At 63.7% G+C, this 56,130-nt stretch carries 54 protein-coding genes and 1 other RNA gene; 33 read left to right on the top strand and 22 right to left on the bottom strand.

Annotation, left to right across the window (positions count from 1 at the left end; all coding sequences use genetic code 11):
- The first annotated feature begins 114 nt into the window (after positions 1 to 114).
- The 11 genes from M727_RS0117650 to M727_RS0117600 all read left to right on the top strand — a co-directional run bounded on the left by M727_RS0117650 (position 115) and on the right by M727_RS0117600 (position 13,293).
- Entirely contained in the window at positions 115 to 1,041 is a 927-nt protein-coding gene (locus M727_RS0117650; RefSeq protein ID WP_023798742.1) for a D-alanine--D-alanine ligase, read from the top strand.
- On the top strand, positions 1,029 to 1,970 hold the full coding sequence (locus M727_RS0117645) for a cell division protein FtsQ/DivIB (RefSeq protein WP_027153786.1): 942 nt from the start codon (positions 1,029 to 1,031) through the stop codon (positions 1,968 to 1,970). Before M727_RS0117650 ends, M727_RS0117645 begins: the two co-directional genes overlap by 13 nt.
- Positions 1,967 to 3,274, top strand: a complete 1,308-nt coding sequence (gene ftsA / locus M727_RS0117640; protein WP_023798744.1) for a cell division protein FtsA — start codon at positions 1,967 to 1,969, stop codon at positions 3,272 to 3,274. The genes M727_RS0117645 and ftsA overlap by 4 nt, the downstream gene beginning before the upstream one ends.
- A gap of 66 nt (positions 3,275 to 3,340) precedes the next feature.
- Positions 3,341 to 4,999 (top strand): cell division protein FtsZ, encoded by a 1,659-nt coding sequence (ftsZ, locus tag M727_RS0117635; protein ID WP_027153785.1) that lies wholly within the window; start codon positions 3,341 to 3,343, stop codon positions 4,997 to 4,999.
- A gap of 273 nt (positions 5,000 to 5,272) precedes the next feature.
- Complete coding sequence (lpxC, locus tag M727_RS0117630) at positions 5,273 to 6,220, top strand: UDP-3-O-acyl-N-acetylglucosamine deacetylase (protein WP_027153784.1); 948 nt, start codon at positions 5,273 to 5,275, stop codon at positions 6,218 to 6,220.
- 215 nt (positions 6,221 to 6,435) lie between these two features.
- On the top strand, positions 6,436 to 7,305 hold the full coding sequence (locus M727_RS0117625) for an outer membrane protein assembly factor BamD (protein ID WP_023798747.1): 870 nt from the start codon (positions 6,436 to 6,438) through the stop codon (positions 7,303 to 7,305).
- A gap of 12 nt (positions 7,306 to 7,317) precedes the next feature.
- Positions 7,318 to 8,988 carry a DNA repair protein RecN gene (gene recN / locus M727_RS0117620; protein ID WP_027153783.1) on the top strand — a complete coding sequence of 557 codons (1,671 nt, stop codon included), beginning with the start codon at positions 7,318 to 7,320 and terminating at the stop codon, positions 8,986 to 8,988.
- 213 nt (positions 8,989 to 9,201) lie between these two features.
- On the top strand, positions 9,202 to 11,352 hold the full coding sequence (gene ligA / locus M727_RS0117615; protein ID WP_027153782.1) for an NAD-dependent DNA ligase LigA: 2,151 nt from the start codon (positions 9,202 to 9,204) through the stop codon (positions 11,350 to 11,352).
- The gene (locus M727_RS0117610) at positions 11,349 to 12,041 is read left to right on the top strand and encodes a TIGR02453 family protein (RefSeq protein WP_027153781.1); all 693 of its coding nucleotides are present in this window, start codon (positions 11,349 to 11,351) and stop codon (positions 12,039 to 12,041) included. The genes ligA and M727_RS0117610 overlap by 4 nt, the downstream gene beginning before the upstream one ends.
- 230 nt (positions 12,042 to 12,271) lie before the next feature.
- The gene (locus tag M727_RS0117605) at positions 12,272 to 13,000 is read left to right on the top strand and encodes an AzlC family ABC transporter permease (RefSeq protein ID WP_027153780.1); all 729 of its coding nucleotides are present in this window, start codon (positions 12,272 to 12,274) and stop codon (positions 12,998 to 13,000) included.
- On the top strand, positions 12,997 to 13,293 hold the full coding sequence (locus tag M727_RS0117600) for an AzlD family protein (RefSeq protein ID WP_027153779.1): 297 nt from the start codon (positions 12,997 to 12,999) through the stop codon (positions 13,291 to 13,293). Before M727_RS0117605 ends, M727_RS0117600 begins: the two co-directional genes overlap by 4 nt.
- A 40-nt stretch (positions 13,294 to 13,333) precedes the next feature.
- On the opposite strand, the gene M727_RS0117595 is transcribed toward M727_RS0117600, so the two are convergent.
- The 7 genes from M727_RS0117595 to M727_RS0117565 form a co-directional block, all read right to left on the bottom strand.
- Positions 13,334 to 14,146, bottom strand: a complete 813-nt coding sequence (locus M727_RS0117595; RefSeq protein WP_027153778.1) for a 3-methyl-2-oxobutanoate hydroxymethyltransferase — start codon at positions 14,144 to 14,146, stop codon at positions 13,334 to 13,336.
- Between the two features lie 10 nt (positions 14,147 to 14,156).
- On the bottom strand, positions 14,157 to 14,939 hold the full coding sequence (locus tag M727_RS0117590; RefSeq protein WP_027153777.1) for a TIM barrel protein: 783 nt from the start codon (positions 14,937 to 14,939) through the stop codon (positions 14,157 to 14,159).
- A gap of 1 nt (position 14,940) precedes the next feature.
- Positions 14,941 to 15,252: a MocE family 2Fe-2S type ferredoxin gene (locus M727_RS0117585; RefSeq protein ID WP_027153776.1), complete on the bottom strand. Its 312-nt coding sequence runs from the start codon at positions 15,250 to 15,252 to the stop codon at positions 14,941 to 14,943.
- A 103-nt stretch (positions 15,253 to 15,355) separates the two neighbouring features.
- On the bottom strand, positions 15,356 to 16,147 hold the full coding sequence (locus M727_RS0117580; protein WP_027153775.1) for an ATP-binding cassette domain-containing protein: 792 nt from the start codon (positions 16,145 to 16,147) through the stop codon (positions 15,356 to 15,358).
- The gene (locus M727_RS0117575) at positions 16,147 to 17,148 is read right to left on the bottom strand and encodes an ABC transporter permease (RefSeq protein WP_036262545.1); all 1,002 of its coding nucleotides are present in this window, start codon (positions 17,146 to 17,148) and stop codon (positions 16,147 to 16,149) included. The genes M727_RS0117580 and M727_RS0117575 overlap by 1 nt, the downstream gene beginning before the upstream one ends.
- 250 nt (positions 17,149 to 17,398) lie before the next feature.
- A complete protein-coding gene (locus M727_RS0117570) occupies positions 17,399 to 18,379 on the bottom strand; it encodes a sugar ABC transporter substrate-binding protein (protein ID WP_027153773.1) in 981 nt (326 codons plus the stop codon).
- A gap of 96 nt (positions 18,380 to 18,475) precedes the next feature.
- A complete protein-coding gene (locus M727_RS0117565) occupies positions 18,476 to 19,495 on the bottom strand; it encodes a sterol desaturase family protein (protein WP_027153772.1) in 1,020 nt (339 codons plus the stop codon).
- A gap of 271 nt (positions 19,496 to 19,766) precedes the next feature.
- Here M727_RS0117565 and M727_RS0117560 point away from each other — a divergent pair, with 271 nt between their 5' ends.
- Positions 19,767 to 20,804: a LacI family DNA-binding transcriptional regulator gene (locus M727_RS0117560; RefSeq protein ID WP_027153771.1), complete on the top strand. Its 1,038-nt coding sequence runs from the start codon at positions 19,767 to 19,769 to the stop codon at positions 20,802 to 20,804.
- 70 nt (positions 20,805 to 20,874) lie between these two features.
- Here the strand turns inward: M727_RS0117560 and M727_RS0117555 are convergent, their stop codons facing one another.
- Entirely contained in the window at positions 20,875 to 22,719 is a 1,845-nt protein-coding gene (locus tag M727_RS0117555; RefSeq protein ID WP_027153770.1) for an aminopeptidase P family protein, read from the bottom strand.
- A 477-nt stretch (positions 22,720 to 23,196) separates the two neighbouring features.
- Between M727_RS0117555 and M727_RS0117550 the strand changes: the two genes are divergently transcribed.
- A complete protein-coding gene (locus tag M727_RS0117550) occupies positions 23,197 to 23,382 on the top strand; it encodes a hypothetical protein (RefSeq protein ID WP_027153769.1) in 186 nt (61 codons plus the stop codon).
- 35 nt (positions 23,383 to 23,417) lie between these two features.
- Here M727_RS0117550 and M727_RS0117545 read toward each other — a convergent pair whose 3' ends face one another.
- On the bottom strand, positions 23,418 to 24,290 hold the full coding sequence (locus M727_RS0117545) for a 50S ribosomal protein L11 methyltransferase (RefSeq protein ID WP_027153768.1): 873 nt from the start codon (positions 24,288 to 24,290) through the stop codon (positions 23,418 to 23,420).
- Positions 24,291 to 24,376: 86 nt separating this feature from the next.
- Complete coding sequence (locus tag M727_RS0117540) at positions 24,377 to 24,952, bottom strand: SCO family protein (RefSeq protein WP_027153767.1); 576 nt, start codon at positions 24,950 to 24,952, stop codon at positions 24,377 to 24,379.
- A 245-nt stretch (positions 24,953 to 25,197) separates the two neighbouring features.
- Between M727_RS0117540 and M727_RS0117535 the strand changes: the two genes are divergently transcribed.
- The 3 genes from M727_RS0117535 to M727_RS0117525 all read left to right on the top strand — a co-directional run bounded on the left by M727_RS0117535 (position 25,198) and on the right by M727_RS0117525 (position 26,892).
- Positions 25,198 to 25,692, top strand: coding sequence for a CreA family protein (locus M727_RS0117535; protein WP_027153766.1), 495 nt, complete (start codon positions 25,198 to 25,200; stop codon positions 25,690 to 25,692).
- A 70-nt stretch (positions 25,693 to 25,762) separates the two neighbouring features.
- Positions 25,763 to 26,404 carry a DapH/DapD/GlmU-related protein gene (locus tag M727_RS0117530; protein WP_027153765.1) on the top strand — a complete coding sequence of 214 codons (642 nt, stop codon included), beginning with the start codon at positions 25,763 to 25,765 and terminating at the stop codon, positions 26,402 to 26,404.
- 74 nt (positions 26,405 to 26,478) lie between these two features.
- Positions 26,479 to 26,892 carry a low affinity iron permease family protein gene (locus tag M727_RS0117525; protein ID WP_027153764.1) on the top strand — a complete coding sequence of 138 codons (414 nt, stop codon included), beginning with the start codon at positions 26,479 to 26,481 and terminating at the stop codon, positions 26,890 to 26,892.
- Between the two features lie 3 nt (positions 26,893 to 26,895).
- Here M727_RS0117525 and M727_RS0117520 read toward each other — a convergent pair whose 3' ends face one another.
- Positions 26,896 to 27,765: an SDR family NAD(P)-dependent oxidoreductase gene (locus M727_RS0117520; RefSeq protein ID WP_027153763.1), complete on the bottom strand. Its 870-nt coding sequence runs from the start codon at positions 27,763 to 27,765 to the stop codon at positions 26,896 to 26,898.
- 132 nt (positions 27,766 to 27,897) lie between these two features.
- Here M727_RS0117520 and M727_RS0117515 point away from each other — a divergent pair, with 132 nt between their 5' ends.
- Entirely contained in the window at positions 27,898 to 28,179 is a 282-nt protein-coding gene (locus M727_RS0117515) for a hypothetical protein (protein ID WP_023798763.1), read from the top strand.
- Between the two features lie 148 nt (positions 28,180 to 28,327).
- Here the strand turns inward: M727_RS0117515 and M727_RS0117510 are convergent, their stop codons facing one another.
- Positions 28,328 to 29,353, bottom strand: a complete 1,026-nt coding sequence (locus tag M727_RS0117510; RefSeq protein ID WP_023798764.1) for a LacI family DNA-binding transcriptional regulator — start codon at positions 29,351 to 29,353, stop codon at positions 28,328 to 28,330.
- A 198-nt stretch (positions 29,354 to 29,551) separates the two neighbouring features.
- On the opposite strand from M727_RS0117510, the gene M727_RS0117505 reads away from it, so the two are divergent.
- The 5 genes from M727_RS0117505 (at position 29,552) to M727_RS0117485 (ending at position 34,579) form a co-directional block, all read left to right on the top strand.
- Positions 29,552 to 30,580 (top strand): Gfo/Idh/MocA family oxidoreductase, encoded by a 1,029-nt coding sequence (locus tag M727_RS0117505; RefSeq protein ID WP_027153762.1) that lies wholly within the window; start codon positions 29,552 to 29,554, stop codon positions 30,578 to 30,580.
- A gap of 2 nt (positions 30,581 to 30,582) precedes the next feature.
- On the top strand, positions 30,583 to 31,488 hold the full coding sequence (locus M727_RS0117500) for a sugar phosphate isomerase/epimerase (RefSeq protein WP_027153761.1): 906 nt from the start codon (positions 30,583 to 30,585) through the stop codon (positions 31,486 to 31,488).
- A gap of 174 nt (positions 31,489 to 31,662) precedes the next feature.
- Positions 31,663 to 32,676, top strand: coding sequence for a substrate-binding domain-containing protein (locus M727_RS0117495; protein ID WP_027153760.1), 1,014 nt, complete (start codon positions 31,663 to 31,665; stop codon positions 32,674 to 32,676).
- A 56-nt stretch (positions 32,677 to 32,732) separates the two neighbouring features.
- Positions 32,733 to 33,530 (top strand): ATP-binding cassette domain-containing protein, encoded by a 798-nt coding sequence (locus M727_RS0117490; RefSeq protein ID WP_023798768.1) that lies wholly within the window; start codon positions 32,733 to 32,735, stop codon positions 33,528 to 33,530.
- The gene (locus tag M727_RS0117485) at positions 33,527 to 34,579 is read left to right on the top strand and encodes an ABC transporter permease (protein WP_027153759.1); all 1,053 of its coding nucleotides are present in this window, start codon (positions 33,527 to 33,529) and stop codon (positions 34,577 to 34,579) included. Before M727_RS0117490 ends, M727_RS0117485 begins: the two co-directional genes overlap by 4 nt.
- A gap of 9 nt (positions 34,580 to 34,588) precedes the next feature.
- Here the strand turns inward: M727_RS0117485 and M727_RS0117480 are convergent, their stop codons facing one another.
- Positions 34,589 to 37,255, bottom strand: a complete 2,667-nt coding sequence (locus tag M727_RS0117480) for a UvrD-helicase domain-containing protein (protein WP_027153758.1) — start codon at positions 37,253 to 37,255, stop codon at positions 34,589 to 34,591.
- Positions 37,256 to 37,605: 350 nt separating this feature from the next.
- Between M727_RS0117480 and M727_RS0117475 the strand changes: the two genes are divergently transcribed.
- The gene (locus M727_RS0117475; RefSeq protein WP_027153757.1) at positions 37,606 to 38,511 is read left to right on the top strand and encodes a dienelactone hydrolase family protein; all 906 of its coding nucleotides are present in this window, start codon (positions 37,606 to 37,608) and stop codon (positions 38,509 to 38,511) included.
- Here the strand turns inward: M727_RS0117475 and M727_RS0117470 are convergent, their stop codons facing one another.
- Positions 38,512 to 39,417, bottom strand: coding sequence for a DMT family transporter (locus M727_RS0117470; RefSeq protein ID WP_027153756.1), 906 nt, complete (start codon positions 39,415 to 39,417; stop codon positions 38,512 to 38,514).
- An 89-nt stretch (positions 39,418 to 39,506) separates the two neighbouring features.
- On the opposite strand from M727_RS0117470, the gene M727_RS0117465 reads away from it, so the two are divergent.
- Positions 39,507 to 39,992, top strand: a complete 486-nt coding sequence (locus M727_RS0117465) for an Lrp/AsnC family transcriptional regulator (RefSeq protein WP_027153755.1) — start codon at positions 39,507 to 39,509, stop codon at positions 39,990 to 39,992.
- A gap of 247 nt (positions 39,993 to 40,239) precedes the next feature.
- Here the strand turns inward: M727_RS0117465 and M727_RS0117460 are convergent, their stop codons facing one another.
- Together M727_RS0117460 and M727_RS0117455 are read right to left on the bottom strand one after the other, a co-directional pair.
- On the bottom strand, positions 40,240 to 40,437 hold the full coding sequence (locus M727_RS0117460) for a hypothetical protein (protein WP_027153754.1): 198 nt from the start codon (positions 40,435 to 40,437) through the stop codon (positions 40,240 to 40,242).
- 113 nt (positions 40,438 to 40,550) lie between these two features.
- A complete protein-coding gene (locus M727_RS0117455) occupies positions 40,551 to 41,057 on the bottom strand; it encodes a thioesterase family protein (protein WP_027153753.1) in 507 nt (168 codons plus the stop codon).
- Between the two features lie 97 nt (positions 41,058 to 41,154).
- On the opposite strand from M727_RS0117455, the gene M727_RS0117450 reads away from it, so the two are divergent.
- Positions 41,155 to 42,567 carry an FAD-linked oxidase C-terminal domain-containing protein gene (locus tag M727_RS0117450; RefSeq protein WP_027153752.1) on the top strand — a complete coding sequence of 471 codons (1,413 nt, stop codon included), beginning with the start codon at positions 41,155 to 41,157 and terminating at the stop codon, positions 42,565 to 42,567.
- A 93-nt stretch (positions 42,568 to 42,660) separates the two neighbouring features.
- Entirely contained in the window at positions 42,661 to 46,671 is a 4,011-nt protein-coding gene (locus M727_RS0117445; protein ID WP_027153751.1) for an AsmA family protein, read from the top strand.
- Between the two features lie 18 nt (positions 46,672 to 46,689).
- On the opposite strand, the gene M727_RS0117440 is transcribed toward M727_RS0117445, so the two are convergent.
- The 4 genes from M727_RS0117440 to M727_RS0117425 all read right to left on the bottom strand — a co-directional run bounded on the left by M727_RS0117440 (position 46,690) and on the right by M727_RS0117425 (position 48,543).
- Positions 46,690 to 46,917: a ribbon-helix-helix domain-containing protein gene (locus M727_RS0117440; protein ID WP_027153750.1), complete on the bottom strand. Its 228-nt coding sequence runs from the start codon at positions 46,915 to 46,917 to the stop codon at positions 46,690 to 46,692.
- Positions 46,918 to 46,937: 20 nt separating this feature from the next.
- Positions 46,938 to 47,183 (bottom strand): DUF4169 family protein, encoded by a 246-nt coding sequence (locus M727_RS0117435; RefSeq protein WP_027153749.1) that lies wholly within the window; start codon positions 47,181 to 47,183, stop codon positions 46,938 to 46,940.
- An 18-nt stretch (positions 47,184 to 47,201) separates the two neighbouring features.
- Entirely contained in the window at positions 47,202 to 47,735 is a 534-nt protein-coding gene (locus M727_RS0117430; protein WP_027153748.1) for an SspB family protein, read from the bottom strand.
- Positions 47,736 to 47,853: 118 nt separating this feature from the next.
- A complete protein-coding gene (locus M727_RS0117425) occupies positions 47,854 to 48,543 on the bottom strand; it encodes a TetR/AcrR family transcriptional regulator (protein ID WP_027153747.1) in 690 nt (229 codons plus the stop codon).
- A 153-nt stretch (positions 48,544 to 48,696) separates the two neighbouring features.
- Here M727_RS0117425 and M727_RS0117420 point away from each other — a divergent pair, with 153 nt between their 5' ends.
- Positions 48,697 to 49,902: a multidrug effflux MFS transporter gene (locus M727_RS0117420; protein WP_027153746.1), complete on the top strand. Its 1,206-nt coding sequence runs from the start codon at positions 48,697 to 48,699 to the stop codon at positions 49,900 to 49,902.
- Between the two features lie 148 nt (positions 49,903 to 50,050).
- Here the strand turns inward: M727_RS0117420 and ssrA are convergent.
- Positions 50,051 to 50,407, bottom strand: a transfer-messenger RNA (tmRNA) gene (ssrA, locus tag M727_RS40105).
- A gap of 171 nt (positions 50,408 to 50,578) precedes the next feature.
- Here ssrA and M727_RS0117415 point away from each other — a divergent pair.
- The 6 genes from M727_RS0117415 (at position 50,579) to M727_RS0117390 (ending at position 55,101) form a co-directional block, all read left to right on the top strand.
- Complete coding sequence (locus M727_RS0117415; RefSeq protein ID WP_027153745.1) at positions 50,579 to 50,890, top strand: DUF2853 family protein; 312 nt, start codon at positions 50,579 to 50,581, stop codon at positions 50,888 to 50,890.
- A 163-nt stretch (positions 50,891 to 51,053) separates the two neighbouring features.
- On the top strand, positions 51,054 to 51,848 hold the full coding sequence (locus M727_RS0117410) for a thymidylate synthase (RefSeq protein ID WP_027153744.1): 795 nt from the start codon (positions 51,054 to 51,056) through the stop codon (positions 51,846 to 51,848).
- A gap of 202 nt (positions 51,849 to 52,050) precedes the next feature.
- Complete coding sequence (gene modA, locus M727_RS0117405; RefSeq protein WP_198032653.1) at positions 52,051 to 52,845, top strand: molybdate ABC transporter substrate-binding protein; 795 nt, start codon at positions 52,051 to 52,053, stop codon at positions 52,843 to 52,845.
- 13 nt (positions 52,846 to 52,858) lie between these two features.
- On the top strand, positions 52,859 to 53,563 hold the full coding sequence (gene modB / locus M727_RS0117400) for a molybdate ABC transporter permease subunit (protein ID WP_027153742.1): 705 nt from the start codon (positions 52,859 to 52,861) through the stop codon (positions 53,561 to 53,563).
- Positions 53,560 to 54,672: a molybdenum ABC transporter ATP-binding protein gene (modC, locus tag M727_RS0117395; protein WP_027153741.1), complete on the top strand. Its 1,113-nt coding sequence runs from the start codon at positions 53,560 to 53,562 to the stop codon at positions 54,670 to 54,672. The genes modB and modC overlap by 4 nt, the downstream gene beginning before the upstream one ends.
- Positions 54,673 to 54,759: 87 nt before the next feature.
- Positions 54,760 to 55,101, top strand: a complete 342-nt coding sequence (locus M727_RS0117390) for a winged helix-turn-helix domain-containing protein (RefSeq protein ID WP_023798788.1) — start codon at positions 54,760 to 54,762, stop codon at positions 55,099 to 55,101.
- Positions 55,102 to 55,128: 27 nt separating this feature from the next.
- On the opposite strand, the gene cobF is transcribed toward M727_RS0117390, so the two are convergent.
- On the bottom strand, positions 55,129 to 55,902 hold the full coding sequence (gene cobF, locus M727_RS0117385; RefSeq protein WP_027153740.1) for a precorrin-6A synthase (deacetylating): 774 nt from the start codon (positions 55,900 to 55,902) through the stop codon (positions 55,129 to 55,131).
- Between the last annotated feature and the right edge of the window lie 228 nt (positions 55,903 to 56,130).

The raw sequence follows: 56,130 nt of genomic DNA, 5'->3' as shown, positions 1-56,130 counted from the left end.
CAGAAATCATCAGAGCAGGGACTGCTCCGAGCGTTTGAGTGTATGGCCCTTTCCGGGGCGTGTGAGATGCAGACCCGCAGTGAAAGGGCCCGCCGTGATAGGGAATGACGGGAAATGAAAAGCAAGCACGTGGCCGTCCTTCTGGGTGGATTCTCGTCCGAGCGGCCCGTGTCCTTGTCTTCGGGGAAAGCCTGTGCCGATGCGCTCGAGACGGAAGGCTACCAGGTCACTCGCGTCGACGTCTCGCGCGATGTTGGATCGGTGCTGGCTGAGCTCAAGCCTGATGTTGCCTTCAATGCGCTGCATGGTCCTTTCGGCGAGGACGGCACCATCCAGGGCATCCTCGAATATCTTGCCATCCCCTACACCCATTCCGGCGTGCTCGCCTCGGCGCTTGCCATGAACAAGGAGCAAGCCAAGAAGATCGCCAAGTCTGTCGGCATTCCGGTCGCCGAATCGAAGGTGGTCAATCGCTTCGCCATCCAGAACAAGCACCCGATGAAGCCGCCCTACGTCGTCAAGCCGGTCAATGAGGGGTCGAGCTTCGGTGTCGTCATCGTGCACGAAGGGCAGTCGCATCCGCCGCAGGTCATCGGTTCGTCCGACTGGAAGTATGGCGATACCGTCATGGCGGAGCGCTATGTGCACGGGCGGGAGTTGACCTGTGCGGTGATGGGCGATGTGGCGCTTGGCGTCTGCGAGATCATCCCGACCGGCCATTCCTTCTACGACTATGATTCAAAATACGTCGCGGGCGGATCAAAACACGAATGCCCTGCAAAAATTTCACCGAATATTTACCAAAAAATACAGACACTGACGCTCAGGGCTCACCAAGCCATCGGCTGCCGGGGCGTTTCCCGGTCGGACTTCCGTTATGATGATCGACACTCCGAGAACGGCGAAATTGTCTGGCTCGAGGTCAACACTCAGCCCGGCATGACGCCGACATCCTTGGTGCCTGAGATCGCCGCGCAGGCGGGACACTCGTTCGGCGATTTGTTGAGTTGGATGGTGGAGGACGCTTCGTGTCTGCGTTGAGGTGGGGACAGGGCAAGGTGAAGGGCGCGGCCGGGCCGACGCTGTTCGGTGTGGCGTTGTCGTTCGACCATTTCGTCCTGCCGCGCCTGCTTCGCCGGCCGGCGCGCATGCTCGCGCGTCTGGGCGAGGACGACTTCGAGGTGCCGCCGTTTTCCGCAGCCGTGCTGTCGGCGGCGCTGCTCGTATCGGGCAGTGCCTATGGCGCCTATCTCGGCGGGCATGTCGACGCTATCGTCCAGGGCATCACCGCCCGCACCGGCTTTGCCGTCGACCAGATCAAGGTCGTCGGCAACCGCGCAACCTCCGAGATCGATATTCTCGACAGGATGCAGCTCGACGGCTGGACGTCGCTGATCGGCTTCGATGCCGAAGCCGCGCGGGAACGCATCGCCACGCTGCCCTGGGTCGAGGTTGCGGCGGTGCGCAAGGTCTATCCGCACACGCTGGAGGTGCGCATCGAGGAGCGTGAGCCCTTCGCGCTCTGGCAGCAGGGCAGCGAGCTTTCGGTCATCGAGCGCTCCGGCGCCGTGATCGCGCCATTCTCCGGCGGCAAGCAGTCGCTGCTGCCGCTGATCGTCGGCACCGGCGCCCCGGCCAAGGCGCCGGATTTCCTGGCCAGGATCAAGAAATACCCAGAGCTTGCCGCACGGATCAAAGGCTACATCCGCATCGGCGAACGGCGTTGGGACCTGAAGCTGGAAAACGGCATCACGGTCAAGCTCCCCGAGGATGGCGAGGACCAGGCGATCGCCGATCTGCTCAGGATGGACCGAGAGAACGGGCTTTTGACCCGCGATATCGCCGCCGTCGACATGCGCCTTTCCGATCGCCTCGTCGTCCAGTTGACGCCGGAGGCGGCGACGCAGCGTCAGGCCGCGCTCAATGAAAAGCCGAAAATGCCGAAGCGCAAGCCGGAGACGAAGATATGAGCTGGCTTGGCGGCAACAGCGATGCCTCGTCGCGCCGGTCCGGCATCATGACGGTGCTGGATGTCGGCTCGAGCAAGGTCTGCTGCGTGGTGGCCAAGCTCAAGCCGCGCGAGGACGGCATGCTGCTGCGCGGACGCTCGCATCGCATCCAGGTGATCGGCATCGGCCACCAGAAATCGCAAGGCGTGAAGTCGGGTGTCGTCATCGATCTCGACAGGGCCGAGCACGCCATCCGCCTTGCCGTCGATGCCGCCGAGCGCATGGCCGGGCTGACCGTCGATTCGCTGATCGTCAACATGACGGCCGGCCGGCTGAAGAGCGAGAGCTTCTCGGCAACCATCAACCTTGGCGGCCATGAGGCCGACGAGGCCGACATCAAGCGCGTGCTTGCCGCCGGCGCCAAGCAGGCGCTGCGGGCCGAGCGCGAAGTGATCCATTCGCTTCCCGTCGGCTTTTCGCTGGACGCCGAGCGCGGCGTGCGTGATCCGCGCGGCATGGTCGGCGACCAGCTCGGCGTCGACATGCACGTGCTGACGGGTGACGCGGCACCGTTGCGCAATCTGGAGCTTTGCATCAACCGTTCGCACCTGTCGGTCGAGCGCATGGTGGCGACGCCCTATGCCAGCGGTCTTGCCGCACTGGTCGACGACGAACTCGAGATGGGCGCAGCCTGCATCGACATGGGCGGCGGCACCACGACGATCTCGATGTTTTCGGAAGGCAAGTTCGTTCATGGCGACGCCATCGCCATCGGCGGCAACCACGTCACGCTGGACATGGCCAAGGGCCTGTCAACCTCGCTCGATGCCGCCGAGAGGCTGAAAGTGATGCATGGCTCGGCGCTGCCCGGCAGTGCCGACGACCGCGACCTGGTCTCGATACAGCCGATCGGCGAGGACGGCGAGGTGCCGCTTCAGATCCCGCGTTCGGTGATGACGCGCATCATCCGGGCGCGCATCGACGAAACGCTCGAACTGTTGCGCGACCGGCTGAACAGGTCCGGCTACGGCAACGCGGCCGGCAAGCGCGTCGTGCTGACCGGCGGCGCCAGCCAGCTTTCCGGCCTGCCCGAGGCAGCGCGCCGCATTCTCGGACGCAATGTGCGCATCGGCCGTCCGCTCGGTGTAGCGGGCCTGCCGGAGGCGGCCAAGGGGCCGGCTTTCTCGACGCCGGTCGGGCTTCTGATCTACCCGCAGATGGCGAATTTCGAGAGCCATCCGGCGAAAGGAATTTCTGGTCTCAGGATGACCGGAACAGGCGGAAAACTGCATCGAATGAGTCAGTGGTTGAGAGACAGTTTTTAAATTGACGGGGACAGCCCCATAGGCGGCCGCAGCGGCGAAGCGGCGGGAAGGCAAAGGACGGAGACAATGACCATCAATCTGCAAAAGCCGGACATCACCGAGCTGAAGCCGCGTATCACCGTGTTCGGTGTCGGCGGCGGCGGCGGCAATGCCGTCAACAACATGATCACCGCCGGCTTGCGCGGCGTCGAGTTCGTGGTGGCCAATACCGATGCGCAGGCGCTGACCATGTCCAAGGCGGATCGTCTGATCCAGCTCGGCGCGCATGTCACCGAGGGCCTGGGTGCGGGGTCGCAGCCGGAAGTCGGACGCGCCGCGGCCGAGGAATGCATCGACGAGATCGTCGATCATCTCTCCAACACCCATATGTGCTTCGTCACTGCCGGCATGGGCGGCGGCACCGGCACGGGGGCCGCGCCGGTCGTTGCACGTGCCGCGCGCGAGAAGGGGATTCTCACCGTCGGCGTCGTCACCAAGCCGTTCCATTTCGAAGGCCAGCGACGCATGAAGACGGCGGATCTGGGTATCGAGGAATTGCAGAAATGCGTCGATACCCTCATCGTCATCCCCAACCAGAACCTGTTCCGGCTGGCCAATGACAAGACGACCTTTGCCGACGCTTTCGCCATGGCCGACCAGGTGCTCTATTCCGGCGTCGCCTGCATCACCGACCTGATGGTCAAGGAAGGGCTGATCAACCTCGACTTTGCCGACGTCCGCTCGGTCATGCGCGAGATGGGCAAGGCGATGATGGGGACGGGCGAAGCTTCCGGCGAGGGGCGCGCCATGGCCGCCGCCGAAGCCGCGATCGCCAATCCGCTGCTCGACGAGACCTCGATGAAGGGCGCCAAGGGGCTGTTGATCTCGATCACCGGCGGCCGCGACCTGACCCTGTTCGAAGTCGACGAGGCGGCGACCCGAATTCGCGAGGAGGTCGACCAGGAAGCCAACATCATCCTGGGTGCGACCTTCGACGAGGATCTCGAAGGCGTCATCCGCGTCTCGGTGGTTGCCACCGGCATCGACAAATCGGCAGCAGAAATCGCTGCCGCGCCGATCGCCATCCGCACGGCTCCGCCAAAGCCGGTCAGCCGCCCGGCCGCTCCGGTCACGGAAAGCCGTCCGGCGCCTGTCCAGCAGGGGGGCTACGAGCCGCGCGCCGCCGATCCTGTCGCCGAGGCAATCCAGCTCGCCGAGGCGAATGCGGCGGCGATGGCGCGTCCCGCGCCGGCGCCACATGCGGAAGATTTCCGCCCGCAGAGCAAGATCTTCCAGGCGCCGCCGGCCCAGCCGCAGCCGATGCTGCAGCCAATGGTTCAGCAAGCGATGCAGCCCGCGCCGCAACGTGAAGTGCTTCAGCCGGCAGCGCCCCAGCGCATGCCGCGCGTCGAGGACTTTCCGCCGGTGGTGAAAGCCGAGGTGGAAGCCAAAAGCCGTCCGGCCGACCACGAGAACAGCGGACCGATGGGACTGCTCAAGCGCCTGACCAACGGCCTTACCCGTCGCGAAGAAGAGCCTGCACGGCTGCAGCCGGCGCAGCCGCGCGAGCCGAAACTGCGCCAGGCGGCACCCGAAGTGCGCCGCCTTGCCAGCCAGGATCCGCAGCTTTACGCGCCACGCCGCGGCCAGTTGGACGACCAGGGCCGGCTGACGCCGCAGAGCAGGGCTGTCCAGGAAGACGATCAGCTGGAGATTCCGGCATTCCTGCGCCGCCAGGCCAACTAACCTGTTAACGGACCGTAACAGTTGTTAACAGGCAGACAAGAAATTGTTTGCCTGTTAACGCTAAAAGTGCCTGTAAAACAAGGAGTTATGAGACCGTATCCGGTTCGGATCGCGGTTACAGAGAGTAAGAAACCGTGATTTGGAGACTTTCTGCCGGACCACTATCTTCGCCGCGATCAATTTCGGTTTGCTGGGATTCGGGGAAGTGGCCCTGCCTGCCGATCAAAGAGCCGCGCCCTTGGGCTTATGAAGCGGACGTAGGCAGTATGGGCTATGGGGTTTGTTTTGCACGACTATCAGACGACACTTAGATCGCGTGCGACGCTGACGGGCACCGGCGTTCACAGCGGCAATTCCGTTACCGTTCGTTTCCTGCCGGCAGACGCTGATACGGGTGTCGTGTTCCAGCTTTCGAATGGAAGCGAAGTCCGGGAGTTCCGCGCACTGGTTTCCGAGGTCGGCGCCACCGATCTGTGCACCATGCTCGGCGATCCGGCAGGCGAGCACATCGCCACAGTCGAACATCTGATGGCCACGGTTTTCGGGCTCGGCATCGACAATGTCGTCATCGAGATCGACGGCCGTGAGGTTCCGATCCTCGACGGCAGCGCCATTGCGTTCGTGGAGGCTATCGACCAGGCGGGCATCGATACGCTGCCGATCAAGCGCCGCTACATCAGGGTGGTCAAGCCGGTTCGCATCGAGAACGGTGCCTCCTGGGCGGAGTTCAGGCCCTATGACGGCACGCGCTTCGAAATCGAGATCGATTTCGAAAGCCCGGCGATCGGCCGTCAGCTGTTCGCATCCGACATGAACGCCGACATTTTTCGCCGCGATATCGCGCGGGCCCGTACCTTTGGTTTCATGAAGGACGTCGAGCGGCTGTGGGCAGCCGGCTATGCGCTCGGCTCCTCGCTGGAAAACTCCCTGGTGATCGGCGACGACAACCGCGTGATCAACATCGGAGGCTTGCGCTATCCCAACGAATTCGTGCGCCACAAGACGATGGACGCCATGGGCGATCTGGCGCTGGCCGGCGCCCGGTTCATTGGCTGCTTCCGTTCCTATCGCGGCGGCCACAGGCTGAATGCGGCAGCGCTGCGCCGCCTTTTGTCGGACCGTTCGGCGTTCGAGATCGTCGAGACGACACGCCGCGAGCGCGGTCGCACCGTCGAAAAGAGCGCCGTCTATGCACCTGTCTACGCGCCCTGGATGATCTGATTCTTAACGTTTTTCGGGTTTTATGGCCGCCGGCCTGTGTTGCATGAATGCACCATCGGCCGGCGAAATCACGCAAGTGTGCGGGCTGCGCCAGGCTGCCACAAAAATGTGCGAATGGCCGGAGATAGCGTTGCCGGGCCCGGCGATTATGGTTATGCCTGCTGCCCCAGGGCGAAATGTCGACTGAAATGACGCCGAAAGGGCGGAATCCAATCATGTTCTTCAAGCGAATTGGTCAATCGAAAGCGCCGCATCGGGCTGTTTTCCTGGCGCTTTCGGTGGTTGTTCCATCGCTGTTCCTGTCAGCCTGCATGTCGTCCGAAAAGGATGTCGACCTGTCGACCTATGTCGAGCAGACCGAGCCGGCAGACGTTCTCTACAATCAGGGCCTCGCCAATCTGAATGCCGGGCGCCTGCAGGAGGCGAGCCGCAAATTCAGTGCGGTCGACCGCCAGCATCCCTATTCCGAATACGCCCGCAAATCGATGGTGATGGGCGCCTTTGCCGACTATCGCCAGGGCAACTATACCGAGGCGATCGGTTCGGCCAAGCGCTATCTCACGCTCTATCCGTCGACCGATGATGCCGCCTATGCCCAGTACATCATCGGGCTCAGCTACTACCGGCAAATCAGGGATGTCACCCAGGACCAGAAGGAAGCGCGTCAGACCGTGCAGACGATGCAGGATCTGGTGACGCGCTGGCCCGATTCCGAATATGTCGACGACGCCAAGGAAAAGATCCGCTTCGCCAACGACCAGCTCGCCGGCAAGGAGATGCAGATCGGCCGCTATTATCTCGAGCGCCGTGAATACATCGCCGCCGTCAAGCGGTTCCGCGTCGTGGTGGAGACCTATTCCAACACGCGCCATGTCGAGGAAGCGCTCGCGCGCCTTACCGAAACCTATTATGCGATGGGGCTGACATCGGAAGCGCAGACTGCCGCTGCTGTGCTCGGCACCAACTATCCCGACAGCGTTTGGTACAAGGATTCCTACAAGCTCCTGCAGACTGGTGGACTCGAGCCGCGCGAGAATGCGGGCTCGTGGATCGCCAAGGCCGGGAAGCTGATCACCGGCGCCTGAGCGGCGCGTCACATGCTTTCCAGACTGTCGATCCGCGATATCGTTCTGATCGAGAAGCTGGACATCGACTTCTCGTCCGGTCTTTCGGTGCTGACCGGCGAAACCGGTGCTGGAAAATCCATCCTGCTCGACGCGCTGTCGCTGGCGCTTGGCGCCCGCGGCGACGCCTCGCTGGTGCGGCATGGCGCGGCACAGGGCCAAGTCATTGCCGTGTTCGACGTGCCGCGCAACCATCCTGCCCGCATGCTGCTTGCCGACAACGCAATCGAGGACGATGGCGACATCATTCTGCGCCGCGTGCAGACGGCGGATGGCCGTACCCGCGTCTTCGTCAACGACCAGCCTTCCAGCGTGACACTGATGCGCGATGTCGGTCACGCGCTGGTCGAGATCCACGGCCAGCATGACGAACGTGCCTTGGTCGATCCCGGCGCCCATCGCGAATTGCTCGACAGTTTTGGCGGTCATCTCGGCGCTGTGCGCGCGACCGGCGAGGCATGGCGGTACTGGCGGGCCTGCGAACAGGAACTTTCGCGGCATCGCGCCAAGGTGGAAGCGGCGGCCCGTGAGGCCGACTATCTGCGCGCCGCGGTCGCCGAATTGACGAAGCTCGATCCCCAGCCAGGCGAGGAAGCCGACCTTGCCGAGTTGCGCGCCTCGATGATGCGGGCGGAAAAGATCGCCTCGGAAATCCACGATGCGCAAGATGTGCTCTCGGGCCCGTCTTCGCCCCTGCCGCAACTCGCCAGCCTGTTGCGGCGGCTGCAGCGCAAGGTGACGGAGGCGCCCGGCCTGCTCGACGATGTGGTCAGATCGCTCGATGAGGCGATGCTGTCGCTCGACGCAGCGCAATCGGGCGTGGAAGCTGCACTTCGCGCCACCGAATACGATCCGCGGCGGCTGGAACAGGCCGAGGAGCGGCTGTTTTCGCTGCGCGCCGCCTCACGCAAGCACAGTGTGGCGGTCGACGATCTGGCGCAATTGCGCGATACGATGGCCGCCGATCTCGCCGATCTCGACGCCGGCGAGGAGCGCCTGCACGGGCTGCAGAAGCAAGCCGCCGCCGCGCGCGAGACCTATGACATTGCCGCGGCACAGCTTTCGTCGCTTCGCCATGCGGCGGCGGTCGGATTGACCAAGGCGGTGATGGCCGAACTGCCGGCGCTGAAGCTCGAACGGGCAGCCTTCATCGTCGAGATGGCAAGCGAGGCCGAGAGCCGCATGCAAGACGGCATCGATCAGGTCGAGTTCTGGGTGCGCACCAATCCCGGCACAAGACCGGGCCCGATGATGAAAGTCGCCTCCGGTGGCGAACTTTCGCGGTTCCTGCTGGCGCTGAAGGTGGCGCTGGCCGACCGCGGCTCGGCGCCGACCTTGGTGTTCGATGAAATCGACACCGGCGTTGGCGGCGCGGTGGCGGACGCCATCGGCCAAAGGCTGGCGCGGCTGTCGAAGCGCGTGCAGGTGCTTTCGGTCACACACGCGCCGCAAGTGGCGGCACGCGCGGCAACGCATTTCCTGATCTCCAAATCCGGCGGCGCCGATCGCGTCGCCACCGGCATCGCCGAGATGGACCGGGCGGCGCGCCAGGAAGAGATCGCGCGGATGCTTGCCGGGGCGACCATCACCGACGAGGCGCGCGCGGCCGCCGAGCGGCTGCTTCGCGAAAACACCGCGGCATAGCGGAGCTCATGCTCGGCGTCGTGGATCGAGTCAGGATGTGGCTCCATCCCGCTGTTCAGCAATGATTTTCTCAAAATCCTGATCTATTGTGGCGCGCCACCGCTGCAGCGTCGCGTCCTTTCGGACGCGCAAAGGACGTTGTAGCAATTTGATTTTTGCGTATGACCCCGAAAATCGTTCCGGTCTTCGGGGTCATGCGTCGAGGAGCCGTGCATGCCCGAAAAGTCAGTCGATTCGCTCAGCGAAAGTGAAGCAGCCAGCGAACTGAAGCGGTTGGCCGAGGAAATCGCCGGTCACGACCAGCGTTACCACGCCGAGGACGCGCCGACGATTTCGGACGCGGCCTACGATGCGCTGCGGCGGCGCAACCTTGCCATCGAGCAGCGGTTTCCCGCTCTTGTGCGCGAGGATTCGCCGTCTCGCAAAGTCGGCGCGGCGGTCTCGGAGAAATTCCGCAAGATCGTCCATGCCATTCCGATGCTGTCGCTCGACAACGCTTTTGCCGATGCGGATGTGATCGATTTCGTCGGCCGCATTCGCCGCTTCCTCAGGCTCGGCGCCGACGCGCCGTTGGCCATGACTGCCGAGCCGAAGATCGACGGCCTGTCGCTGTCACTGCGCTACGAGGCCGGACGGCTGGTGACGGCGGCAACGCGCGGCAATGGCCAGGTCGGCGAGGATGTGACGGCCAACGCCCGCACCATCGCCGAGATTCCCAACGTGCTCTCAGGCGATTTTCCCGATGTGCTGGAAGTGCGGGGCGAGGTCTATATGCGCCTCACCGACTTTGCCGAACTCAATCGCCGCAATGCCGAGGCCGGAAAGCAGGTTTTTGCCAATCCGCGCAACTCGGCGGCAGGCTCCTTGCGCCAGCTCGACACCTCGATCACCGCCAGCCGGCCGCTGCGGTTTTTCGCCTATACCTGGGGCGAGGTGAGCGCCATGCCCGCCGACACGCAGATGGGCATGGTGGCGGCGTTCGCGCGCTTTGGCTTCAGGGTCAATCCGCTGATGAAGCTGTTCGACAGCGTCGAGGGACTGCTCGAGCAGTACCGGCTGATCGAATCCAACCGGGCGACGCTCGGCTACGACATCGACGGTGTCGTCTACAAGGTGAACAGCCTCGAGCTGCAGCAGCGGCTGGGCTTCGTCTCGCGCTCGCCGCGCTGGGCGATCGCGCACAAATTCCCGGCCGAGAAGGCGACGACGATCCTGACCGGGATCGACATCCAGGTCGGCCGCACCGGCGCGCTGACGCCGGTGGCGCGGCTGGTGCCGGTGACGGTCGGCGGCGTCGTGGTCACCAACGCGACGCTGCACAATGAGGACTACATCAAGGGCATCGGCAACAACGGCCAGCCGATCCGCGACGGCCGCGACATTCGCATCGGCGACACGGTGAGCATCCAGCGTGCTGGCGATGTCATTCCGCAGGTCATCGACGTGGTCATGGAAAAGCGGCCGCCAGACAGTGTGCCATATGCTTTCCCAGTGCTTTGCCCGGCCTGCGGCAGCCACGCCGTGCGCGAGGAGGGGGAAGCAGTCAGGCGCTGCACCGGCGGATTGATCTGCCCCGCGCAGGCGGTCGAGCGTCTGCGCCATTTCGTCTCTCGGGGTGCTTTCGATATCGAGGGGCTCGGTGAGAAGCAGATCGAGTTCTTCTTCCACGCCGAGGATCCGTCACTGCGCATCTATTCGCCGGCCGACATTTTTACGCTGAAGAAGCGGCAGGCAGCATCGCTGACCAAGCTCGAGAACGTTGACGGTTTCGGCGCGACCTCGGTACGCAAGCTGTTCGCGGCAATCGACGATCGGCGGCAGGTCGAGTTCTCGCGCTTCCTCTATGCGCTCGGCATCCGCCACATCGGCGAGACCAACGCCAAGCGGCTGGCCCGCCATTTCCTTTCCTTTGCCGCTTTCCGCGAAACCGGGCAAAGCGCCGTCATGCCCGCCGGCAAGGGCGACCCCGGCAACGCTGCCTGGCAGGAGTTGAACGGCATCAACGGCATCGGCTCGATCGTTGCCGAGGCGGTGGTCGATTTCTTCGCCGAAGACCATAACCGGCAGGCGCTCGATGCATTGCTGGCGGAAGTGACAGTGCTCGACGAGGAGCCGGTCGGTGGCGTGTCGTCGCCGGTCTCCGGCAAGACGGTGGTCTTCACCGGCGCGCTGGAAAAGATGTCGCGCGACGAGGCCAAGGCGATGGCCGAAAAGCTCGGCGCCAAGGTCGCCGGCTCGGTGTCGAAGAAGACCGATCTTGTCGTTGCCGGGCCAGGTGCCGGCTCCAAGCTCAAGCTCGCCACCGAGTTCGGCATCGAAGTGATCGACGAGGATGCGTGGTTGGCGCGGATCGGCAAGGCGTGACGGTGGCATTTAACGGTTTCGGCCGAAAGGCCATTCCCTTCCTCAAGGCGCTCGATTTTCACCAGAGCCGGGAGTGGTTTCTGGAAAACCGCGACCTCTTCGAAAGCGAGCTGCGCGACCCCTTCGGCGATCTGGTCGAAACGCTCTCCGAGCGCTTCGCGGCAGCGGGGCTGGGCTTGCGCGGCGATCGCAAGAAGTCGCTGTTCCGGATCAATCGCGACGTGCGGTTCGCCAAGGACAAGCGGCCCTACAACCGGCATCTGTCGGCAATCCTCTCGCCTGATGGCACCAAGATGGAACAGGGCGTGTTCTTCGTCCATATCGGGCTTGAGCGCTGCTTTGCCGGCGTTGCCTGGTGGCAGCCCGGGCCGGCGCTGCTGCTGGCGATGCGCCAGGCCATCGCGGCGCGGCCGGGTGAATTCCGGGCGCTGATCGAGGCGCTGAAGCAAAACCGCCTCGAACTCGACGCGGAAGGCTGCATGAAGCGCGCGCCACGCGGCTTCGAGCATGTCACGGCGGCCGACCTCGCGGCGGCCATCCGCAACCGGCATTTCGCCGTCCGGCACGAAATCGACCCTGCGGGAATCCACGGGCCGGCGCTGGTCGACGAGCTCGTTGATTTCGCCTTGCGGGCCAAGCCGCTGCTCGACTGGGGCAGGGCGATCGAAGCCAAGGTCCCGGTGGACTAGCACCTGGCCGAACGCGCACGCCTGGACCGTGCGTCGAGGGATCATTTCCGCTGATCGTTGGCTCAAGCGAATTGGTGTGACAAGGCTGACAGCGCTCCCTACATACCAGCTTTCCCCCCGCATCGGCCCGAAAATCGGGATCGATTTTCGGATGGCCCGACGCGTGGATTCAAAGTGTTAGAGCGTCCTTTGCTCGTCCAAAGGACGAGCGGCGCTCCAAGGAGTGGCTGATGTCGGCGCAAGCAATCTCCGAAAACCGCGCAAAAAGCGATTTCTGGCAAGGCGTGCGGCTCAGCATGCCCGTCGTGGTGGCGGCGGCGCCGTTTGGACTGCTGTTCGGGGCGCTCGCCGTCGACAACGGATTTTCGGTGCTTGAAGCCTTGCTGATGAGCGCCATGGTTTTCGGCGGCGCCAGCCAGATGGTCGGCATCGAATTGTTCGGGCAGCATGTTGCGCCATGGCTGATCGTGCTGTCGATCTTCGCCGTGAATTTCCGCCATGTGCTTTACTCCGCGGGCATCGGCCGGCGCATCGCGCACTGGCCGCCGGTGCAGCAGGCCGTCGGCTATTTCCTGCTTACCGATCCGCAGTTCGCGGTGGCCGAGCGCAAGGCGGAGGCTGGCGAGACGGTCGGCTTCGCCTGGTATATGGGGCTTGGCCTGCCGGTCTATGTGTTCTGGGTGGCCGAAAGCGCGCTTGGCGCGGTGTTCGGCAGGCTTATTCCCGATACACATGCGCTGGGCATCGACTTTCTGCTGCCGATCTATTTCCTCGGGCTGGTGATGGGCTTTCGCAAACGGCCACTGTGGCTGCCGGTGGTCGTCGCCAGTGCTGCTGCCTCGATCATCGCCTACAAGACGGTGGGCTCGCCCTGGCACGTCTCGATTGGCGCCGTCGCCGGCGTGCTGCTCGCGGTTATCCTGCCGCCGCGCCACAGCGGCGTGGAGGCGCGGCCATGAGCACGACCTTGTGGATCATCATCGCCGGCGCGATCGCGACCTATCTGACCCGCATCGGCGGCCATCTGGTGATCTCGCGCTTCGAAAACATCCATCCGCGCGTCGAGGCCGGGCTGAACGCCGTGCCTGCCGCAGTGCTGACGACGCTGGTGGCGCCGGCAGCACTTGGCGGCGGGCCGGCGGAATGGGCGGCATTGACCGTCGCCGGGCTGGTCTCGCTGCGCAGCGGGCTGATGGCGATGTTTTTGGTGGGCGCCGCCGTGCTGATCCTGGCGCGGCAGTTCGTAGGGTAGTCAGACCGACTGAGACGCCGTGCGCGGCTCCTTCAATGGCTCAGAGGCCCAGAGCCGCCTTGAAGGCGGAAAGCTCTTCGTCGGTGATGGGGACCACGTGCTGCGGCTCGGGATAGGCGCCCGTCTGCACGTCGGAGATGAATTCGCGATAGGCGGCAATACGCTCGCGCTGCAGCCGTTCAAACTCGGCGGCGAAGTTGCGGTAGGTCTTGGCGTGGCGCGGCTTGTGGCCGGCGGTGTGGCCGAGCACGTCCTCGCTGAACAGGTATTGCGCGTCGGCATGTGGCCCTGCGCCCATGCCAAGCATGATCATCGGCGTGCTCCTGGTGATCAGCTCGCCGATCCGGTCAGGCACCACCTCCAGCTCCGCGCCAAAGCAGCCAATGGTTTCGAGGCGCTTCACGTGGTCCCACACGGCGCGCGCGCTCTCTGCCGTCCTGCCAACGGCCTTGAACCCGCCGGTCCAGGTGCATTGCGACGGGATCAAACCGACATGGGCGACGATCGGAACCGCATTGTCGCAGAGCACCTTCTGGATATCGAGCGAAGCGGCGCAGTAGAAGCAATCGCCGCCCAGTCGCATGAAGTGGTAGGCGGCTTTGAGATAGTCCTCGGCTGTTACCAGATTGCCGGCAGGGCCGTAGGGGAGCCCGACCTGGACGAAGCAGCGGCCGGCCGCTTCGCGCATCTCGGCCGAGAAGAAGCGGCCCTCGATCGACAGCATGTCGACGCCGGCTGCGTCCGCTGCCGCGGCTTCTTCCAAAGTGGTGACGTAAAGCGTCGAAATCTTTTGGCCGCGGCTTTTCATGGCGCGTAGATCGGCGACGGTGGGCCTGGTGTTTTTCGTGACCATTACTGTTCCCTCAGACGGTGAAAGCGTCGCGGAAGGCCTGCAGTGCCGTCTCGGGATCGCCGGAGGCGAACGCCTCCATCCCCACCGGCCCGCGATAGCCCATGTCCTTCAGTGCACGGGCGATGCCGTGATAGTTGATCTCGCCTGTGCCTGGCTCCATCCGTCCCGGTACATCAGCTACCTGGATCTCGCCAATCCAGGGCAGGCAGGCGCGGCACAGTTCGATCAGATTCCCTTCACCGATCTGCGCAGGGTAGAGGTCGAGGTTGAGGCGCAGGCCCCGCCGGTTCACGCCTGATACGAGCGCCAGCGTGTCCTCGGCGCGCGCAAACGGCACGCCGGGATGGTCGACCGGCAGGTTCAAATTCTCCAGCGTGAAGGTCACGTTCTCCGCCTCGGCGAGGTCCGCGATGCGGTTCAGCGTGTCGCGCGTCTTGAGCCACATCGCGCCGGTGACGGTCTCGCAGGGCGTCACCGGCCGGCCGCCTTCGCCCAGTCCGGTGCCGTGCAAATTGAGCCGGGCGACGCCGAGGCGATTGCCGACCGCCGCAGTCTCCTTCGCCGTCTTCAGCAGTTCGGTAGCACCCTCGTCATCGGAAAGCCGGCCACGCAAATAGCCGTTCATGATCGAGAATGTCGCGCCGGATTTTTCCAGCATTGCGAGGTCGTGGTCGGGCCAGTTCCAGAGGCCGACCTGGAAGCCCATTTCGGTGAGGCGCCGCAGGCGCCATTCCATCGGCCGGTCGCGCCACAGCATCTCGGCACAGACCGCAAGGGTGAATGTATCAGCCATCTCAGATCTCGATATAGACGCGGCCGGCCTCGACCTTGGTGTTGTAGGTTTTCAGGTTCACGCAAACCGGCGCGCGCAGCGCTTCGCCGGTGCGGTAATCGAACACGCCGTTGTGCTTCGGGCATTCGATCCTGTATTCCATGACCAGCCCACCGCTCAGATGCACTTTTTCGTGCGTGCATAGGCCATCGGTACAGAAGAATTCGTCATTGGGGCTGCGGTAGATGACGAAGGTCCGGCCATCATGATCGAAGCGGACCAGGTCCTCTTCCTCGATATCGTCAGTTGCACACGCATTAATCCACGTCGCCATTGTCTGCCTGCTGTCTGTCTTCGGTTGGTCGAAAGGCGGCCGGCGGGAACACGCATTCCGCCGGCCGCCCGAGAAGATGCCCTGTGGAGGAGGGTGGGCGTCTTCATTGTGTTGCGCTAAAGCTTTCGATCTCAGCTTCGAGCTCAGCCATCTGCTCGCCGCCGGCCATCAGGTCGGTGATCGCCTCGCGGCTTTTCTCGCCCTTGCGGAAATCGGCTGCCTTGGAGCCTCTGATGAGGACAGCGAAATGGTCGCCGACGGTCAGCGCATGGACGACATTGTGGGTGATGAAGATGACCGCGATGCCTTTGCGGCGGGCCTGCAGCACGATGCGCAGCACGTGCGCCGCCTCCTTGACGCCGAGTGCGGCGGTTGGCTCGTCGAGGATCAGTACGCTGGCGCCGAAATGCACGGCGCGCGCAATTGCCAGCGCCTGCCGCTCGCCGCCGGACAGCCCCCCGACGAGGCGATCGCCGTCGTCGATGCGGGTGATGCCGAGCTGGCGCATCTCGGTGACGGCGATCTCGTTGGCCCGCTTGCGATCGTAGATGGTGAGCGGCCCCCAGCGCCGTGTCGGCTCGGCGCCGACGAAGAAGGAGCGGCCGATGCTCATCAGCGGGAACGTCCCGCCGAACTGGTGGACCGTCGCGATGCCATGGTCGCTGGCGTCGCGGGGGCTGCCGAATTCGACCGCCTTGCCGTCCATTTCCATTGTCCCCGATGTCGGCTTGTGGACACCGGAGAGGATCTTGATCAACGTGGATTTACCCGCGCCATTGTCGCCGAGCAGGCACAGAACCTCGCCTCTGTTGACGTCGAGCGAGATGTCGTGAAGTACGTCGATCGGACCGAACGACTTGTTGATTCCGGTCAGCCTGAGCAGGGGCGTGGTCATCAGCGGGCCCTCGATTTGGTGCGCGGCGAGTAGGTCAGCGCCATGGTGCGGAACGTGTTGTTCATCAGCACGGCGGCGAGCAGCAGGACGCCGATGATTAGGCTCGCCCAGTTGGCGTCGAAGCCGGTGTAGAAAATGCCCTGGTTGACGATCGAGAAGGTCAGCGTGCCAAGCACGATGCCGACCACCGAGCCATAGCCGCCGGTGAGCAGCACGCCGCCGATGACCACCGCGATGATCGAGTTGAAGATGAAGGACTGGCCGGCGGCCACCTGGGCGCTGTTGTAGAGGATCGCCTGCGACATGCCGACGAAGGCCGCGCACAGGCCGCTGCTCATGAACAGCGCGATGGTGACCCGGTCCGTCGGGATGCCTGCATTGCGGGCGCTGACGGCGTCACCGCCCATGGCCAGGATCCAGTTGCCGAAGCGCGAGAAATTCAGGATGAAGCCGACGATCAGGATGACGGCAATCCACCAGAACAGGGTGACCTGGAACTTGCCGCCGAGATAGTCGCCGAACAACAGCTTGGCGGTCGGCCCGCTCTTAAGCGCGACGCTGGTGCTGCCGGACAGGATGACCGAAAGGCCGAGCGTCAGGCCGGCCAGTGCGAACAGCGTTGCCAGGGTGACGACGAAGGATGGCACTTTGGTGCGGATCACCAGCAGGCCGTTGACGAACCCGACGGTGAGTCCAAGGCCGAGGGCTGCGAGGATTCCGACGATGATCGGCAGGTCGTAGTGGCCTGAGATGATGGCAATGGTCATCGAGCTGGCCGGGACCATCGAGCCGACGGAGAGGTCGAGATGTCCGGCGATCATCAACAGCCCCACCGGCAGTGCGATGATGCCGAGTTCCGAGGCGACGTTGAGCCAACTCGCGGCGCCGCCGGCCGACATGAAATTGGCGCCGCCAAAGATCGAGAAGAAGACCAGCACGGCGATCATGCCGATCAGCGAGCCGACCTCGGGGCGCCGCACGAGACTCCCTATCGAGGGCATCGAAGAGTGCGGGGGCGCAGTCGCTGCCACGGCGGGTTGGTCATGGGCTTGGGATATCATCGAAGTGTCCCTGGCGTTGTGATGTGAACGTGGCTCCCCCTTCTCCCCTTGTGGGAGAAGGTGTCGCCGAAGGCGACGGATGAGGGGTGCTCCAGCTTGGCGGCGACGGCGATCCGTCCAACACCCCTCATCCGTCTCGGCGCTGCGCGCCGATCTACCTCTCCCACAAGGGGAGAAGGTGAGGCGGAAGCTACCGGGCGCCGGCGGCGGCACCTGCCAGCGTGGCTTCGACGTTGGAGGCGTCGACGATGCCCGGTCCGGTCAGCACCGGCTTGGTCGGCAGGTCGAGCCCATAGTTGACGAAGCCGTTCAGCAGCGACACGGCCAGGTAACCCTGCAGATAGGGCTGCTGGTCGACGGAGAACATCTGCTTGCCCTCCTTGATGCGCTGCAGGCCGGTTTCGTCCATGTCAAAGGAAGCGAGCTTGACCTTGTCGCCGACATTGGCCTGGCCGATTGCGTTGGCGGCGCTGTTGGCGTCGCCGGCGCTGATGGTGATGACGCCGTCGATGGTGTTGTCCTTCAGCACCGCAGCCTTGATCGCCTCCGCCACCGCGGTCGGGTTGCCGAAGCTGGACGAGGGCAACGGCAACTGGCTCGACTTGCCACCGCTCTTGGCGATGGCGTCGGCAATGCCCTTGCAGCGGTCTTCGGTGTTGGTGGCGCCCGGCAAGGTGTTGACGCAAAGTACGTTCTTGGAACCATGGCTGCCGTAATATTCGCCGCCGCCCAGACCAGCCGCGTATTCTTCGTTGCCGACATAGTTCAAGGCGCCGAGCCGCTTGGCTGCGTCCATGCCGCCGGAATTGTAGATGATGAGCGGCACGCCCGCGGCAACGACTTCCTTGAAGGCGTCGTCCATGGCCTCGGGCACCCAGTCCGGGCCGACGATGGCGCTCGGATTCTGGCTGAGCGCGGTGCGGATGAGCTTGGCCGCGTCCGGGCCCAGATTGTCGTAGTTCTGCGGACCGAGCCAGGTTACCGAGCCGCCCGTCAATTCCGCGACCTTGCCGGCGTCATCGGCGCCCTTCTTGACCTTCGACCAGAACGGATCGTCGGCCTTGCCACCGATAACGAAGATCTTCGCCCCCTCGGCCATTGCTGACGTGGCGCCTGTCGCCACCACGGCCGCCGTCATCATCGACGTCAAAAGCTTCGCGATATGGTTCATTTCATTTCCTCCCGGTTGCCGTCGTCAGACGGGTTTAGAAAACGCCGAATTCATCCGCAGGCGCGCGCCTCTCCCGTTGCGCGCCGCGTCACGTGGTCAATGGTTCGCCGCGGCCTTGGCGTTCATGCGCTCCTTCTTTTTCTGGAACCGGGCATCCATCAGGGCATCGCCCTCCTTGGTGCCGTCGTGCAAGGTGCCGAACCACTTATCGAGCGGGATCAGCCCGTCGCCGCCATAGTTCACCTCGAAGTACTTGTGGTGCAGGTAGTGCGCGTAGGCATGGCTATCGACGGCCTTGTCCTCGGTCACCTCCAGCTTGTCGAAGCCGAGATGACCGTTGACGGCGCCGAAGCCCGCAACATGCAGCTGGAACAACGCGACAATCGGATTGGACGGGATGACCAGGTGCCAGAAGGCCACCGCGTGATAGAGGAACCCTTCTACCGGATGCATCGACAGCGACGACCAGGGCGATGGGTTGATCGAATTGTGGTGAACCGAATGGATCCAGCGATAGAGCGGCCCCCAGTGGATCAGCCGATGGATGAAGAAGAAATGCACCTCGTGGATCGCCGGCGCGATCAGCACAAGTGCTGCGAGATAGACCGGGTGATCCTGCCAGCCGATCCACGGGACGTAGCTATTAGCGAAGCACCAGAGGAAAATGACTTCGACCACGGTCCACAACGGGATTGTTATGAAGAACGAGCGCAGGAAATTGTCGAGGTTCTGGCTCTGGAACCAGAAGACATCGGAGGGCGCATCGGCGGGGAATTTGTGGTTGTATTTGAAGCGCGTCGCCTGCGTGCGCTTGATATAATAGCGCAGTTCGAAAATGCCGTAGAAGACGAATATGGCGCAAGCGTTGACGGCATAGAGCCACAGCGCCCAGCGCCAATTGATGGTCTTCATCGTCTCGACGTCGGGAACGATATAGAACCAGTAGAGGAGGGCGGTCGCCATGTGGAAGGCATTCCACGGCCAGAAATAGCCAGGCAGCCAAGCCAGGATCTTCGGCAGCCTCAGTGGCCAGTTCCAGAACGGCACGACCTCGATGCGCCCGTTGGGCTTCCAGTCGCCGCGCTTGTCGCGCACGCCGTATTTGAGATCGTCCATGCCAATCCTCCACCCGCAATGCCTGGGATGGCCCGCGCGCGCACGCCGCCTCACACCGCCGTGGGCGGTGGGCCAGAACCTGTCTGCGCTGTGCTGCTGCTATCCCTGGGCTGGCGGTGCTTGCGCCTTCTTTGCTTCTGCCTGAGATAAACATCTTGATCCAAAATGAATCAAGAATAGAATGTTTATTCCAAAATGATTGTATCATTCGTCTCAGGATTTCCTGACGAATGATATCTTCGTATCAATTGCTACAGACTGATGAGACGAAATGGATCAGAACAAGCGGCCAACGATCAGGGATGTAGCCGTCGAGGCGAATGTTTCGGTCGCCACCGTCAACCGGGTGCTGAGCGGCTCGGGTGCCGTCCGCCAGGCGACGCGCGAGCGCGTCAGGCTGGCGGCGGAGCAGATCGGCTTCTACGGCATGGGCGCGCTGCGCAGCCGCGTGGCGGCTGCCCGGCCGCGCTACCGGTTCGGCTTCCTGCTGCACCAGCCGGGCCGCGCCTTCTACCGCAACATGGCCGAGGCGCTGCGTGCGATAGCGCCAACGATGCCCGACTGCGAAATAGAGCTGCGCACCGAGTTTCTTGACGATCTGTCGCCGCAGAACGTCGCCTCGCGCATGCTGGCCTTGGGCGCCGAATGCGACGCCGTCGCCGTCGTCGCCGCGGTCCATCCGCTCGTCACTCAGGCGGTCGATGCGCTCAATGCCCGCAACGTGCCAGTCTTTGCGCTGATCTCGCAGATCTCGGCGACCGGCCACATCAGCTACATCGGGCTGGACAACTGGAAGGTCGGGCGCACCGCGGCCTGGGTGTTCGAGCATGTCTGCAAGGCGCCCGGCAAGCTCGGCATCCTCGTCGGCAACCATCGCTACCGCTGCCAGGAGATGAACGAGAGCGGCTTTCGCTCCTATTTCCGCGAGCACGCGCCGAGCTTCACCCTGCTGGAGCCGCTGCTGACGTTCGAATCGAGCGCCATCGCGCAGGAGATGACCGAGAAGCTGCTGAACGACAATCCGGATCTCTCAGGCCTCTATGTCGCCGGCGGCGGCATCACCGGCGCCATTGCGGCGCTGCGCTCCACAGGCCGGGCCGGCAGCGTCGTCGTCGTCGGTTATGAACTGATGGACACGACCCGCGCGGCGCTGCTCGATGGCACGCTGACCTTTGTCATTTCGCACCCGCTCGCCCGCATCGCGCAGGAAGCACTGGCCGGCATGGTCCGCGCCGTCTCCGCCCCGAACGAAAGCCGCAACGTCACCACCATCTTGCCCTTCGAAGTGTACACGCGTGAGAACATCTGAGCCGGTGATTTGCAGGGATAGGTGACCCGGGGCAACGGGCACGCCTTGGCGACCCAAACCTTTCCGAAACTCAGATCTTTGCGTCGTGCGGCAGCGGTGCGGTCGCCTTTTCCAGCCAGGCCAGCGCCTCGCCGTCGAGCATCGGTCCGATCTCGGCCAGCACGCGGGCGTGGTATGTGTCGAGCCAATGCAACTCGTCGCGCGTCAAAAGGTCCGACCGCACCAGCCTGGTGTCGATCGGCGCCAGCGTCAGCGTCTCGAAGCCGTGCATGGCGATGTCGCCGCCCTCTATCGGCTCGGCCGGCGTCACCAGGATGAGATTCTCGATGCGGATGCCGTAAGAACCCTCCTTGTAGTAGCCCGGTTCGTTGGAGACGATCATGCCCGCCAGCAGCTTTTCGGTGCCGGTCCTGGCGATGCGTTGCGGGCCCTCGTGCACGGCCAGATAGGAGCCGACGCCGTGGCCGGTGCCATGGGCGAAATCGCAGCCATGTTTCCATAGAGCCAGACGCGCCGCGGCATCGATCTCGGAGCCGCGCGTGCCGGGGGGAAAGCGCAGCATGGAAATGCCGATCATGCCCTTCAGCACCAGCGTGAAGCGTTCGCGCATTTCCTCGGTCGGCGTGCCGATCGGCACGGTGCGGGTGATGTCGGTGGTGCCGTCCTGATACTGCCCGCCCGAATCGAGCAGGAACAGTTCGCCAGACTGAAGCTTTCGGCAGGTGGCGCGGGAAACGCGGTAGTGCATGATGGCGCCGTTCGGGCCGGCGCCGGCGATGGTATCGAAGGACACGTCGCGCAGCGGCATTTGCGTTTCCTCGCCGGTGCTGCGGCGGCACTCCTCAAGCTTGGTGACGACCGCGATCTCGTCGAGCTTGCCGGGTTCCTGGCGGTCGAGCCAGCAAAGCAGCTTGGCGACCGCGGCGCCATCGCGGCGATGCGCGGCGCGGGCGCCGTTGATTTCGGCCTGGTTTTTCGTCGCGCGTGGAATGCGGGCAGGGTCTGGCGCGGTGATGACGGTGCCGCCATTGTCCTCGACGAGCATCCTGAGCTTCTCCGCCGCCAGCACCGGATCCAGCGCGATCTTCGCGCCGCCCTTGGCCAATCCTGCGATCGCAGCTTCGAATTCACCGGGTTCGTGCAATTCGGCGAGCTGCGTCAGATAGGCCGCGACGGTGCGTGAGAACTTGCGATGATCCATGAAAAGCAGGTGCGATCGATCGGCGGCGAGCACGGCGAAGCCGAGCGCCAGCGGCGTGTGCGGCAAGTCGCCGCCGCGGATGTCGAAGGCCCAGGCGATTGAGGATGGATCGGTCAGCACGGCATGGGTGGCGCCGTCCTTGCCCATGGCCTCGGCCAGCCGTGCCAGCTTGTCCTTGGCCAGTTCGCCGGCAAAGCCGATCGGATGAATCTCGACCGGGGCCAGCGGCGGTTCAGGCTGGTCCTCCCAGATGGCGTCGATCGGATTCTTATCGAGCGGCACCAATGTCGCCCCCAATTTTTCGGCCGACGCTTTCAGCGCTTTCACGTCGCCGATCGTCTGCAGCCACGGATCGAAGCCAAGCCGCACGCCCTTGCCGAGATTGTCCTTGATCCAGGTGGCGGGCGGATTGTCGACCAGGCTTTCGATCGAGAAGATGTCGAGATCGACCTCGTGGCGCACCTGCAGCGTGTAGCGGCCGTCGACGAACATGACGGCGCGGTCGCCGAGCACGATGGCGACGCCGGCCGAACCGCTGAAGCCGGTCAGCCATTTCAGCCGCGCCGAGCGGTCGGCGACATATTCGCCCTGATGCTCGTCGGCACGAGGCACGATGAAGCCATCCAGCCCGTTGGCCGCCAGCCATTGACGCAGCAACGCCACACGCGGCTTGCCGACGGCGGGGTCGCCTGCGGAATCAAAGGTCTGGAACATCATGGCCTCTCCTCGGATGCCGGATGTGAGCGGCGGACTTTCAAGTCGAATCGTGCCGCCGCTCACATCCAGCCTTTTGCTTGAGCATCGGGTTTTCCCAAAACCGGTTTCCACTTTTGGGCCCGATGCTTTAGTGCGACCGTAGCGCATGACCCCGAAAATCGGAATCGACTTTTGCTGCGCCAGGCGCCGGCCGGATTCGGTCCAGCAGGGCAATCGCTTCAGGTCTGCGCTGCCCCTCATTGCCCTGCCCGTCCTCCGCAGCAGCTGCGGAGGGTGGACCGGGCACTCCCCGTATAGTGACGGGGAGAAGGTGCCGGCAGGCGGATGAGGGGCGGCGCCGCCATCGACAGTGGTCATCAACACGCGCTTTTGCGCATGGACGCCATGCAGAATCAGCGATTTAAAAAAAGGTCAGCAGAGCTTACCTTTTCGACGTGGAGGAACGAGTCTTACTGCCCTGCAAAGGAGACCATCATGTCCACGAATTCAGCCAGACGCGGATTTTTCAGAAGCGCCGTGAATGCTCTCATCGAAGCGCGCCAGCGCGAAGCGAGCCGCTATGTGAGCGGGGTTCTGCTTGGCTTTGACGACGAAACGCTGAAAGCGAACGGCTACGATCGCGAAGAACTGAAGAAGGCGGCAAGGTCGCGCTATATCTGAGCGAATTTGCGGCGTGCGATTGAAGGCGCTGCGCGTCACCGCTTGAGGTGGATTGTCACCCAGCCTTCGCGATGCAACGTCCTGACATGGCGGAACCGCTGGCCGACATAGGCGGAGATCACCGCGTCGCGCTGCCGGTCGAGGATGCCTGACAGCACGATCGAGCCGCCCAAACCGACATGCCCGGCCATTTCGGGCGCCAGCCGCATCAGCGGCCGCGCCAGTATATTGGCGATGATGAGACCAAAAGGGCCGCGCGCGGCAAAAATCGGATGGTGGAAGCCCGGCGCCGTCACCGTCTCCACCAGCGCCTTGACGTGGTTGAGCCGCGCGTTGGCGGTGGCGACTTTTGTGGCGACCGGATCGATGTCGGTCGCCAGCACCGAAATATGGGCGACTTTGGCCAGCGCGATGGCCAGCACCGCGCTGCCGGTGCCGAGGTCGAGCGCGTTGCGCGGGCGCTCGCGCCGCACGACCTGTTCCAGCATTTCGAGGCAACCGGCGGTGGTGCCGTGATGGCCGGTGCCAAAGGCGAGGCCCGCTTCGATCTCGATGGCGAGCTCGCCGCTGTGGCGCTTCCTGCGGTCATGCGCGCCGTGGACGAAGAAACGGCCGGCGCGCACCGGCTTCAGCCCCTCCAAAGAACGCGTCACCCAGTCGATATCAGGCACGGGCTCGCGCGCAATAGGCATCGACAAGGCAAGCCGGGCAAGAATGTCTTTCAGGCGCGCCTCGATGGCATCGACATCGCCGTCGGCATAGAGCGACACTTCGTGGATATCGCGGTCCTCGTCGACCTCGACCAAGCCAATCGGCAGGCCCTCATCTTCGAATGCCGCTTCGAACGCCGCGAAGATACGGTCGGCCTCGATCTTTCCAGTGCTGAAGTAAAGCCGCGTTTGGGTCATCAAACGATTTTCTTTGTGGGCATGATCTTATCCGAAATCCGGTTCCCACTTTTCGCTGGCGCGGAGCTTCGGCTCGGGATCATGCACTAACCTGCCGCCAGCCGCTTGAGCTTGGCGATGGCGGCGTCCGGGCTTTCGCCATAAGCGATGGTGCCGGCGAAATCGCCCCTGGCGTTGAGCAGCAGCACCGAAGCGGTGTGGTCCATCGTGTAGTCGCCGTCGCCGGTATCGACCTTTTTCGAATAGATGCCGAAGGATTTGGCCATGGCGCGGACCTTGTCCGGGTCGCCAGTGATGCCGAGGATGCGGTCGGAGAAGTTTCTGATATAGGCGTTCATGATTTCGGGCGTGTCGCGCTCCGGGTCGACCGTCACGAAATAGGCGCGCAGGTTCTTGCCATCGTCACCCATCGTCTTCAGCCAGCCGGCCAGTTCGAACAGCGTGGTCGGGCAGACTTCCGGGCAGTGGGTGAAGCCGAAGAAGACGACGCTGGGGTGGCCGCGAAAGGCAGCCTCGCTGATCGGAGCGCCCTTCTGGTCGACCAGCGTGAACGGCGCGCCGAACGGCTCGCCGCCATAATGCCCACGGTACCACTCGAAGGTGAGCCAGCCGATGCCCGCCGCCATCAGGACGAGAATGCCGACCAGTATTGAACGCATCATCAATTGGCTGTCCGTCGCGATTTTCATTGGCGCCGTGTCGGCGCCTTTGAAGCTTGTTGGGCGAACACTCTTAACGGTTTGATCTCGCTCGCGCAAAGATGTCGCGTTGCCGCAACCGGCTTTCCCTTAAAAAAAATGATCCGCTTGCAAAGTGCTGCCCGCCGTCCCACCTGAGGTCGGCAAAACTCGAACGGCAGGAGGCTTCCTTGCAAGGACTGATTGGGCAAGGACTGATTGGGCAAGGACTGATTGGGCGAAAACTGATCGGCGGCGCTTTGGCCGCGTGCCTTGTCGTCGGTGCTGGTGCGGCTGTCGCCCAGGAGGTCGGCAAGGTCGGCGTCGACTGGCTCGGCAACGACATCATCGTCGAGGCGATCAAGGACCCGAAGGTTGAAGGCGTGACCTGCCATGTCTCTTATTTCGACCGTGGCGTGATCGATCGCCTGCAAAAGGGCAACTGGTTCGAGGACCCATCCGATTCCTCGATCGCCTGCCGCCAGACCGGGCCGATCACCATCGGCGACATCGACATGAGCGAGACCGGCGAGGAGGTGTTCAAGCAAGGCATCAGCCTGATCTGGAAGAAACAGGTGGTGAACCGCATCTACGACAAGACCAACGAGACCCTGATCTATCTGTCGCATTCGCGCCAGGTGCAGGACGGTTCAGCGAAAATGTCGGTCACCACGGTACCGCTCTATGGCCAGAACGTGATGTGGACCAACGGCAAGCCGAAATAGCCTCTGGAAACAGGTGACGACGATTGGTCCCCGCTTGCGGGACCAATCGCTCGGGCGTAAAGCCGCCGGGATGGACCGTCCCGAAAACCTCGTCCTGAAAGACCCCGAGCCGCGGATCCACTCGACCGCGGAGTTGAAGGCATGCAAGCTTGGGCGCTACGCCTCGATCGGCGAGCGGGTCATCTTGCGCGAAGTCATAGTCGGTGACTTCTCCTATTTCGAGCGCCACGCCGAGGCGATCTACACGACAACAGGCAAGTTCTGTTCGATCGCCGCCAACAGCCGTATCAACGCGCTCGAGCATCCGATCGAACGGTTGACCCAGCACAAGATCAGCTACCGGCCAAACGAGTATTTCCGCTGGCTCGGCGTCGACGCCGGATTTCGGGAGCGACGGCGGGCGACGCCCGTCACCATCGGCCACGACGTCTGGATCGGTCATGGTGCGGTGATCATGCCTGATGTGACCATCGGCAATGGCGCGATCGTCGGCGCCAATGCGGTGGTAACGCGCGATGTACCGGCCTATGCGATCGTCGCCGGGGTTCCGGCCAAGCCGCTGCGCCAGCGTTTTGCCGAGAAAACCGCTGCGCGGATTGAAAGCCTGGGCTGGTGGGACTGGTCGGTCGAAAAACTCGCCAGGGCTATTCCCGACATGCAGGCGCTTTCCATCGAGGCCTTCCTCGACCGCTGGGAGCACGAAATCCCCTGATCCTTTGCGGCTCTCTGAACAGCTACGTCGGTGAAAGGAGGGAACCTCAGCGGATGCTGGTTGTTTCTCCTGCCATGATAGAGAAGCTTTTCACCAGGATCGCCAACTATGTTGCGCATCTAGCCGGTCTGCCGTCGACATTCGCCGTCTGTTTCCTGATCATTGTTGCCTGGGCGGCAAGCGGACCGATGTTCGGGTTTTCCGATACGTGGCAGCTCATCATCAACACCGGCACGACGATCGTCACCTTCCTGATGGTGTTCCTCATCCAGAATACCCAGAACCGCGATGGCACGGCGATTCAGACGAAACTCGACGAGCTGATCCGGGTCGGCAAAGCTCACAATACCTTTATCGGCATCGAGCACCTGACCGAATCCGAGGTCGAGGAGATCCGTAGAAAATGTGAACAGGCGGCGAAACGGCATGATACGGCGAACAAGAAAGCCACTGCACAAAAGCGCGGCTCGAAGACGCATGCGGCGTGAGCGTCAGCTTTCCATGAACGCCGCGAAAGCGTCCTTGTGGTCCGGGTGCCAGCGCGACAGAGCAGGGCGATTTTCGATAATGTCGCCGATTGCCCAGGCCATGCGCTTTTCGTCCATAGGTCGCGTCGCCTCGTTGTCGGGGCACAGGATGTAGAAGTCGCCACGCACCAGTGCGGCCAGCATGAAGTCGATCACCTGCTCGCCGGTCCAGGCGCCGGCGGGCTTTTCGGTCGCACCTTCGGTCAGGCCGGTAAAAGTGAACCCCGGGATGAGCAGATGCGCAGCGATGTTGGCACCGGGCTCGTTGCGCAACGCATGCGCCAGGCCTTCGGTAAAGCTCTTCACGCCTGATTTGGAGACGTTGTAGGCAAGGTTGCCGGGCGGCGTCGTGATGCCTTGCTTGGAGCCGGTGTTGACGATCAGGCCCGGTTTTCCTGCAGCCAGCATGCGTGGCACGAAGGCCTCGACGCCATGGACGACGCCCCAGAAATTGATGTCCAGCAGCCGCTTCCAGGCGTCGCGGTTCTCCCAGGGTTTGCCGGGATTGTTGCCGACGCCGGCATTGTTCATCAACAGCGACACGCCGCCGAAGGCATCGAATGCCTTTTCGGCCAGCCGGTCGACCTCCTCGGCTTTCGAGACATCGGTAGCGACAGCGAGCACGGCGGCGCTGTCGCCGGCAATCGTAGCAACGCTTTGGGCAGCCTCATCGAGCCGCGGGCCGCCGATATCGGCAAGCACGATTTTCAGGCCCATTGCCGCCAGCCGCCTGGCCGCGGCAAGGCCGATGCCGCTGGCGCCGCCTGTGATGACGGCAATGTTGCCGGAGCCAAGGGCAGGCAAAGCGCTCTGGATTTCGGCGTCGGTGGTCATCGATCGTGTCCTCGTTCAGGTTGCGCCGAACTTAACGCGGCGACAGGCTCGCGCAAGCCCGTTTGGGCGTCCTTGGGTTGACCACATCGGCAGGCGCTGCGCATGCTGTCCGCGTAAGAAGGAGATTACCGATTGACCGACTGGATCGAGATCCTGAAAGAACAGACCGCCACCGGCGACCAGATGAGCCGTGAGGTGCCGCAAATGCTTGCCAATCCCGACATCAGCGAAGCGCAAGTGAGAACGCTGTTTTCGGCGCTCGAAAAGCAGGCGGAGTTCGTCGAGAAGCTGCGCATGGCGCTGGAAAAATTCGGCCATGATTTTTCGGTGATCAAGGCGGCCGAGCGGCTGGAGGAGCGCTATGCCGACCTCGCTGCCTCGGTGGCCGAAAAGCTGAAGGCAATGCGGGAATAGGGCGGACCTATTTTTCGATCTCCTTTCGAAACGCTTGTCCGGCACGAACCAGATCATGGCAACCAGCCATAGAGCGCGACGCCAATCCATCGATTGACGAAAGTTCAGCGCGATGCGGCATGTAGAAGACCACGACACGCGGCCACGATCAGTCGCTGTCGCGCGCGATCAGCTCCAGCGGCCAGACCTCACGGATGATCCGCGCGCCTTCGGGGCCGGCGAAGGCGGGGATCGACGCCAGCAACATTTCTGCAAGCCGCCGTCCCATCGGCTCCAGACGAGGGCGGAAGCCGGTCAGTGCCGGTGAAAAATAGCGGCAGAGCGGCGTGTCGACGATGACGATCACCGCAATGTCGTGGCCCGGCTTGATGCCCATCTCGGCCAGCGCCTTGCAGCCGCCGAGTGCCATAGCGTCATTGTTGAAGATGATGGCGGTCGGCGGGTCCTTGGAGCGCATGACCTGCGGCGTCACCGCGTCGCCGCCGGCCTCGTTGATGAAGCCTTTCGCGATCAGCCCGGGGTCGACCTCGATGCCGTGCCGCCGCAAGGCCTTGCGATAGCCGGCCAGGAACAGATAGCCGAAATTGAGGTTGAGAGACGGGCGGATGGCGGCGATGCGGCGGTGGCCGCGCGCCACCAGGCGGTCGACCGCGTCGGCCCCGGCTTTTTCGAAATCAAGGTCGAGCGACGGGTAGGTCTTGCCGCCGGAGCGGCTGCGGCCGAGCGTCGCGAACGGGAAGCCGACCCTGGTCAGATAATCGATGCGCTCGTCCTCGCGACGCGTATAGGCCAGCACCACGGCGTCGGCCCGGCGCGTCTCGACCACCCGGCGCAGGCGCTCCTGCTGGTAGTCGCCCGGCGCGCCCATCACCACGATCAGGTCGAGCCCGCTTTCGGCGAGTTTCGCCTGCAGCCCGGTCAGGAACGGAATGAAGAACGGCTCGCCATATTGCTGGTCGCCCGGGTGCGGCTGCAGCATGAAGGCGATCGAGTGGGTGGCGCCGCGCCGCAGGCTGCGGCCGGACTGGTTCGGCGAATAGTTCAGCTTTGCCGCCGCATCGAGCACGCGCTGGCGGGTGTCGGCATTGACGTCGGCACGGCCGTTGAGCGCGCGCGACACGGTGCCGATCGAAATGTTCAGGTGACGCGCAAGGTCGTGAATGCTGGACGCCAAAGGACAGTTCTCCCTTTTGCCTGGCTATCATCGACCGCTCTTCAGGCCAAGGTGATCAAGGTGATTTTCGCGAGCGGCCAATTGACATTCTACGCCTTCCGGTGTGTTCTCGTAAACGTTTACGGAAAAACGTTTACGGTCATGCCGTGAATGCCGTGACGACCGGTCTGGAGGGGCCGAGCGGAGGAGGAGCGCTGGATGATGAATGTCGTCCTGGTCGGCTGCGGAGCGATGAGCAAGCACTGGCTCGATGCGGCGAGGCAGATCGACGGGTTGGCTATTGTCGGCCTTGTCGACCTCGACACCGGCAGGGCGAAGGCAAGGGCGCGCGAATACGAGCTTGCCGGCGCCATTGTCGGGACCAATCTTGACGCAGTGCTCGACCAGACCAAGCCCAACGCTGTGTTCGACGTCGTGGTTCCGGCGGCCCGGCGCGATGTCGCGCTTTCGGCCTTTGCCCATCATTGCCATCTCCTGACGGAGAAGCCGCTGGCTGACAGCCCGGAGAACGCGCGCGCCATCGTCGAGGCTGCCCGACGCGCCAGGCGCGTGCACGCCGTCGTCCAGAACCGCCGCTATGTCGCCAACGTCAGGCGCATCAGGCGTTTTCTCGATTCCGGCGCCATCGGTGCGCCAACCAGCATCCACGCCGAATTCTTCGTCGCGCCGCATTTCGGCGGGTTTCGCGAGGAGATGCGCCATGTCCTGCTGCTCGACATGGCGATCCATACTTTCGACGCCGCCCGCTACATGGTCGGCGGCGCGCCGGCCAGCGTCTACTGCCAAGAATGGGAGCCGGTCAATTCCTGGTACCGGCAGGGATCGTCGGCCACCGCAATCTTCGAGCTCGGCGGCGGCAAGCTGTTCACCTATGCCGGGTCCTGGTGCGCCGACGGGTTCCGCACCAGTTGGGAGAGCACATGGCGCATCGTCGCCGAGCACGGCAGCCTGGTCTGGGACGGTGAGGACGGGCTGAGGGCGGAAGTCGCGCGGCCTATCCGTGAAGGCCTGTTCGATCGCACAGAGCCGCTCGCCGTGCCGCCGCTCGATCCCAATGACCGCATCGGCGGCCATCTCGGCATCATCCAGGATTTTGTGCGCGCCGTCGAAACCGGCAGCGAGCCGGAGACGCGTGGCGCCGACAACATCAAGAGCCTGGCCATGGTCTTCGCCGCGATCGAAAGCGCCGAAACCGGGCGCCGGGTCGCGATCGCACAGGAAGGGTGACGATGCCAAACCCGCTTCTCGACATCAGGATCGGCACCATGGTGCGGGCCAATCTCGATGACCCGGCCGCCTATATCGAGGCCATCCTGCCGCTCGGCTTCGAAAGCATCCAGCCCTTCTTCTGGCAGACGCTGGGCGGCAAGGATCTTCCGCGGCTGGCCGGCCAGATCCGCGAGGCGATCGGCGACGCCGACGTCGTCGTCTCCTCGCTCGGCGTCTTCGGCAATCCGCTGGAGAGCGGCGATGTCGATCGCGGCGTGCTTGATGCCTGGGAAACGGTCATCGACCATGCGCATCTGTTCGGCACCGCGATGGTCAGCGGCTTCACCGGCCGCCTCCGCGGCAAGCCGCTGCCCGACAGCCTGCCGCGCTTCCGCGAGGTCTGGGGACCACTGGCCCGGCGCGCCGCCGACAAGGGCGTGCGCATCGCCTTCGAGAATTGCGCGATGGACGGCAACTGGGCTGATGGAGACTGGAACATCGCCCACAATCCGGACGCCTGGGAGCTGATGTTCAACGAATTGCCAGACGACAATCTCGGCCTGGAATGGGAGCCCTGCCACCAGCTCGTCTACCTGATCGATCCAATCCCGCAGATCCGCAAATGGGCGCCGCGCATTTTTCATGTCCACGGCAAGGACGCGACGGTGCGCTGGGACGTGATCCGCGAGCATGGCGTGTTCGGCCGGCTGCCGTTCGTGCAAATGCGCACGCCTGGCTTCGGCGACAGCGACTGGACGCGGGTGATCAGCGAATTGCGGCTGGCCGGATACAGGGGCGCCATCGACATCGAAGGCTGGCACGACCCGGTCTATCGCGGCGACCTTGAGATTACAGGGCAAGTTCGGGCGCTGGACTACCTCAAGCAATGCCGGGGAGGTGCGACGTATCTGCCGAACCCGGCGTGAGGCTAATGCATGTCGCGCAAAAGCATGCCCTCGGGCCTGACCCAAGGGTGTGCAGCGGTTTTGCGACAACGACATGCATCAAACAGGGAGCCGGCCAGCGAAGCATTGCGGCGAGAAGCCGAAGCATTCGTCGAAGACCCCTCGGCTTGCGAGGGAACAAAGGGAGGAACGTGCATGAGCATCACGATGAGAAGGACAGTTCTGCGCTCGACCGTCATGGCGGCCGCCACGGCGCTCGCCGCCGCAATCTCCACCTTGCCTGCCCAGGCGCTCGATGCCCAGTGGTGCAAGGACGTCCACATCCGCTTCTTCGTCGGCGGCGCCGAGGGCGACGCCTTCGGCACCATCGTCTACAATGGCGCCAAGCAGGCCGAGGCCGATCTTGGGCCGAAGGTCGACTACATCTTCTCCCAGTGGGATGTCGAGAAGATGGTGCAGCAATTGCGCGAGGCCGTCGCGGTCAAGCCCGGCGGCATCGCCATGATGGGCCACCCGGGCGATGCTTCGATCATGCCGCTGGCCGAACAGGCGCACAAGGACGGCATCAGGATGATGTACCAGAACGTGCCGGTGCCGAAGGTCACGGCAGCGTTCGGCGGCGGCTATGTCGGCGCCCAGCAGGAAGAGCAGGGCCGCGCGCTCGGCGCCGAGGCGTTCAAGCTGGCCGGGCTCAAGGCCGGCGACAAGGCGATCATGATCGGCCCGTTCGAGAACGAGAGCCGCGGCGCGCGCGAGCGCGGCACGGTCGCCGCCCTGAAAGAGGCGGGCGTCGAGGTCATCCAGCTCTCCTCGCCGCCGAGCGGCGAATGGGCTTCCGACCCTAATCTGGCCATTCCGGTGATTACCGCAGCACTCCTCAACAATCCCGATGTCAAGGCGGTTGGCTATCCCGGCGGACAGATGCTGGGCAACGTTCCGACCTACATGCAGGCGGCGGGCAGGAAGGCTGGCGATATCTTCAATTTCGGCTTCGACACCAGCCCGCAGATCGTCGAGGGCTTCAAGGGCGGCTGGGTCCAGCTGACGGCCGACCAGCAGCCGTTCCTGCAGGGTTATCTGCCGATCCTCAGCCTCTGCCAGCAGGTGGTGCTGGGCCTGGCGCCAATGAATGTCGACACCGGCGCCGGCTTCGTCACGCCTGACAATTACGAGATCGTCGCCGAACTCGCCAAGCAGGCGCTGCGCTGACCTTTTGACACGGCTGCCGGTCTTCCGACCGCAGCCGGAACCAAGTGAGGATCGCCATGGCAGAACGCCTTATAGAGCTGCGCGACATCAGCAAGTCCTACGGTCAGGTCTATGCGCTGGGTGGGGTCAATCTCAGCGTCGACCGCGGCGAGGTGGTCGGCCTGATCGGCGACAACGGCGCCGGCAAGTCGACGCTGATCAAGATCCTCTCCGGCGTGGTCAAACCGACCAGCGGCGAGATCCTAATCCGCGGCCAGCCGGTGACCGGCTGGAGCGCCGCGCGCTCGCGCGACGCCGGCATCGAGACGGTATTCCAGGACCGGGCGCTGGCCGTGCAGCAGACGATCGTGCGCAACATCTTCATGGGCCGCGAACTCACCGGCTTTCTCGGCTGGCTGAAGGTCAACAAGGAAATCGAGGAGGCGAGCCGGCTGATGCGCGAGATCGGCTTCACCTCGAAAGTGTTCACGCCGCAATCGATCGTCGGCCAGCTTTCCGGCGGCGAACGCCAGGGCGTGGCGATCGCGCGGGCAATCTACAAGCAGGCCGACCTGATCATCCTCGACGAGCCGACGACGGCGCTGTCGCTGACCGAGACCGCCAAGGTCTTCCATTTCGTGCGCCAGGTGCGGGCGAGCGGACGGTCGATCCTGTTCATCGGCCACAACATCCACCACGTCTTCGATATTGCCGATCGTTTCGTCGTGCTGGACCGCGGCAAGGTCGCGCTCACCGCCGACCGCAGGCAGGTCAAGTCGGCCGAAGACCTCATCAACTTCATGGAAGACGTCGCGCATCCGGGTGGATTGCCGGGACTGCACGACGCCGGCGACCCGGAGCAGAGAGCACGATGAGCAAGACAATGGAGCCCGATCTGCACGAGCCGTCCGCAGGCATCTCCCGTCCCGGCAACCCCCGGAAGGAGTGGAGACACCCATCCGATCACTGGATGCGCGGCTTCATCCTCGACAACCGCGCCGCACTCGGCACGCTTGCCGTGTTCGTGGTGATGATGACGGTGTTCATGATCGCCAACCCGATCGTCTTCACCACCTGGTATCTCTACAGTTCCGTGCTCACCACGCTGCCGGTTGCGCTGTTCGTGGTGGTGCCGCTGGTCTTCGTCGTCACCTGCGGCGAGATCGACCTGTCGTTTCCGGCGACGATGGGTTTTGCCTCATGGGTGTTCGCGCTGGTCGTGCAGGCCGGATACGACCCGTTTCTCGGCATCGCCGCCGCCATTGCAACGGGCACGTTGCTCGGCTTCCTGGTCGGGTCGCTGGTCGTCTATGGCGGGCTGTCGTCGCTGATCGCCACCCTCGGCATGAACTTCCTGCTGCGCGGCCTGATCCAGATCATCAACGAAGGCAGGTCGACGGCGCTGACCAGCCTTGCCGACAGCTGGGCCTACAAGATCTTCTCCAGCCAGATCTACGGCATCCCGGTGCAGATCTTCTGGGCCATCGGCTTCGTCGTGCTGTCGGCGCTGCTCTACAACAGGCATCGCTTCGGCGCGCAGGTGAAGGTGGTCGGCGACAATCCCGACAGCGCCCAGCAGATGGGCATCGACGTCAAGCGCGTGCGGGTGAAAGTATTCGTCTTCGTCGGCATCGGGGCGGCGATCGCCGGCACCTTCTCGGTGATGATCAACTTCACCTGGTGGCCGACGGCTGGCGACGGCTATTTGCTGCCGGTGCTGGCATCGGTGTTCGTTGGCGGTACGCCGACCTGGGGCGGCGTCGGTACCGTGGTCGGCGGCGCCATCGGCGCCGTCACTGTGTCGTTCATCCAGACCGGCGTCGTCGCGGCAGGCCTGAGCGGCTTCTATGTACAGTTCTTCAACGGGCTGATCATCATCCTGTCGTTGCTCGGCCACAAATGGAACCAGGCGCGGTATCGGTGAGGGGGAGACTCACACCCCGATGACAAACCCGTCCAGCACGCGTTTCTGGCCGGCCTTGTCGAAGTTGATGGTCAGCTTGTTGCCGTCGATGGCAGAAATGTTGCCGTTGCCGAATTTCTGGTGGAAGACGCGATCGCCGACGCTGAAGCGGGATGGTGTGTCGGCGACGGACTTGGCGACCAGCTCGCCGTCGATGGTGCGACCCTTGATCGAGGTGCGGCCGGCGCCATAGCCACTGTCGGTCTCGCCATAGCCGATGCGCTCGACCTGGTGGCCGGAGCGCGAGCCCCAGTTGCGGTCGGTCGCCTCGGTGCGGTTCTGCTGCGCGCGCTGCCAGCCCGGCGTTGCATAGGTGCTAGAGAAGGCGCCGGATTTTTCTGCGCCGACATTGTCGAAGCGCGAAGCGCCGTAAGGATTCTGCCGTCCTGCCGCCTGGCCGCCCCGTCCGGAGGCGAAGGAGCCGCCGCCATAGGCATTGCCGTAGCCGCCATAGGAGTTGCCGCTCTCGGCGACCTCGACATGGGCTTCCGGCAATTCATCGAGGAAGCGCGACGGGATCGTCGATTGCCACAGGCCGTGGATGCGGCGGTTGGAGACGAACCACAAATGCAGGTTCTTCTTGGCGCGGGTCAGGCCGACATAGGCCAGCCGCCGCTCTTCCTCCAGCCCGGAGCGGCCGCCCTCGTCGAGCGCGCGCTGATGCGGGAACAGTCCTTCCTCCCAGCCGGGCAGAAAAACCGTCTCGAATTCGAGGCCCTTGGCCGAATGCAGCGTCATGATGTTGACGGCGTCGAGCTCGGCGGTCTGCTCGGCGTCCATCACCAGCGCTACATGTTCGAGGAAGGAGCGCAGCGATTCGTACTCCTCCATGGAGCGTATCAGTTCCTTGAGGTTTTCCAGCCGGCCGGGCGCTTCTACCGAGCGGTCGTTCTTCCACATGTCGGTGTAGCGGCTCTCCTCCAGGATGGTCTCGGCCAACTCGGTGTGCGGCGTGGTCTCCAGCGCCTTCTGCCAGCGCTCGAAATTGGCGGCGACTTCGCGCAGCGCTGCGCGCGGCTTCGGTTTCAGCTCGTCGCTCTCGGCGAGTTTTTCCGCAGCCTCCAGCATCGGGATGCGCAGCGCCCTGGCGGTGTCGTGGATCTGGCGGATGGTGGCTTCGCCCAGCCCGCGCTTCGGCACGTTGACGATGCGCTCGAAGGCGAGGTCGTCTGCGCCTTGCGCGACGACGCGGAAGAAGGCGAGGGCGTCGCGGATTTCGAGGCGCTCGTAAAAGCGCGGGCCGCCGATGACGCGGTAGTTGAGGCCGAGGGTGACGAAGCGGTCCTCGAACTCGCGCATCTGGAAGGACGCGCGGACAAGAATGGCCATGTCGTTGAGATTGTGCTTCTGCCGCTGGTAGGCCTCGATGGTTTCGCCAACGGCGCGGGCCTCTTCCTCGGAATCCCAGGCGGCATGGACATGCACCTTCTCGTCGTCCTCGGCGATCTTTTCGGTGAACAGCGTCTTGCCGAAGCGGCTTTCATTGTGGGCGATGAGGTGGGAGGCGGTGCCGAGGATGTGCGCGGTGGAGCGGTAGTTGCGTTCCAGCCGGATGATCGTGGCGCCGGGGAAATCCTTGTCGAAGCGCAGGATGTTGTCGACTTCGGCCCCACGCCAGCCATAGATCGACTGGTCGTCGTCGCCGACGCAGCAGATGTTGACTTTATTTTCGCTCACGGGCTGTTCCGCGCCTGCCGGCGCGGGCCCTCCGCGGGGGCCCCGCAACGGCTCGGACGCCCGGTCGGGCTTGCGGCCTTCGGCCGTTCGCAAACCTGTTGATGTTGAAGCTCGTCCGGCATCCGGCCGCTGCGCCAGCAGCCGCAGCCACATGTATTGGGCGGTGTTGGTGTCCTGGTACTCGTCGACGAGGATGTAGCGGAAGCGCTTGTGGTATTCCTTCAACACATCCGGATTCGCGCGGAAGATGCGGATCGGGTGGCAGAGGAGATCGCCGAAGTCGCAGGCGTTCAGTGTCTTCAGCCGCTCCTGGTAAGCCTTGTAGAGCTCGCGGCCCTTGCCGTTGGCGAAGGCGCGGGCGTCGCCCTCGGCAATCTCGGCGGGGCCAAGCCCCTTGTTCTTCCAGCCGTCGATCATCTGGGCGAACTGCTTGGCCGGCCAGCGCTTGTCGTCCAGTCCTTCGGCCTGGATGAGCTGCTTGATCAGGCGCACGACGTCGTCGGTGTCGAGAATGGTGAAGTCGGATCTGAGCCCGGCAAGTTCGGCGTGGCGGCGCAGCAGCTTCACTCCAATCGAGTGGAAGGTGCCGAGCCACGGCATGCCTTCGACATTGCCTTCGCCGATCAGCAGGCCGATGCGCTGCTTCATCTCGCGCGCCGCCTTGTTAGTGAAGGTGACGGCGAGGATCTGCGACGGGAAGGCCTTGCCGGTGGCGAGGATGTGAGCGATGCGGGTGGTCAGGACGCGCGTCTTGCCGGTGCCGGCGCCGGCCAGCACCAGAACCGGACCCTCGGTGGTTTCCACCGCCAGCCGCTGCTCGGGGTTGAGCCCGTTCAGATAATCGGGCGCATTGGCATGGCCGCTGCGGGCAGCCATGGCGCGCGCAGCAATGCCCGACGGGGCCACGGGCCGCGCGTTCGGTTCATCAAAAAAAGGCATATCTTCCGAAAAGCCGGACATCTCCCCCGAATGTAGTGATTCGGCAGCGAAAGGCCAGAAGTGTCTCCGTTTTGTTCTCTGTCCAGCCGGGGGAGTTGCAAATCCGATGGCACGCCAGCCATAGCGCCGGCCCGCTCGACAGGCACGGCGGGTCGGAGAATGCAGGACGCAAATGCGCGGTTGCCCCTGGGCGCGGTTGTCGATGGGCGCGCCGCGGAGCGCACCTGTCGGAGGGGTATCATCCTGGACCAGCCGCCGGTCTGGCGGACCTGCGCTTGCGTCAGCAGCGCCTCACTGATCCGTGACTGGACCGTGCGGGCTTCTACCCTATCTTGCGCGGCGGACATGTTCCCGAAGCGGAGGAGAGCGCCATGACAAAACCGAGCCCTGCCAGCCCCGCCGTCAACAGACCCGCCATTACCCAGGCTATGATCGACGCTTATGACGAATACACGCATCTGACGCTCGACCGGCGGCGCTTCATGGAACAGTTGACCAGGCTTGCCGGATCAGGTGCGGCGGCCGCCGCAATCGCACCGCTGCTGGCGGCGAATTCAGCCCGGGCGGCGATTGTTGCCGAGGACGATTCACGCGTGACCGGCGAGGACATCAGCTATCCCGGCAGCGGTGGCGAGATGAAGGGCTATCTGGTCAAGCCGGCCGGCCAGTCCGGCAAGCTCGGCACCGTCATCGTCGTGCATGAGAACAGGGGGCTCAACCCGCATATACGCGATGTGACGCGGCGCGTGGCGCTGGAAGGCTTCGTTGCGCTCGCCCCGGATTTCCTGTCGCCGCTCGGCGGCGCGCCGGCCGACGAAGACAAGGCGCGCGAGCAGTTTTCCAAGCTCGATCCGGCGCAAACCACTGCCAATGCGGTCGCAACGGTCGCTTTCCTCAGGGGCAGCGAGGATGGCAACGGCAAGGTCGGCGCGGTCGGCTTCTGCTGGGGCGGCGCCACGGTGAACACACTGGCTGCCAATGCGCCGGATCTGGCTGCCGCTGTCGCCTATTACGGCATGCAGCCGAAGGCCGAGGATGTGCCGAAGATCAAGGCGGCGCTGCTGCTGCATTATGCCGGGCTCGACACCCGCATCAATGCCGGTATCGACGCCTTCAGGAAGGAGCTCGATGCAGCCGAAGTCGAGTACACGATCCATGTCTATGAAGGCGCCAATCATGCCTTCAACAATGACACGTCGGCGGCTCGCTACGACAAGAACGCGGCGGACCTCGCCTGGGGCCGGACGATCGCCTTCCTCAGGGAGAAGCTTGCCTGATCAGGCATTTGCCGGTTTGTGAAAAGCGACGCCGGCCACCACCAGCGCGATGCCGATGCAATCGGTGGGGCTTGGTATCTGGCGGAGCACAATGACGCCGATCAGCGTGGCGGTGACCGGCAGCAACGACAGCATCAGCGCGAAGCTCGATCGCGGCAGCCGCGACATGGCAAGCTGGTCGCAGATATAGGGGATAACCGACGAGCAGATGCCGACGCCGATGGCGGCGATGAGCAGTGGCGGCGCCGAGAAAGCCGGCAGCGCATCGGTGAAGCCGATCGGCAGCACGATGAGGAAGGCGACCGCCATGGCGGCGCCCAGGCCGGCGATGCCGTCGCCAGCGCCGGCGCGGGCAACGCGATGGCCAAGCAGGATGTAGCCGACGAACAGCGCGCCGTTGAGGAAAGCCCAGAACAGGCCAATCGGGTCGCTTGACCATTTGACGTCGATGAGCAGCAAGGTGCCGGTGACGGCAACGGCAAGGGCTGCGAGATTGCGCGGGCTTCTGACGCCGACCAGCGCAACGCCGATGGTGCCGACGAATTCGATTGCCGCGACCAGCGAGATCGGCAGGCGGTCGAGCGCCAGGTAGAAGGAGCAATTCATCACGCCGAGGCAGGCGCCGAAGGCGAGAAGCAGCAGCCGTGTCGGCCGGTCGGCGCGGGCGAAGACCGTCCACGGCCAAGTCATTGGCGCAAAGACAAGGGCGGCCGTGACGATGCGCAGCCAAGCCATGCCGAGCACGCCGACATGCGGGAAAAGCAGCACGGCGAAAGCCGGCCCGAGATAATGAAACACAGCGCTGACTCCGAACCAGACATGCGGCGGCAGCGAGGCCGCCAGCCTGCCAAAGACAGGACCGGCGAGGGCAGGGATAGCAGCTGGGGCTTGCGCTTGATCGTCCATAGGATCATTATCGCAGGCAGTTTTACCTGTTTATATGGGTAATGGCCAACCAAATAGATCATTTGTTCTCCTGAACAAAGGAGTTTTTCCTGAAACGCATTCGAAACGAAAATGTTGATCTGGATGCGGCGGATCTGAAAATCCTGCGCCTCCTGGAAAAGGATGCGCGCACCAGCACCGCCGAACTGGCGCGCTCGGTCGGCCTGTCGGCGCCGAGCGTGGCCGAGCGCATCAAGCGGCTGCAGGAGAGCGGCGTGATCGAGGCCTACACTGTTCGGATAAACCCGGCCGCGCTCGGCATGAAGCTGTCGGCATGGCTGCGGATCAGGCCGGTGCCCGGGCAGTTGGCTGCGGTCGCCGAGATCATCCGCGACTTGCCGGAAATCGCCCAGTGCGATCGGGTGACCGGCGAGGACTGTTTCATCGCGCTGGCGCATGTCGGCTCGGTGGCCGAGCTCGAACGGGTGATCGACCGCATCATTCCGTTTGCGATGACCAACACCGCAATCATCCAGTCGTCGCCGGTGGTGGCGCGTTCACCGCTTGCGGCAGTGTTCGTCAATACATCAGCTTAACTGGAAAAAGTCGCGCCGCCCCTCATCGCCCTGCCGGGCACTTCTCCCCGTATAGTGACGGGGAGAAGGACGCTGTCATCAATGGTTTCGCCAATTTGCGGGCGTTGCTGAAAGAGCGCCGAGGCTGCGGCAAGCTCCCTTCTCCCCGTCTCTATACGGGGAGAAGGGAGCGGCAGCCGGATGAGGGGCGGCGCAAACGCCCCAGAAAAATGCGACCGGAGGACGAGACCATTTCTTTCCGCACCGATCAGGCGTGGCCGCGCTTCATCCGTGCTTGCTTCAGGATGGCGCGCCAGCGGATCATGGCGAAAGGGATCGGCTCGTTGTTGTTGGCGATGGAAAAAATTTCGTAGTTGAGGTTCTTCAGCGAGCGCCAGAAATCATAGTCGCTGATGCGTGGGTCGGCCGCCAGCCTGTCCGCCTCGACCTTGATGTCGGTTTTCATGCAATTTCCCCGAACCGCTTCAGCCCCCGCCGCTCGTGCGGACGGTTTTCGAACGCCGCGCTGAGTCGTTCAACGCCTCAATTCGGCTTGTTCACGTTAAAACCCTGGTAAGGTTAACGGCGCTCTGACTGCGGCTCAAGCGTCTTGCGACGAATACCGATCGAACGGCCGGCGCGCTCAGGCATCGGCAGCGCCGCATGGGCGGCGCGCATGACTTCGACCTTGGCCAGGACATCGGCCGGGAAGGGCGCCACCTTCGGTCCGGACATGTCGACATGCAGCGACAATGATTCGGACGTGGCGGCGAGCCAGCCGTCGACATGACGGATTTCCTGGTAGGCTCTCAGCCGCTTGTCATCATGGTCGAGGAGTTGGAACGAGACATCGACCTTGTGGTCGAGATGCAGCTCCCTGACATAGCAGACATGGACTTCCGCCGTGTAGATGGTCAGCCGGCGCTGCTTCGCGTAATCCAGCCCCATCCCCATCATTTCGAACGCTTCGTCGGAACAGCGGTCGAACAGCACGTTGTAATAGGCCATATTGAGATGGCCGTTATAGTCGATCCAGTCTTTTTCGATGGCCATGGGAGCAGAGGCGAAGGGGACGGCGGTGGACATCGAAACTTCCTTCTGGCTGGACAGGACGTGGTTGGTGAGACTACCCATCCATAAGTCCATATCAAGGGTGGACACTGGTCCATTCGCGGAGGAATAGATGGCTCTGAGCGACCTCAATCCGGTCGAGCGCAACGAGGAAGGAATCGCCGCGGTGCTCGGCATCCTCAAGCAGCGGCTCGGCGAGCGGTTCCAGACCGGGCAGGCGATCCGCGCCCAGCACGCGCATACCACCACCTACATTCCAACCCAGGCGCCGGACGGCGTGGCATTTCCGGAGACGACGGCGGAGGTGCAGGAGATCGTGTCGGCCTGCGCCGCGCACCGCGTGCCGGTGATCGCCTTCGGCGTCGGCTCCTCGCTGGAGGGCCACACCAACGCGCCGGGCGGCGGGATCTCTGTCGATACGTCGCGGATGAACCGCATCCTCGCGGTCAACCCGCAGGATCTCGACTGCACGGTTGAGCCCGGTGTGACGCGCGAGGATCTCAACCGGCACCTGCGCGACACCGGCCTGTTCTTTCCGATCGATCCGGGCGCCAATGCATCGCTCGGCGGCATGGCGGCGACGCGGGCGTCGGGCACCAATGCCGTGCGTTACGGCACGATGCGCGAGAATGTATTGTCGCTGACGGCGGTGATGGCCGACGGCGAAACGGTGACGACCGGCAAGCGCGCAAAAAAGAGCTCGGCCGGCTACGATCTGACGCGGCTGCTGATCGGCTCCGAAGGCACGCTCGGCATCATCACCGAGCTGACGCTTAAGCTGCAGGGCATTCCGCAGGCGATTTCCGGCGGCGTCTGTCCGTTTTCCAGCGTGGAGGCGGCCTGCAACGCGGTGATCGCGACAATCCAGATGGGCATTCCGGTGGCGCGCATCGAACTGGTCAATGCGCTGCAGATGCGGGCGATGAAGAGCTATTCGAAACTCGACTATCCCGAAAGCCCGTGCCTGTTCGTCGAATTCCATGGCAGTGATGCCGGCGTTGCCGAGCAAGCCGAAACCTTCGGCACGATCGCCGAAGAATATGGCGGCGGACCATTCCTGTGGACCAGCGTCGCCGAGGAGCGGACGAAGCTGTGGAAGGCCAGGCACGACGCCTATTGGTCGTCGCTGACGCTGCGGCCGGGCGCCAAGGGGCTGTCGACCGACGTCTGCGTGCCGATCTCGCGCTTTGCCGAATGCGTCACGCAAACCGAGGCCGACATCGCCGAGATGGGGCTGATCGCGCCGATCGTCGGCCATGCCGGTGACGGCAATTTCCACGTGCTGGTGCTGATGGACGCGGACGATCCGAAAGAAATCGAGCAGACGGAAGAGTTTGTCGCCCGGCTGAACATGCGGGCGATCGGCATGGATGGAACCTGCACCGGCGAGCACGGCATCGGACAAGGCAAGATCGGCTTCCTGCGCCATGAACTCGGCCACAGCGTCGACATCATGCGCACGATCAAGCAGGCGCTCGATCCCCTTGATATCATGAACCCTGGGAAGATATTGCCCGCCGACTAGAGCCTTTGCTCTTGGGGCGATCGATTTGCCTCTTTATCGACACGCTGATGCGGCTAGAGTGCGGCTGATTTTCAATCAACTGCTTGGGGGTTGATGCTCGCACGCTTGTTCGTGATCTTCGGTGGCTTTTTCGTGCTGGTGCTGTGTGCGGCGCTGGTGGTGCCGTATTTTATCGACTGGACGGGCTACCGGGCCGATTTCGAGCGCGAGGCGAGCGCCATTCTGGGCCGCAAGGTCACCGTTCAGGGCGATGCAACGGCGAAATTGCTGCCGTTTCCCTCGGTGACCTTCTCGAATGTCACTGTCGCCGGCGGCCCCGGCGGCCGGCCGGCAATGACCGTCGAGACCTTTTCGATGGATGCCGAACTGGCGCCCTTCCTGAGCGGCGAGGTGCTGATCTTCGACATGCGGCTGGTGCGGCCGAAGGCAACGATCGACATTGCCGCCGACGGCACGGTCGACTGGGCGATACGCCCGTCCTCGCCCTACGATCCCAGCCAGATCTCGATCGAGAAGCTGACGGTGACCGACGGAGAGATCGCGCTGCGCCATGCCGCCGGCGGCCGCAGCCATCTTCTTTCCGAGATCAATTCGACAATTTCTGCCAGATCGCTGGCCGGACCCTGGCGGATGGATGGATCGCTGCGGCTCGACGGCCTGCTCAGCACGGTCGTCGTCTCCACCGGCAAGGCTAGTGGCGACGGACAGTTGCGGCTCAGGCTCAAGGCCGATCCAGACGCCTATCCGCTGGTCATCGAAGCGGATGGCAATGCCGGCATTGTCGATGGGGCCGCGATCTATTCGGGCCAGTTCAAGGTCACGAGTTCTGACAAGAATGGCGCCGACAAGCGTTTGGCGCAGCTTGACGGCACCGACGGTGAGAAGGCCAGCGCCGGCAAGCCGGAACCGGGGTTCAGGCTGAACGGCAAGTTCTCGCTCGACCACCGGAAGCTTGGCGTCGACGAATTCCGCTTCGAGACCGGGCCACTCGACAATCCCTACACCGCCGACGGCAAGGCTGCCGTCGACCTTGGGCCGAACCCTCGCTTTTCAATCGAGGCCGATGGCGCTCAGGTGCAGTTCGATGAAGCCGTCGGCGCCGCGACCGGACTGACGCTGTCAGAGCGCGTCGCGGCGTTGGAGCAGGCGCTGCTCGCCCTGCCCAAGCCGACCATACCGGGCACCGTCGAGGTGAAGCTGCCGGCGGTGGTGGCCGGCGACACGACGGTTCGTGACGTGCGCCTTTCCGCCGAGCCGGCCGATGCCGGCTGGTCGGTGAAGTCGCTGGGCGCGACGCTCCCGGGCCGCGCCAGGCTGGAAGCAAACGGCATGCTCAGTCTCGAGGATCAGTTCGGCTTCAGCGGTTCGCTGCTTCTGGCCGTGGGGCAGCCTTCCGGCTTCGCCGCCTGGCTGTCGAAGGATGTCGACGAGGCGATCCGCCGGCTTCCGGCCGCCGGCTTCAAGGCCAAGGTCGACCTGACCGGTAACCGCCAGGCCTTCAGCGACCTCGAACTCGTTCTCGGCAAGGCGAAATTTTCCGGCCGCATCGATTCCAGCCAGGGCGAAGACGCCAGGCCGTCGGTTCTGATGCGGCTCGACGGCGGCGAGCTCGACGTCGACGGGCTCGCCGCCTTCGCCTCGATCTTCATCAGCGACAAGGGCACCAACCGATTTTCCGACCGCGACCTCGATTTCCAGATCAAGGCCGGGCCGGTCAGCGCCGGCGGACTGACCGCCGATACGGTCGATACGGCGCTCAGGCTGCGCGACGGGCTGCTTGAAATCGACCGTCTCTCGGTCGGCGGACTTGCCGGCGCCTCGATCAGCGCCACCGGCCGGATCAAGGATTTCCCAGCGAGCCCGACCGGCAAGCTCGATGCCTCGGTGGTCGCCGTCGATCTCAAGCCGTTGGTCGATGTCGCGGCGAAGCACTATCCCGACAATGCCGTGCTGAAAGGGCTGGCGGGGCGTGTCGCCGCCTATCCCGAGCTGTTGCAGAATGCGCGCATCGATCTGGTGACAAGTGCCGCCGCCAATGGCGACGGCACGACGGGACTGGCGGTCAGCGCGCAAGGCAGGGCAGGCGGCTCGGCGTTTTCAGCATCGCTGTCCGGCAAAGGACTGGCCGATCGGCTTCTCGAGGCGCCGGTGTCGGTGACCCTCAACGCCAGGAATACCGACGCCACCGCGCTTCTGGCGCTTTACGGCCTGCCGGCGCTGCCGCTCGGCATGCTTGGCGAGGCGACCACTGATGTTTCGGCGAAAGGCACGCTTGGCGGCGGCATGGCGACGAGCTTCAACCTGACCGGCGACGATTTCAAAGCCGGTTTCGACGGGACGATCGCCAGCGCGCCACAAGGCGCCACCGCCAAGGGCAAGATCAGCCTGGAAGCCGCCGACATCGAGCCGTGGCTGATGACGACAGGCGTCGGACTGCCGGGCCTGGGGACAGGCATGTCGACTTGGCTTGCGGCCGACGCCGACTTCGGCAACGGCCTTCTGGTGCTGTCCAGCCTCAGCGGCGCCATCAACGAGGCTGCGGTTTCCGGTGACCTCAATGTCGGCATCACCGACGGGCTGCCGCATCTTGCCGGCGCGCTGGCGCTCGATGATCTGGATCTCGACCCGATGGCGATGGCACTGTTTGGCGACCAGGCCTTTCTGGGCTCCGGCAAGGCTTGGCCGGCCGCCCCATTCAGCCAGAAACCCATCCTGCCGTTCACCGCTGAACTCGACCTGACCACGGCGTCGCTGGTCGCCGGCCCGTTGGCCACGGCCTATGACGCGGCGCTTTCGCTGAAGCTCGACCACGAAGGCATCCGCGTTTCCGACCTCAAGGCAAAGTTCGCCGGCGGCGCGCTTTCCGGACTGTTCGAGCTGAAGAACAATGACGGCACTGGGTTTTTCTCCGGCCAGCTGAAACTTGCCGGCGCCGATCTGGCCACCGTGCTGCCCGAGACTGGCATCAGCGGAACCGGCGATTTCTCGGCGGCGCTCTCGACCAGTGGCAAATCGGTCGATGCGATGGTTGCGGCGCTGTCCGGTTCCGGCACGGCGGCGCTGAAAGGTTTGACCATTGCCGGCGTCAATCCCGACGCCTTTGGCGCCTTCATCGCCAAGGCTGACGCCATTGGGCGCGATATCGACGCGGCCAAGACCGCCGGCTTCGCGCCGCAGATCGCCGCGGATGGCAGTTTTCCGGCTGGGGATGCCGACATCGCCTTCACAATCGCCGGTGGCACGCTGAGGGCGCCGCCGGTCAATCTTGAAAATCCGGCGGCGACGCTGTCGGCCGACATCACGGCGGACCTGAAGGCCAGCATGGTCGCTGCCATTGGTTCGATCACTTATCGGCCGGGCGACGAAGCGCTGGTCGGCTCCGATCCGACCGTGAATTTCAGCGTCGACGGGCCGTTCGGCGCCGCGAAGCGGCGATTCGACAGTGAGCCGCTGGCGCAGTTCCTGACCCAGCGCGCGCTGGAAAAGGAGCAGCAGCGGGTCGAGGCGATGCAGGCGGCGCTGCTTGAAAAACAGCGGTTGCGGCGCGAGGTGCGTTACTACGCGGCCCTGCAAGCCGAGCGCGACAGGGCAGCCGAAGAATTGCGCAAGCAGCAGGAGGCGGCGCGGCTGAAAGCCGAGGCAGATGCCAGGGCGAAAGCCGAAGCCGAGGCAAGAGCTCAAGCCGATGCGGAGGCGAAAGCCAAGGCGGATGCGCAGGCGAGGGCTGAAGCCGAGGCTAAAGCCAAGGCCGAGGCGAAGGCGAAGGCGAAGGCTGAAGAGGAGGTCAAAGCCAAGGCGGATGCCGAGGCCAAGGCTAAGGCGGATGCCGAAGCGAGAGCCAGGGCGGCGCAACAAGCGGCGGACGAGGCAGCGAAGGCCGAAGAACAGCGACGCCGGAAAGCGGAAGAGGCGAGGCGGACGGAAGAGGCGAGGCGGATCGCTGCGGAACAAAAGGCAAAGCTCGACGCCGAGCGCAGGGCCGCCGCTGAGCAGGCGCGTCAGCCGCCGGCCAATGACAACCCGCCGCCATCAGGACCCGCACCAAAACCCACGCTTGAACCCTCGTCGATCGACAAGCTGCTGAAGTCGCTGGGCGGCGGATAGCTCGCCTAGACATCCGAACTAGACCGGATTCATTCCTCGCTTCGCCCAATCCAGGACGTAGAGCCTGAGCGCCGAGGACAGGTTGGCATCGCGCGGCCGGGCCTCGTCGATTTCGGCGACGAGGGCGGCGAGAGTCAGTTTGCGCGCGGCGGCGATGGCGACGAGATCGTCGAAAAACGGCTTTTCGAGCGAATAGCTGGTGCGATGGCCGCGAATGGTCACCGAGCGTTTCTCGACCGGGCTCACCGGACCTGACTCATTTCACTTCAAGCATCGGACTTATCCGAAAACGGCGCCACATTTTTCGGTCTGACAGCCGCGGAATCCGCATCGCCCGAGGGTTCGCGGCGATGGCCGGCGACAAATTTTTCTGCCTTGTCGGCGATCGAACGGTCACGCTCCCGGTCGGCCTTGGAGCGGCCGTGCAGCGTCCGGTTCTGTTCGGCCAGGCGCTCCTGCTCGGCTCGTGCCTTCTGCTTGCGGGCCTGGCGGAGGTTGACGATGTCGGCCATGTCGCGCGGCCCGTCGGATCACTTCTTGCGGAAGGCGTCGAGCGACACCACTTCGGCGCCCTTGGCGGCGGCGTCGGCTGCGGCAGGCTTCTTTTCGGCCTCAGCGGTCTTCTTCTTCTCGGGCTTTTTCTCGGCGACGACGGCCAGCGGTTCGGAAGCGGGCTTGCCGGCCAATTCCCCTTCTGCCGAGGTCTCCGTCTTCACGTCGAATTCGAGCTCGAAATTGACGGAAGGGTCGTAAAAGCCGCGCACGGCCGAGAACGGGATTTCCAGCTTTTCCGGCACGTCGGAGAAAGACAGCCCGACCTCGAAGCCGGTGTCGGTCACCTTCAGGTCCCAATACTGGAACTGGATGACGATGGTCATCTGTTCAGGATAGCGCTCGCGCAAGCGGGAAGACACGCGCACGCCGGGGGCGCCGGTCAGGAAAGTGATGAAGAAATGATGGTTGCCGGGGAGGCCGGTGCGCGCGACTTCGGCCAGGACCTTGCGCATGACGCCGCGCAGTGCCTCCTGGGCCAGAATGTCGTAGCGAATGTGGTCGTCGGCCATGTCGCTGTCGGGTTCCGTTGAATCGTCCGCATAGCTGTAATCAAGCTTGAGCGCGGCGTAAACCGGATATAGATGCCGGCAGCACAGATGCGAGAGGACATGCCTCAGATTTGATCGCTTAGGCGCCAGCGAGCGCGCTGCGCTTTTGCGCATCGGCCGCCGGCTGCCGCTTGGCGAAGGCGCGCAGGAAGGTGCGCACGCCATGTGTCGCGGATTGCAGCACTTCATCATCGGTCGGCGTGCCGCCGAGCATGAAGGTCGTCTGCAATTCGGCATTGGCGAGGGCCTGGAACTGGCGCGCCGCGACATCGGGGTCCTCGATGTCGAGGAAACCGGCATGGGCGAGGCGGGCGAAACGGGCGGCGATCGCCGGCCATGTCCTGCCCGGTCCCTGTTCGCGCCATTCGGCAAACAGCTCGGGATAGCGCTCGCCCTCGGTCTGGATCAGCTTGCGCAGGAACTTTCCGTCGCGGCTGCAGATACAGTTGCGGGTCATGCGCACGGCGAAGGCGATCAGATCGGCCTCGAGATCCTTCGGCTGGTCGGGAAAGGTTGAAATGGTGGCGAAGATGCCGGCATTGCAGCGCTCGGTGAGGTCGCGGACGATGGCGACGAAGAGTTTCTCCTTGTCGCCATGGTGGTTGTAGATCGTCTGGCGCGAAACGCCGGCCTCGGCGGCAATCATGTCGATATTGGCGCCGGCGAAGCTTTCGCGGCAGAACACCTCGCCGGCAGCGTCCATGATCGAGGCGCGCTTTGCCTCATGGCCGCGTGGCGGGATGCTGTCAGGAGAAACGTCGTGCTTCATGAAAACTATATAGAAGTGATTGACGAATTAGACAAGAGTGTCTAAATTTATGGACTTAGCTTTAGAGGAATTCCCTCCGCAGGAATTCCACGGGATGGGACGTCCCAGGATTACACGCCGGTCGGCAAACCAGATTGAAAGAAGCCCGCTATCATGAATCCCCAATTCCTCCGCATCGCGGTTGTGCTCGGCCTGTTGTCGGCCATCGGTCCGTTCGCCATCGACATGTATCTTCCGGCGCTGCCTTCGATCGGCGCAGATCTGCAGGCCAGCACCGCTGCCGTGCAGATGAGCTTGCTGATCTTCTTTCTGTCCATGGGTTTTGGCCAGATCGTCGTCGGACCGATCTCCGACATGGTCGGGCGCAAGCTGCCGCTCTATGGCGGCCTCGCCCTGTTCATGGTCGGCGGCATCGGCTCGGCGCTGGCGCCCTCAGTCGAATGGCTGATCGCCTTCCGTTTCCTGCAAGGGCTCGGCGCCAGTGCAGGCATGGCGGTGCCGCGCGCCATCGTGCGTGATCTGCACACCGGCACCGAAGCTGCCAAGCTGATGTCACTCCTGATGCTGGTGTTTTCGGTGTCGCCGATCCTGGCGCCGCTGACCGGCAGCGTCATTATCGAGAATTTCGGCTGGCGTGCCGTGTTCTGGACGGTGACGGGTGGGGCGGTGCTCGCCACCATCCTGCTGGCGACCTCGCTCAAGGAGACGCGGCCGGTCGAAGCGCGTGCAGGCAGTTCGTTCGGCACTGCGCTGTCGGCCTACCGCTTCCTGATCGGCGACCGCAACTTCCTTGGCCTGGCGGCCATCGGCGGCTTCGGGCTGGCGAGCTTCTTCGTCTATCTGTCGAGTTCCTCCTTCATCCTGATAGAGCACTACGGGCTGTCGCCGTCGGTCTACAGCGTGTTCTTCTCGATCAACGCGGTCGCCTTCATCGGCATGTCGCAATTGACGGGAACGCTGTCCGAAAGGTTCGGGCTGAGGCCGGTGGTGCGGTTCGCGGTGGCCGGCTATGCGACGACGATGGTGGTGCTGTTTGCGGTGATGGCGTCCGGCGTCGACCGGCTCGACGTCATGGCGGCGCTGCTGTTCGTCGGCTACGGGTTTCTCGGCCTGGTGATCCCTGCGACTTCGGTGCTGGCCATGGAGGAGCATGGCGCGATCGCCGGCACCGCCTCGGCGCTGATGGGCACCCTGCACTTCGCCATCGGCGCGGTCGCCATGGGCATCGCCGGGGTGTTCTTCGACGGCACGCCGCTGCCTATGGCGGCCGGCATCATGCTTTGCGCGGTGATCTCGTTCACGCTGGCTAAGGTGACGCTCGGCCGCGGACGGCAGGTTGTCGAAGCGCCGGCAGAATAGATGCTTTCCAGTGAGAGCAATGAAAAAGGCCGGGTCAGTCCCGGCCTTTTTCACGTCTGGGCGCGGCGCCGCGGCCAGCAAGCCTGCTGCCGTCACAGTATCGAGGTGAGATGGGGATCGGAGGGAAAGTTGGAATCGAAGCAGGAGAAGTGGAGGTTTCTGTTGCCAGGTACCTCCGAACCCCGCCTAGAAGTGCGAACCACTAGGGCTTGATTTGAAGCTATCGCACCGCTTACGCGGCGAGACGTGCTTCCGCATAGTTGTCGTTGGCAACTATAAGTTCAGCCCGATAACGGTGGTACAATGCCGGGCAAAAGTACGATCTTTACACCTTCGTCGATCCTATTTCGCCCCCAGCAAAAGCCGCTCTTCGCAGAGCGGTTTTTGGTGGAGGCGCCGGGTACCGCCCCCGGGTCCGAACGGCTTATTTCATCGCCTGTTTATCGCCATAGTCGGTCGAGCCGACGAAACAGATATAGGGACCGATCGTGAAAAATGAAAGGCCTCAATGATGCTTTGTCCGCTGTGTCAAACAGCATCGCCAAAGGCTTGACTTGTCAACGCTCTCAACCGAAGCTTCGCGGCGGTGAGGAGTTACCGACTAGCGCACATTTTGCGGCAGCGCGCCACAACCCTCATCGACTGGATCCCGTGGCGCCGACGAGGGGAAAATTCGATGGCCGATTATCTCGCAGACGTGAAGAAGTACGATGCCGCGGCGGATGCCGACGCGGTCGCCAAGGTCGTTAAGCATTTGGGCATTGCGCTCAGGAATCGGGATTCCTCGCTGGTCTCCTGCACGGATCCCGACGAACTCGGTCGCGTCAAGGCCAGCTGGGTTGCCAAAAAGCTCGGCGTCGACGACGGCAGCAAGGCGGACGCCGCCATCGAAACGACCTGCAAGGCGATGGAGGCCGACAACACCAAGAGCCGCGTGACCTTTTATTACCTGGTCGCCAAGGAGCTGGGCAAGCTCGCCAGCCTCTGAGGATTATCCTGCATCAGGCAATCCTGCATCAGGCGGAATGCTGGCGCGATTTCCGCGCCGGCTATTATGCAGTCGCCTGCTCGGACATTCTGCACTTTGACATATTCGGCCGGCAGCCAGTCGGTTATGATTGCCTAACCCGAATCGAGCCCCCGAATAGCCGATGCGCCAATATCTGGACCTCCTGAAGCACGTTCTGGAAAACGGCGCCGATCGTGGTGACCGCACCGGCACCGGAACGCGCTCGGTGTTCGGCTACCAGATGCGCTTCGACCTCGCGCGCGGCTTTCCGGTCACCACCACCAAGAAGCTTCACCTGAAGTCGATCGTGCATGAACTTCTGTGGTTCCTGGCCGGCGACACCAATATCAAATATCTCAACGACCACGGCGTCTCGATCTGGGACGAATGGGCCGACGAGAATGGCGACCTCGGCCCGGTCTACGGCAAGCAATGGCGCTCCTGGCCGGACGGCCATGGCGGCACCATCGACCAGATTGCCAATCTCTTGAGGGAGATACGCAAGAATCCTAATTCCCGACGGCTGATCGTTTCGGCGTGGAACCCGACCGAAGTGGAAGCCATGGCGCTGCCACCCTGTCATTGCTTGTTCCAGTTCTATGTCTCGGAAGGCAGGCTCTCCTGCCAGCTCTACCAGCGTTCCGCCGATATCTTTCTCGGCGTGCCGTTCAACATCGCTTCCTATGCACTGCTCACACTGATGGTGGCGCAGGTCACGGGGCTGAAGCCCGGCGATTTCGTCCATACGCTGGGTGACGCGCATCTTTACGCAAACCATTTCGAGCAGGCGCGCGAACAGTTGCAGCGCACGCCCAAGGCGCTGCCGACGCTATGGATCAATCCGGAGGTGAAGGACCTTTTTGCCTTCCACTTCGAAGATTTCCGGCTGGAAAACTACCTCGCCGATGCGACGATCAAGGCGCCCATCGCGGTGTGAGCCGCAACATCGGGCTTTTTGCTTTGTCTCAAATTGCTCGCCGGTGCTGTGTCGTCCGCCCGCGAGCGGTGGCGGTGCCATGCAATGCCGTCGGCGGGCCATTGGGCCAAAGTCTGGCAAAAAACCTTCTCTTGTTATATTCAGGCGGATATATCGACTGGCAGGGTCGCGCCGATCGGATTTCAAGCCCCGGGAGAGTTTCATGCTGGTGCGCAACGGTTTTGGATTGAAGGCGGCCGCCATTGGCGGTCTTGCGATATTGATCGCCGCCATGCCGGTTGCCCATGCCGATGACGGGCTGATCGTCTTTGCCGCCGCAAGCATGAAGAACGCACTGGATGCAGTGAACACCGCCTGCGCCGCCGATGTCGGCGAGGCGGCGACCATTTCCTATGCGGCAAGCTCCGCATTGGCCAAGCAGATCGAGGGCGGCGCGCCGGCCGATGTCTTCATCTCGGCCGACCGCGACTGGATGAACTATCTGTCCGACAAGAAGCTGACCAAGCCTGATACCGAAGTGAAGTTGCTCGGCAACCAGATCGTGCTGGTGGCGCCGATGAATTCGACGGTCGAAACCAGGATCGAAAAGGGTTTTGATCTTGCCGGACTGATCGGTGACGGCAGGCTTGCGATGGGCGATTTCAAGGCTGTGCCGGCCGGCAAATATGGCAAGGCGGCGCTTGAATCGCTCGGCGTCTGGTCCTCGGTCGAAGACAAGTTGGCACAGGCCGAGAATGTGCGCGCAGCGCTCAAGCTGGTCTCCACAGGTGAGGCAGCGCTCGGCATCGTCTACGCCACCGACGCGCATGCCGAGCCCGGCGTCAAGGTGATCGGCACCTTCCCGCAGGATTCGCACCCGCCGATCGTCTACCCGGTTGCCCAGATCGCGGATTCGAAGGACAAGCATGCGTCGGCATTCCTAAAGTGCCTGCAATCCGCCAAGGCAGGCGACCTCTTCAAGGCGCAAGGTTTTACGGTCCTCACGCCGAGCAACTGAGGCACGCCAAAAGATGGATTGGTTGCTGGACCTCACTCCCGACGAATGGAACGCGGTCCGGCTGTCGATCAAGGTGGCGACAGTGGCGATGGTCGCCAGCCTGCCGCCCGGCATATTGATCGCGCTTGTGCTTGCCCGTGGCCAATTTTGGGGCAAGACGCTGCTCAACGGGCTGGTGCATCTGCCGTTGATCCTGCCGCCGGTGGTTATCGGCTATCTGCTGCTGCTCTCCTTCGGCAGGCGCGGCCCGGTCGGGGCGTTTCTGGCCGAGCATTTCGGCATTGTCTTCTCCTTTCGCTGGACGGGTGCCGCATTGGCCTGCGCTGTCATGGGCTTTCCCCTGATGGTGCGGGCGATCCGGCTGTCGATCGAGGCGGTGGACCGCAGAATCGAGGCGGCGGCCGGGACGCTTGGCGCCAATCCGTTGTGGGTGTTCGGGACGATCACGCTGCCGCTGATCCTGCCCGGCCTGATTACCGGCGCGATCCTGTCTTTCGCCAAGGCGATGGGCGAATTCGGCGCAACGATCACTTTCGTTTCCAACATCCCCAACCAGACGCAGACGCTGCCGTCGGCGATCTACACGTTCACGCAGGTGCCGGGCGGCGATGCCGGCGCGCTCAGGCTGACGCTGATCTCGATCGTCATCTCGATGGCAGCACTTGTCGCATCGGAGGTGCTGGCGCGGCGCGTCGGCAGGCGGATGGATATCGAATGACGGTCGTCGTCGACATCAGCCATCGGCTCGGCGACTTCGAGGTCGACGCCCACTTCGAGAGCGCCGGGCGGCTGACCGCGCTGTTCGGGCCCTCGGGCTCCGGCAAGACGACGCTGATCAACATGATTGCGGGCCTGATCCGGCCGGACAAGGGGCGGATCGAGGCCGACGGCCGCGTGCTGGTCGATACGGATACGGGTCGGTTCGTGCCGAAGCACAAGCGCCGCATCGGCATGGTGTTCCAGGACGCGCGGCTGTTTCCGCATATGAGCGTGGCCAGCAATCTGCGCTACGGCCGCTGGTTCACGCCGACGGCCGAACGCTATGCGGACATCAATGCGGTGGTCGACCTTCTCGGCATCGGTGCTTTGCTCGACCGGCGGCCGGCAAAGCTTTCCGGCGGCGAGAAACAGCGCGTGGCGATCGGCCGGGCGCTGCTCGCCAGCCCGAAACTGTTGCTGATGGACGAGCCGCTGGCTTCGCTCGACGAGGCCCGCAAGGCAGAAATCCTGCCTTATATCGAGCGGCTGCGCGACGAGACGAAAATTCCGATCGTCTATGTCAGCCATTCGGTCTCAGAGGTCGCGCGGCTGGCAAGCGACGTCGTTGTGCTGGCGCAAGGCAAAGTCGCTGCTTGCGGCCCGACCGGGGCGATCATGCAGCGGCTCGACCTGTTGCCGGCGGAGGAGCGCGGCGAGGGCGGCGCGGTGCTGGATACCGCGGTGCTGCGCCACGACGATGTCTTTGGCATGACCGTGCTCGGCTCGGTGGCGGGCGAGATCCGCGTGCCGCTTCTGGCAGTGCCGGTCGGCGCGCCGATGCGCGTTCGCATCCGTGCCCGCGATGTGATGATCGCCACCGAACAGCCGACGGGTCTCAGCGCGCTCAACATCCTGCAGGGCACGATCGTGACGATGGCGCCGGGCGAGGGCCCCGCGGTCGAGATCGGCATCGACTGCCATGGCGCAACCGTGCTTGCCCGGATCACCGAGCAATCGCGACAGACGCTGAAACTCCGGCTTGGTCGAGAGGTCTACGCGGTGGTCAAGACGGTTAGCTTCGACCCGGCGAATATGAGCGCCGGCCTGCCAGTCGAGGCGGATGGATGACCCGCGGATGATGGTCGCTATATCATTTTGGAATAGCGGTAGCGCCGAAGAGCTTCTAGGATGGATGGCGGGACTGCGGAGGAGAGAATGCCGTCGCTGAGCTTGCGGATAAATCTCGATCCAGAAGGGCGCATCGGGCCGGGCAAGATCGAGCTTCTGGAGCAGATCGCCGCCTTCGGCTCGATCTCGGCGGCGGCGCGCGGCATGGAAATGTCCTACAAACACGCCTGGGATCTGGTCGAGGACATGAACCGGGTGTTCGGCAAGCCGCTGGTCGCGGCGCAGACCGGTGGCAAAAAGGGCGGCGGCGCCCAGTTGACTCCGGCGGGGCTTGCGGTGGTCAGCCGCTTTCGCGCCATCGAACGGGCAGCGGCTTCCGCGGCGGCGGCGCATTTGGAAGCTTTACAGGCGGAGATCGATGCCGGGTGAGGTCGGTGGAACCTGTATTGGCGGAGCCTACTCCTCCGGCTCGCCGGGCTTGCGCAGCAGATAAGTGTCCATGATCCAGCCTTTTTTCCGACGCGCCTCGTCGCGGGTCCTGACGATCTCGTCGCCGACGTCGCCAAGGCGGCCGGAAATGAGGATCTCGTCGGGCGTGCCGAGATAAGCGCCCCAGTGGATAAGGAGGTCGTTGTCGTCCAGCGTGTTGAAGGCGCATTTGCCGTCCAGCATGACGACGGTGCTGCCGGCATTGTCGGGCAAGCCTTCCTCGGTGAGCCGGCGGCCGGTGGTGATCTGAACCGCATCGCCGATGCGGTTCAGCGCCATCTTGTGGCTGGCGGCGAGCGCCTGGACGGCAGTGATGCCGGGGATCACCTCGAGCTCGAACGCGACATTGCCTCTCATGCGCACCCGCTCCAGGATGCGCAGCGCGCTGTCGTAGAGCGAGGGATCGCCCCAGATCAGGAAGGCGCCGCAGCCATCTTGCGAAAGCTCGTCGCGGATCAGGCTTTCATAGATCGCGGCGATCGCCTCGTGCCAGTCATCGACGGTCGAGCGATAGGAGGGCGTTGGCTCGGCCCGCACCGGCACGTCGAATTCGACCCGGCGCGAGTTTGGATTGGTGACGAACCGGTCGCAGATCTGGCGGCGCAGTTCTGCGAGATCGTTCTTTCTGGCGCCCTTGTCGGGAATGAACAGCACGTCGGCGCGGTTCAGGCCGTCGACCGCCTGCACGGTCATGTGGTCGGGATTGCCGGCGCCGATGCCGATGACGAGAAACTTGCGCATGGGCGATCTCCTGCCCGATCGGAACGTCGCTGTCCAGACTGGCCGGCAGGTGGACATGGCATGTGCGCAAGCGCGGAAGGGCTTTGAAACTCCACATTGAAACGGCTAGAGCGACGTGCGTCCACTTGGACGCACAAAGTACGCTCTTGCACCTTGAATCGTCGCATCGTGCTTTCCGAAAATCGATTCCGATTTTCGGGCCGATGCGATAGAGCGACGTGCGTCCAC

The organism is Mesorhizobium sp. WSM2561 (genome assembly GCF_000513915.1).
Taxonomy (GTDB): Bacteria; Pseudomonadota; Alphaproteobacteria; order Rhizobiales; family Rhizobiaceae; genus Mesorhizobium; species Mesorhizobium muleiense.
The sequence above is the reverse complement of the archived record's forward strand: the minus strand, read 5'-3'. Positions and strand labels throughout refer to the sequence as shown.

Coding starts and splice junctions, on each gene's coding strand:
- M727_RS0117650 (WP_023798742.1), top strand. CDS start 115: ATGAAAAGCAAGCACGTGGCCGTCCTTCTGGGTGGATTCTCGTCCGAG.
- ftsA (WP_023798744.1), top strand. CDS start 1,967: ATGAGCTGGCTTGGCGGCAACAGCGATGCCTCGTCGCGCCGGTCCGGC.
- ftsZ (WP_027153785.1), top strand. CDS start 3,341: ATGACCATCAATCTGCAAAAGCCGGACATCACCGAGCTGAAGCCGCGT.
- lpxC (WP_027153784.1), top strand. CDS start 5,273: ATGGGGTTTGTTTTGCACGACTATCAGACGACACTTAGATCGCGTGCG.
- M727_RS0117625 (WP_023798747.1), top strand. CDS start 6,436: ATGTTCTTCAAGCGAATTGGTCAATCGAAAGCGCCGCATCGGGCTGTT.
- recN (WP_027153783.1), top strand. CDS start 7,318: ATGCTTTCCAGACTGTCGATCCGCGATATCGTTCTGATCGAGAAGCTG.
- ligA (WP_027153782.1), top strand. CDS start 9,202: ATGCCCGAAAAGTCAGTCGATTCGCTCAGCGAAAGTGAAGCAGCCAGC.
- M727_RS0117605 (WP_027153780.1), top strand. CDS start 12,272: ATGTCGGCGCAAGCAATCTCCGAAAACCGCGCAAAAAGCGATTTCTGG.
- M727_RS0117600 (WP_027153779.1), top strand. CDS start 12,997: ATGAGCACGACCTTGTGGATCATCATCGCCGGCGCGATCGCGACCTAT.
- M727_RS0117595 (WP_027153778.1), bottom strand. CDS start 14,146: ATGGTCACGAAAAACACCAGGCCCACCGTCGCCGATCTACGCGCCATG.
- M727_RS0117590 (WP_027153777.1), bottom strand. CDS start 14,939: ATGGCTGATACATTCACCCTTGCGGTCTGTGCCGAGATGCTGTGGCGC.
- M727_RS0117585 (WP_027153776.1), bottom strand. CDS start 15,252: ATGGCGACGTGGATTAATGCGTGTGCAACTGACGATATCGAGGAAGAG.
- M727_RS0117580 (WP_027153775.1), bottom strand. CDS start 16,147: ATGACCACGCCCCTGCTCAGGCTGACCGGAATCAACAAGTCGTTCGGT.
- M727_RS0117575 (WP_036262545.1), bottom strand. CDS start 17,148: ATGCCCTCGATAGGGAGTCTCGTGCGGCGCCCCGAGGTCGGCTCGCTG.
- M727_RS0117570 (WP_027153773.1), bottom strand. CDS start 18,379: ATGAACCATATCGCGAAGCTTTTGACGTCGATGATGACGGCGGCCGTG.
- M727_RS0117565 (WP_027153772.1), bottom strand. CDS start 19,495: ATGGACGATCTCAAATACGGCGTGCGCGACAAGCGCGGCGACTGGAAG.
- M727_RS0117560 (WP_027153771.1), top strand. CDS start 19,767: ATGGATCAGAACAAGCGGCCAACGATCAGGGATGTAGCCGTCGAGGCG.
- M727_RS0117555 (WP_027153770.1), bottom strand. CDS start 22,719: ATGTTCCAGACCTTTGATTCCGCAGGCGACCCCGCCGTCGGCAAGCCG.
- M727_RS0117550 (WP_027153769.1), top strand. CDS start 23,197: ATGTCCACGAATTCAGCCAGACGCGGATTTTTCAGAAGCGCCGTGAAT.
- M727_RS0117545 (WP_027153768.1), bottom strand. CDS start 24,290: ATGACCCAAACGCGGCTTTACTTCAGCACTGGAAAGATCGAGGCCGAC.
- M727_RS0117540 (WP_027153767.1), bottom strand. CDS start 24,952: ATGATGCGTTCAATACTGGTCGGCATTCTCGTCCTGATGGCGGCGGGC.
- M727_RS0117530 (WP_027153765.1), top strand. CDS start 25,763: ATGGACCGTCCCGAAAACCTCGTCCTGAAAGACCCCGAGCCGCGGATC.
- M727_RS0117525 (WP_027153764.1), top strand. CDS start 26,479: ATGATAGAGAAGCTTTTCACCAGGATCGCCAACTATGTTGCGCATCTA.
- M727_RS0117520 (WP_027153763.1), bottom strand. CDS start 27,765: ATGACCACCGACGCCGAAATCCAGAGCGCTTTGCCTGCCCTTGGCTCC.
- M727_RS0117505 (WP_027153762.1), top strand. CDS start 29,552: ATGATGAATGTCGTCCTGGTCGGCTGCGGAGCGATGAGCAAGCACTGG.
- M727_RS0117500 (WP_027153761.1), top strand. CDS start 30,583: ATGCCAAACCCGCTTCTCGACATCAGGATCGGCACCATGGTGCGGGCC.
- M727_RS0117495 (WP_027153760.1), top strand. CDS start 31,663: ATGAGCATCACGATGAGAAGGACAGTTCTGCGCTCGACCGTCATGGCG.
- M727_RS0117490 (WP_023798768.1), top strand. CDS start 32,733: ATGGCAGAACGCCTTATAGAGCTGCGCGACATCAGCAAGTCCTACGGT.
- M727_RS0117485 (WP_027153759.1), top strand. CDS start 33,527: ATGAGCAAGACAATGGAGCCCGATCTGCACGAGCCGTCCGCAGGCATC.
- M727_RS0117480 (WP_027153758.1), bottom strand. CDS start 37,255: ATGTCCGGCTTTTCGGAAGATATGCCTTTTTTTGATGAACCGAACGCG.
- M727_RS0117475 (WP_027153757.1), top strand. CDS start 37,606: ATGACAAAACCGAGCCCTGCCAGCCCCGCCGTCAACAGACCCGCCATT.
- M727_RS0117470 (WP_027153756.1), bottom strand. CDS start 39,417: ATGGACGATCAAGCGCAAGCCCCAGCTGCTATCCCTGCCCTCGCCGGT.
- M727_RS0117460 (WP_027153754.1), bottom strand. CDS start 40,437: ATGAAAACCGACATCAAGGTCGAGGCGGACAGGCTGGCGGCCGACCCA.
- M727_RS0117455 (WP_027153753.1), bottom strand. CDS start 41,057: ATGTCCACCGCCGTCCCCTTCGCCTCTGCTCCCATGGCCATCGAAAAA.
- M727_RS0117450 (WP_027153752.1), top strand. CDS start 41,155: ATGGCTCTGAGCGACCTCAATCCGGTCGAGCGCAACGAGGAAGGAATC.
- M727_RS0117445 (WP_027153751.1), top strand. CDS start 42,661: ATGCTCGCACGCTTGTTCGTGATCTTCGGTGGCTTTTTCGTGCTGGTG.
- M727_RS0117435 (WP_027153749.1), bottom strand. CDS start 47,183: ATGGCCGACATCGTCAACCTCCGCCAGGCCCGCAAGCAGAAGGCACGA.
- M727_RS0117430 (WP_027153748.1), bottom strand. CDS start 47,735: ATGGCCGACGACCACATTCGCTACGACATTCTGGCCCAGGAGGCACTG.
- M727_RS0117425 (WP_027153747.1), bottom strand. CDS start 48,543: ATGAAGCACGACGTTTCTCCTGACAGCATCCCGCCACGCGGCCATGAG.
- M727_RS0117420 (WP_027153746.1), top strand. CDS start 48,697: ATGAATCCCCAATTCCTCCGCATCGCGGTTGTGCTCGGCCTGTTGTCG.
- M727_RS0117415 (WP_027153745.1), top strand. CDS start 50,579: ATGGCCGATTATCTCGCAGACGTGAAGAAGTACGATGCCGCGGCGGAT.
- M727_RS0117410 (WP_027153744.1), top strand. CDS start 51,054: ATGCGCCAATATCTGGACCTCCTGAAGCACGTTCTGGAAAACGGCGCC.
- modA (WP_198032653.1), top strand. CDS start 52,051: ATGCTGGTGCGCAACGGTTTTGGATTGAAGGCGGCCGCCATTGGCGGT.
- modB (WP_027153742.1), top strand. CDS start 52,859: ATGGATTGGTTGCTGGACCTCACTCCCGACGAATGGAACGCGGTCCGG.
- modC (WP_027153741.1), top strand. CDS start 53,560: ATGACGGTCGTCGTCGACATCAGCCATCGGCTCGGCGACTTCGAGGTC.
- M727_RS0117390 (WP_023798788.1), top strand. CDS start 54,760: ATGCCGTCGCTGAGCTTGCGGATAAATCTCGATCCAGAAGGGCGCATC.
- cobF (WP_027153740.1), bottom strand. CDS start 55,902: ATGCGCAAGTTTCTCGTCATCGGCATCGGCGCCGGCAATCCCGACCAC.